A 54,282-nucleotide genomic window follows, 5' to 3' on the forward strand; every position below is an offset into this window, starting at 1 on the left:
GCATGCCGGGTGGTGTGGCAGGGGCCAGTCAGTTACACTGACTGCCCCTATGCCGATTTTTAGCCCCGTCGACGCAGTAAGTAGCCAAGCGCTGCTTTAACCAACAAAGTCAGCCGCAGCCGCTGGCATTTTAAGCAAACAGCCCGCCTCAGCGCTTTTTTTCACAGTTTTTGGTTGCACAAATTCCGTAAATCAGTAAGATATGCGTCCGCGGTAGGGGTCATTAGCTCAGCTGGTAGAGCAGCGGACTTTTAATCCGTTGGTCGATGGTTCGAATCCATCATGACCCACCAAACCGCGCAAACAAGTAAATCCGAAGTGGGTCATTAGCTCAGCTGGTAGAGCAGCGGACTTTTAATCCGTTGGTCGATGGTTCGAATCCATCATGACCCACCACTTCGCATTATCCTGTTTGGGTCATTAGCTCAGCTGGTAGAGCAGCGGACTTTTAATCCGTTGGTCGATGGTTCGAATCCATCATGACCCACCACTTCTCGCGTTATCCTGTTTGGGTCATTAGCTCAGCTGGTAGAGCAGCGGACTTTTAATCCGTTGGTCGATGGTTCGAATCCATCATGACCCACCAAACAGCCTGATACTGTCTTTTTTGAATCGTCCCTTATATAATACCCGCCCTTATCAGTTGACTGAGTGAGCCTAATGGAGCAGCCGTTGTATTTTTCTGAGCAGGACTTCCGTTTCCCGAAAAAGCCTGTGCCATTAACTGACGAGCAAAAGCAGGCCTACAGGGCGCGCATTAAAGCACTGCTGGCCGCTAAAGATGCTGTGCTGGTCGCCCACTACTACACCGATCCGGAAATCCAGGCCCTGGCTGAGGAAACCGGTGGTTGTGTGTCAGATTCGCTGGAGATGGCCCGTTTTGGCAACCAGCATCCGGCAAAAACCCTGTTGGTAGCAGGGGTCAAATTTATGGGGGAAACGGCGAAGATCCTGACGCCGGAAAAAACCGTGATTATGCCAACGCTGGAAGCGACCTGTTCGCTCGACTTAGGCTGTCCTGCCGCCGAGTTCTCTGCATTCTGTGATCAGCATCCTGACCGAGTGGTGGTGGTTTATGCGAATACCTCTGCGGCAGTAAAAGCCCGTGCTGATTGGGTGGTTACCTCATCAATAGCGCTGGACGTGGTCGACTATCTGGATAGTCAGGGTAAAAAGATCCTGTGGGGCCCGGACAAGCATCTGGGTGCCTATGTGCAGAAGAAAACCGGCGCCGATATGCTGCTGTGGAACGGCGCCTGTATCGTGCACGACGAGTTTAAAGCCAATGCGCTACGTGAGCTGAAAAAGCAGCACCCGGAAGCCGCCGTATTGGTGCATCCAGAGTCACCGGATAGCGTAGTGGAGCTGGCCGATGCCGTAGGCTCCACCAGCCAACTGATTAAAGCGGCGCAAACCTTACCAAACCAACATTTTATCGTTGCGACTGACCGCGGTATCTTTTATAAGATGCAGCAGTTAATGCCGGAAAAAACCTTTGTCGAGGCGCCAACCGGCGGTAACGGTGCAACCTGTCGTAGCTGCGCGCATTGCCCCTGGATGGCGATGAACGGCTTAAAAGCCATTGAGGATGCGCTGCTAAGCCCAAGCGGCCATGAGATCTTTGTTGACGCCGCCTTACGCGAGCGGGCGCTGTTACCGCTTAACCGGATGTTGAATTTCGCCAAAGAGCAAAAGGTACAGGTAAAGGGCAACGCCTGAGTTGTGATTGCTTAAAATAGCGGCAACAACAGCGACCAACGCATTTAACCCTTGCACCGCCGCTGCTTTTTCCCTAGTATAGCGGCGCTTGCAGTGCAAGCCCCGGAGAGATGGCTGAGTGGCTGAAGGCGCACGCCTGGAAAGTGTGTTTAGGTTAACCCCTAACGAGGGTTCGAATCCCTCTCTCTCCGCCAGATAAATGAATAAGGCCCACGCCAAAAGCGTGGGCCTTATTCATTTATGCGGACGAGACTGATGTAGCCGCGCGATTAGTTTGAGAAAGTCCGCAGGTTAGTTTGAGAAAGTGCCGAGCTGCAACCGCAGGTTAGTTTGAGAAAATTCGGGCAATCCGGGTGCCTAGCTACTTCATTGACTATTAAGGCCACAGCTGTCGTATGAATAACTCCAGTTTCTGACTGCCTGTGCAATAGCTCCTCCGCTGAGTTCATCAAGCAAAGCAGGTCTGGGTTTGATACCGTTAACGACTTAAATTGCTCTATTCGTTTAAACAAAGCATCGATTTTTAAACAGTCTAAACCCTCTGCGCAAACACCCTTTAAGCTGGCCATAAAACTCCCTTAATGTTAACAGTTCGGGAACAACATATAGCCAGTTGAGGTTCTCGCAACAAATCAGAAGCTGATTAATCGCGCTTTAAATCCTCTCTCAATCTATCGATGCGGTTATCCAGAGAACGGATGTCGGTATCGTATTGCATAGCTACTGCAGACATCTCTTTTGACAGTGACTCTTCCCAGGTGGCACCGGCCAGATTATTTGCAGCTGATTGCTTGGTTCGGCGAAGTTGTGCCATTTTTTGGTCACGCTCTCGCATCTTACGATTGCGCTCAGCAGTTAACCGGGTAATTTCCGTATTGATGTTCCGCTTCCTGATTGACTCGTTAATACGTGCCAATTCAGCTTCATGGTTAGCTGCTGGTTGGGTCGGCCTTGCCGTTTGTGTTGCACTATCGTTTGCCTGGGGTGGATCAGATTGAACTGAGTTTTCAGTTGAATATTGAGTTAACTCTGCATTATCAGCACAGGGCTGCTGGCTGTATGTAACAACGCCGTCAACTTCACATTTATATACTTGAGCATTGACGCAGACAGGAAAAAATAGGGCGGAGAATATTAGTAGTTTACGCATAAGATTACCTTCAAGTCCGTTTGGTTTCACCGAAGAATAGTAGCGCATTAGGTCAGAAGATCAAAGACAACAGCTGTACTACTCTGCTTACAAAGCCCCTTTAAAGGGTATTTAACCAGCCTTTCGCCGGCAGGTTTTTTGCGGATAAAGCTTAGGTGAGTTATGCCTGGTTTAGTTTGTAGGTAGGCGATCAGCTCTCGGACACATAGCAGTGAGATTGAACCAGATACCCCCTGAATGCTTGCAGTATCGCCGAAGTAGGTAATAGTAAACGCCACACTAAAAGTACTGCCTAGCTCTTGTGACCGATAGATCTCTGCAATAACCTGGGCGCCCATTTGGACCTCCTATTCCCCTGCGAACCTCTTTAAATCTTCCGCCAACTCCAGAAGCTGCCCTCGAGTCAATGTGATATCAAAAGCCCCTGAACCATCCACCATACGAAATTGCCCGTTATTATCTTTCTCAATTTCGAAAATACTCGCTGATACGACAGCGTCTAAAATAGTTTTAAACTGTTCCTTACCTTTCCAGGTTTCTACTGTAAACATGTTGAGCTCCTTAACTAAACGTCGATATCGGCATAGGGCAGATCTGCTGCTGCGCCTATAATGCGGCCGTCCTCTATATATGCTTTGCTGCCGATCGCAACATCCTGACCAAGCGCTGTTATGCTGGTGCCGGACATAAGTTCGACGGCGCTGGTGCCGTCTGGATTATGTGCGGTTACGGTTGCTACTGTGCGGGTGGCGCGGGCAGTGAGTACCCGCAGCCGCTGGTAATTGTTACTCATAGCTACGCAATACTCCTACTGTTTGGCGAACTGTGGTGGCGCCGTCATTTGTGCGCTCGGCGCGAATGCCCAGGCTGTCGACAGTGGCTTTATAGCTATCGGTTTGCCATACCACGCCCAGCAATGAGCCGGGCAGGCAAGGGGGCAGGGTAGCCATTACCGGCAGCACAATGCTGATCTCGTCTTTGTAGCCACTATCTGCCAGTTCGGCTGTGCCACGCATCCGGGCCGCCTGATTGTCGGTGATGAGTGCGTCTACTACATCGGGCGCTATAACATCACCAGCGGTGCCAGTGCGGCGAACGCCACACATAACACCCTGCTGCTCACCCCGGACAAACACCTTGTTATAAAGTGGGTTTACTGCCGGCGTACTGTTGTACTGCAGGATCACATCGTCATGTACTGCAATATCCGGCGTGGCTGCTGCAATAGCCCAGGGCACAACTGGCCAGCGCGGGCGCACGATCAGGGTGTTAGTAGCACCGTCGGCATAGACCATACCGCCAATGGCCGACACTACCTGGGCGATGGCTTCCATCTTGGTTTTGTTCTGATAGCTGAACGCGCCGGCAGGTACGTTATAAGCTGTCATTTGATAGTCAAGTGTCCAGCCTGTGCCGGCCAGCTCGTCGCTAATTAATGCAGCCACACCTTTGGCTGTGCTATTGGTGTAAGAGCGCGGCGCAACGTGCGGGCTGGCCAGTGCGGCGATGCTGCTGCGGGCATTTACTGTCCAGGCTGTTTGGCCAAATTGATGGCTAACAGTTGGCTGCTCTGCCAGACCGAAAAACTCATAGCCATTTACCACTAACTTAAACAGCTGTGGGCCACCGGCAAAGAGCATATCTTTATCGCCCCGGCTACCACATGCCAGGCTAATAGTTGCGGCCCAGTTGCTGCGGCTGAAACTTAGCGAGGCACTAAAAATATTGACCTCTTGATTGTCGCTGACTCGATAGCAGCGTAACTCTGGCTGCATGATATAGCTCCTGCGGCGCGGTGGCCGGATGGGTTTTGTGGTATCGATGGTTGGTACGTCTGGCGATGGCGGGATTAGGCCGCCGCCGATGTCCAGATCGCAAATTATTGGGTTATTGGCGTTGCTAAAGCGCAGCGTTACGCTGCCGGCCTGCGGCGTGGCAGGATCAAAGAACTTCATTTTGAATTTGCCGGTTGGTGGCCGGTAATTCTGAGTACAGATATAGCTTGGCGGCCGTGGGCCGTATGGCAGCCGATAATAGCGGGTTACGCTACCGCCGCCGCTGCTCCAAACCAGATCAAACCGCTGGTCGACAATACCTGGATAGGTGTAGCTGGTGCTTATTATTCGCTCTTTAATTGCGGAGCGGCGCCAGTTGGCCAACCAGTGCTGCTGATTAATTGGCGCTACCCGCCAGTTAGTCATTCTGGCATGCTGTTGCAGAGGCAACTGCGTCCAGTTTGTTTGCAGATTTTGCCCAAGGATTGGCGAGCGCTGCCAGTTTTGCACCGCCTGAATACCCTCTAGCTGAGGTAACCGCCAGGGTGCAGTTAGCTGCAGCGTAGTCGGTGATTCGGCGCTATAGCGGATCTGCATTCTGCAGTGTAAATCGTTTGCTGAACGCCAACGGGCATGCAGCTGTGCCTGCTGTATTGCTGCGCGGCCATAACGGGCAGCCAGTACCATAATGGTATTAGGCAGTAAATCAGGCTCTGGTGGTGGCGGTTCGCCATCAAACCGCAGCACCAGTGGGCTGGTTGTGCCGCCGTTCAGGTATTGAAAGCGGAGCTGGATGGCAGTCATGGGTTAGTTGTTACCGTTCTGGCATCTACCAGCTTGGCCTGCACCATGTCGTTGCCTACCATGTTATAGCGTGGATCGCCGGCATCATCGAAGATCATAACTAATAGGTTGTTGCTGGTCGTGTACTCGATAGGCACGATAATTCTTGCTGGATTGGTTGCCGGCACCGGACCAACCCAAAGCATACTCATATTACGACGATCTATTACCCCATAGCGCTCGGCATCGGCATCAAAATCTAACTCGACTAAGCCAATGTTTTCAGGTGTAAGCGGTTTTGCATACCTAATTAAATGGATCATACCAAGTGTCCGATTGAATAAATGTTGATACGGCTCCACTTGGCGCATGGAGTATCCAATAAGTAAAGTTTGTATCGTCTACAACAAATGGCCAAGGGGTATTGTTAGGGTAAGGAAACAGTGAAGTAAATAGACCAGGCAGGTACCCCCTGAAAGCAGGTTTAGTAGCTAGAGCTATTTCACTATCGCTACTCATTTGGATACCTATATAGGTACTAGAGGTGGTTAATGCTACCGGGTGGAATAATTGCGTTAATGTCGATAAGCTTGCAACTACAAAAGTACCAGTTGTCGGGCCAGTTCTAACTGCTCGGTAATCCTGCCAACTATTAGAATTATCTGAGTCGTATAGTCTCAGGTTTAGACCATACGAACCTAAATAGCTTTCAGAGTTGGCAAAAATGCCTAAAGTTGATTGGAAGCTTGTGCTAGATTGATTTCCATTCCCGGTTGTATTGGCGTATACAATAAATCTACCAGCGTCATTTGGTATCCTGCTGAAAATATCACCTACGAACATCGAGGGGCACCAATTACCCGCAAATATTGGTACATTATTTGGGATAATAAGAAAGTAAAAGCTAGACCCAGTACCAATTACCATCCATTTATTGAGTCTATTGTTACCTGATAAATTCTGAACTCTGAAAGTGTGAAAAAAACCAGGTTGAATTATATTGCCGTCAGCAAATGACTTTGCTGGAGTCATTCTCATATCTTGATAGTCGGCGTCAATCCCGCTTGCAGCTTGCAATTGAACATAACCACCGCTACCGCCTGCCGCCACGCTATTTCTGAAAATAGCACGTTGTGTTGGGGCGTCATAAAATGGCCGGGTCCAACCAAGGGGATCTTTATCACCGTACCCATCAACCAAGCATTTTTGCCAGATGTTGATTATGTCACTGGCGCGACCGTTACCAATCTGAGGCGCGCCCGGATCGTCCCAACGAAAAACGGTTACTGGATATGAAGCCATTTAACTACTCTCCTAATCCGCATTACCACGGAAATGTAAACGAATACTGTCCTGCTCAATTTGGCTATGGCCGGCGCCGACGGAGCGCAGCATAACCAGTGGTTTGGCTGCCGCTTCGGTGTTAAAACGTACGCATTCGCCGGCGTTCCAGCCGCCACCCCATGCCTGGCTGCGGATCACAAAGTACGGCTGGTTGGTGTTGGGGTTAATGGGGGCAAAGTCATTTAACCTATCGCCGCGGGCAATTAAGCCAACGCCCTGGCCAATGCAGTTAAAGGCGCTGGAGCTGGTGAACACGATTACCCAGCGCTCGTTAATGGCGCTGCGGTTCTCGACTTCGATCGGATAGTTCAGCTCATTAAAGTTGGCATTAGCTGGGGCGCCAGTAATGCTGTCGCTCCAAACGTTGTTCCAGGTAGTCATATCGAACAAGACATTGGCAGTGGCTTGCAGGTTACCCAGTTCTTTTACGCTACTTACCACACTGCCAGCCGGATATTCCTGAAACAGCGGCGCGGTAATTGCCAGGCTGTTTTCAGTAACTTCGGATACCTGCGCCATTTCGGCAATGGTGTCGGAGATCTCAAACGGGCCGGTAAAGTCGCTGGCATTAACGATGGTTACTACGCCGGTGGTTTTGTTGTAGCTGTAGTGTGCATCCAACGGGTGCCACAGCGAGGCGCCGGTGCTGTCGACGATATCAATGAAGGCGTTGGCCCGCTGGTTTAAGGTGGTGCCGTTCGGTAAGTCGGCTGCTGTGCTGTATTGGTTGTGGCTGATGTTTACCACGCCGAAGGGCCTGAAAATTGGCACCCGGCCGTTATTGGTTAGGCGCAGCTGGTTAATGCCATACAGCGATGCCGGCGGCGTTAACGGCAATAGCTCGGTAACGGTATAGCTTAGGCTGCTGCGGGTAATGGCATTAGTAAAATTAAGCGATACCACGCCATTGGCTACGGTGCCGCTTACACCAACGCCGCTAATGGTGCCATTGGCATCGGCTGAGGCGCTGACAGCGCCGCCGGCAGCTAACTGGGCTGTGATGTAAAGCGTATTGGTAATGATCTCGTCGTAAGCCAGTACAAATTCGAGACTGGTAGTTGTAACGCCGGTGCCGGCATCGTTCTGAATTACCGCGGTGTACTGCAGATCGCTATAGCCATTTACGTACTGAGACACCGAGCCATTGTTACTGACTAATGCCGCCAGCTGCCAAGTAGTGCCCGACACCTGAGCATATACGCCGTCGGTGCGCCACTCTGCCGATCGAATGTTGCCGCTGAATACGATAGTACCCCGGATGGTTTGCTGGGCAACGCTATAGCCCGCAGGCATAGAGGTGCTATTTGCCCACATTTGGTAAACATCGGAGCTGAAGTAATAGATGAAGATGTCAGATCCGTTGTCTGGTTGCTCAGATAACGAAAAGCTAAAGGTGGTGCCTGAGTATGATGCATTGGTGTACGTACGGCGCTTAACCTGCCCGGCTTTAATGTAGTTAACCACCCACATTGGTTCGCCACCCAAGTTGATGCTGGCCAGATCGGCAGCATCGGGGATGTCCAGGCTGTAGTTGATGCCGGTAGCTGGGGTGATCAGCTCTTTGCGCTGCAGGCCATTAATGCTTTCAAAGGGTTTGGTGGCGGCGCGGATCACCGCCTGCGTTAAGCGTGGCAGCAGTTGGCCACTTGTTTCTGCCACCGGCAAGGTTTGCGCGGATACGGTTACAGGCGCAGTAAGGCGGGTGCAACCGTGATAGATAACGCTATCGTTTACTGTTACCGCGCGCAGCCGGGTGCAGCGTGCCTGGCCGTTAATTACAGTATCGCGGCCCGGTGTATTAAAGGGGATCCCCGGTTCAAAGGTTACGTTCTGGCCAAGGATTGCCGTAACAACTTTGGCAAAGTGAGTAAAACGCGGAAAGTTAACGTTTTCGGCGCCGGTGTACTCTACCGAGATCGAGATGATGCTGCCGGGGGTAAGGCTGACTACAGGCTGCTCGTTTACACCGGCATTGCCGCTGATATCAAAGGCGTTGATGATGTTTTGCCCAGGTGCCATTTCGGAAAGGCCAGAGCGCAGCAACAGGCCAGCAGATACGCCGGATTCAATTACATTGATGATGTCGCTCCGAACGCTGGCATCGGTAATGCCCGGTGCCTCTATCATAATGATGTCGACTTTAGGATCTTCCGGCGGCTCGTTGATTAGCACATGGGCATCTTGTAGCAGCTGGGTGTTGGCTGTGCTGACGCCTGGGTAAATTTTAACGATGTCGACGGCGCTTTGGGCGTGGTCGATGGCGCTGATATTGCTGAAAACGTCATTCAGTTTGGCATTTTGCACTTGCGCTGCAGTGCGCTGGCCGCCGCCGTTGGGGTTTTGCGTCATGCGCTGGGATTTGAAGATTTTTAAGTCGGTTCTTAGCATTGTTAAGCGCCTTTTAAATGGTCATAAATCGCAGGGTTACACCCATTAATAAACTGGTGTTGTCCGGGTCGGTTTCGTTTTGCAGTGGCTCGGCGCTGATAGGGCCAGCGTTAAAATCCCACATCACGGTAAAGCTGCGGCCGTCGCCCAGGGTGATATCGAATTCACCTGGCGTGGCTTCGGCATGGGCAACTAAGGCGTTTACGGTGGCGCGGGTTAGCATGTCGTCTTGCAGCACAATAGGGCGGCCCGCCTGGCGCTGTGCCACTTCTACTATAAGAGCGCCACTGCTGGCGTACTGGGCATTGGCGGTGCGGCTGCTCCAGCTATATTCGTTAATCCAGGGCATATCTGGCACGGTTAGCGTGTCGATAATCATAAGCTGGTACTCCGGGCACGCTCGATTTGGGCGAGCAGGCGATCTGCTTCTAGGCTGTCGATACTGGCGGTAAAAGTTCGGCCAGGCATGGCCAGCTCTAAGCGCACTGTTTTGGTATTGCCACCATTGGTTACCGGTGCGGTTCCTGTTGGGGCTACAACCGGTAAAGGCGCGGCAGTGCTGGGGCTTGTAGCACTGGTAGTAGTTGTAGTGGTGCGGCGCGTGGTGGTTGTTGAGCCTGTTGCCGCAGCTTCTTCGGCCAGCTGCTTTTGCTTAATTTTGTAGATATCTTCGGCCAGTTTAAGGGCTTGCTGGGCTGCTGCCAGGGCTTCTTTGTCGCCACTTGCCTGGGCAGCTTTTAGTTTTTCGCGCAGCTCGGCTACCTGGGCCTCGTAACGGCGTTTTTCGATAGCGGCCTGGTTGTTGTTGAGGCGGTCGAATTCGTCCTGGAGTGAAAGCAGGGTGCCTTGTAGTTCGTCGCGGAAGCTTAGTAGGCGGTTTTCGGCGTCAGTAATTGCCTGGCGCAAACCGCGCATTTCGTTCTCGCCAAGCTCCCGAAAGCTGCGATCTGTTTGGTTGGTTATATTCCTTAGCTGAGCCATGGTTAGCGAGGCACTGCCAAGCTGCTCTGTAAACTCGCGCATGCGAATCGTTTCATTAATGATTGTGCGCTCGCGCTTTAGGGCTTCGCTACTCGCCTTGGCTAAATCATCCCACCATGCACCTGTTACCCGTAGGTTTTGAGATATTTGCCCGTTAATCTCTCGCATTCTGGCATTTAGTTCTTCAACAGACTTATCTGCCAAATTAAATTCCATGTTCATCGCTTGCTGTGCATTGGCCAGTAAGCTGATGTACCGAGTGGCTTTACCCGAGCTTTCAGCCAGGTCTTCCAGGCGGCGTTGCTGCTCGGCGAGCGACAGGTTTGCGTTTTCGGTATCGCCCTGTAACTCTTCTTCGCCATCACTTAGCCCAGCCAGCATGCGTTGGATAATGCCGATCACGTCGGCATAGCGTTCGCGCTGCTGGATGTATTCCTGGGCGCTGATGCCGTTAGATTGGTACAGGGCATCCAGCGCTTCCATTTGCTCTGTATACTCTGCCAGTTTGCGCTGCAGCTGCACGTAAGTGGCCGCCTCGATCTCTTTAATCTGATTAAGGCGTTTGGTTTGCTCGGCCAAGCGTGATTCGGCTTCAGCTAGTTTCTCTGCAGCTTGTTTTTTGGCCTCTGAGCTTGTTTTAGCATCATTCAGCGTTCTGCGATAATTCTCAATTGCTTCTCGGGTTCTTGAGATTTCGGTTTGAGCTTTGCCTTGCGCAGTACTCTGATCCTCGATACTTTTTTTACTTTTATCCTGGCTCTCAATCATCCTTTTTAGGGAGTCAGACAGCCCCAGGTTGGCAGCTTCCAGCTTTAGGGTTTCCGGTACTACCTGGCCAGTACTGTTGGCAAGCTCAATAGCTGCCTGGGACAATTTAAGGAATGCCTGGCGCTGGATCTCTAAAGGAGCCTCGCCCTCTTTAATAATGTTATATGCAGCCTGAGCTTTAGCCGCTGTTCTTTCTAAGGTATCAACAGACGTGATGCCCAAAGCCTTGTACGCTTCCTCAGTGTTGCCCAGTAGCGCCTGAGTTTCTTCATAAAGCAAAGCGTTGGTACGGTTTTTCTGAGCTATCTGCTCAAGTTGAGCGATGTGCTCGCTGTATTGGCCGCCAGAGTTTTTAAGCGCTTCAATTACCAGATTGATTTGCTTGTTAAGTGATTCAGCTGAAACACCGGTGGTCTCATATTTATCGCCTAACGCTAAGATCCGCTCTGCAGCTGCTGCCGCTTCCTGGGCGGTAAGCTTTAACTGGCCGACTTGCTCGCGCTCTGCGGCTGCCAGCTCTTCTGATGCGGTTTTGGCTTTACGGTAGGCACCCAGCTTTTCATCGTAAACGATCAGGCCAGCGCGTTCGGCTTCCAGCAGCTGCTCCATATTGGTAATTTGCATACCAATACTTTTGCTGAGCGATTCATACTCGACTGTCAGTTCCCGCTGGGCGCGAGCCAAGCTGACTTTTGATTTTTCAAGTTCACGTTGAGCTTCAAGTAAGTCAAATGCTGCATCTTTGAGTTTTACAAACTGCTCCAGGGCCCATTGTACTGGCAGCAGTAAAATAAAGGTGCCCAGGCTTTTAAAGAAGCCTTTGGCAGTGAGTTCTAGTTTGCGGGTGGCAGCCTCGGCGGTGTTAGTGCCCGTAACGTAGGCTTTAAGTTGCAGGATCGCGAGTTTAGCGCCATCGACAACGCCCCCCAGAAAACTCCCGACTTTTAGCGCTAACCAGGCTTTGGCTACCCAGCCGATTTCTTCGCGGAACTCATACAGCGCTGCGCCGGTGTCGCGGATCAAGGTGCCGGCACTCACTATGGTGTCGCTAAAGCGTTGTGCCCATTCCTGCAAGCGGCCATCGGCGGCCATTTCGGCAAACTCGGCATTCAGGCCGGCGATTTGCTCTTTTAGCCAATCCATGGCGCCAGAGCTGCTAACCATATTATAAAACTGCGCAATGTTGTCTTTGGCATTAGAGATCAGGCCAGAGAGTAACGTCATATTCGCAGCAGCAGAGCCAGCAGATTGGCGGGCGATCTCTTCCATTAGCTGTTTGATGACATCGCGGCCCAGCTTGCCTTGTTCGGATAGTTTTTGCAGCTCCAGGGTGTTTTTGCCGGTAACTTCTTGCAGCAGATCCCAAACAGGCACACCGCGCTCGATTAGCTGCAGGATCTCTTCGCCCTGCAACTTCTGTTTGGCCCAGGCTTGGCCCAGTGCGAGGGAAATCCCTTCGACCTCCTGGAATCCGCCACCGAGTTTAAAAGCCTGGTCGACGATACCCTGTAAGGTGCCGTCCATTGGATCAAGGCCAAAAGCCTTCAAGCGTACAAAGGCTTTACTGACTTCCTCTAAACCTAGTGGTGTATCTTTTGCGAATTGCTTTACCCACTCGGTAGCCGCTTCGCCACCTTTAATGCTGCCCATTAAGGCGCTGAACTGCACATCGAGTTTTTCAAACTGGCTGCCGGTAGTAAAAATGCCTGTCAGTGTTTGCCAAAGGCGGTTAATACCAAGATAAGTACCGGCCAGTGCTACCAGGCGCGAGGTAACGTTAGCAGCGCCTTGGCTAAAGGTGCGTTGCTGGCCATTAGCACGCAGGTAGTCGTCGCCGAGTTTTTTAACGTCGGTAGATGCGCGTTTAAACTCGTTTTGAACCCGGCGTTTTTCGGTAGTCAGGTTGCGGGTGTCGACGCCGGTTTGTTGCAGTTCGCGTTGCAGGCGGTCATGGTTCGATGCCTGGTTGGCCAGCTCTACCCGCATTTCCTCCAGCTGCTTTTCGGCAATGTCGATGTTCTTTGCCAGCTCAACGAAAGGCTTGCCACTGTCCTGGGCTTCGTTACGTAACTTATCGAGCTGAGTGGCTGCCGCGTAGGCGGCCATGGTATTTGCATCGAGCGCTTTGTTACTTTGCTCGAATTCTTTAATCAGATTTTGTTGGTCTGCCAGTTTGTCCAGCTTACTGGCTAAGGCATCAGCTTTGGGATCGGCATCTGCAGCCCCTTTACCCACATCGCGCACAGCCTCAGCCATCCGGGCGAGGTCTTTATCACCGGTTACCGATGCGGCTATTTTTAGTGCGAGTTCCAGGTTCTTACTCATGCGATGCTCATTTAGCTGGCTTGGAAAAAGTGAGGCCGGGTGGCCTCACTGTTGGTACAGGTAACGCCTTACAGTTCGTGGTACTCAAACGGGGCGTCTTTACCCTCCAGCAATTTGATTTTGCCGCCCAGGGTGGTGCTAACAAACTCGGCTGCCATAAAGTCGACCGGGTTGGTAGGTGCCAGGCTAGCCTCGGGCACTTCGAGCTTGGCGTTTTTGCCGGTAGCCAGGTTTTTCATGTCGCCGACAATACGGGCGCGAATTTGCGGGCGCAGGCCACCTTTAACGGCCATACCGCTGATGGCGTTGTACTGGTAGGTTAGGGTAATGGCGCCACCGGCTTCCATTGCCCCACCTTTTTTGGCGCGTACTAAGCCTGCGGCGTAGTTAATTTCAAGGTCTACTGCCACGTCCAGTGGGCCTGCCGGCGACACAATGGCACCAGTAATGCCCGCCTCGGCCAGGTTGCTATGGGCCAGTTGTACCCAGCGCTGATTGGCTGGCAGCGTTACCGCTTCATCGGTAGCTGTGCCGCTGCCCTGGTTGATGACTGCAGTATCACCCAGTAACGCCATTGCCAGCAGTTCTGCCGGTTGGTCGTCGAAGGCGATGGTAATTTCAGTGGGGGCTGCTGTTTTTACGACGTCCAGCGCCTGGCCATAGCTGGCTTTTTTACGGCTGGTGCGTACGGCTTCGTTGCTTGGGGTGTTAATCGCCAGCTGGGTGACGTTGATCGGCCCGATTAAACCAGTGCTTTGACCAGTGTCGGTTAAACGATCAATAAAGATGTTGCCTGATAACATTAAACCGCTCATGGGCGATCTCCTTTTACGCTTTTAAACGAAATTTGACGTTAAACGCCAACGGGTAGTAGGCGTGGCCCTTGGTGTAGCGGGGCTTTGCCGGTGAATTAATGCGGGTTAATACATGCTTGTCGTCAACCAGACTGTTGCCGTGTAGTGCGACCAACAGCTGCTTAATCAGCTTGCCCGCTTCCTGGTTTGGGTTTTGGCCACGGCCCTGGCGAATTGCGATAATCAGCAACCAGGTTTGGGTTACATGGCTGTAAGTACCGCCCTGGGCAATCTCGGGTACGGCATCGCCAAAGTAAATAACATGGCAGGCCGGGGTAACCTGGCTGAGTTCTTCAACCTCAGCCAGATCGTTAGCGCTATACACCTGGCGAAAGCCGGTTACGGTTTTCGCTACATCTATTAGGTGCTGCTCTGCAGCCAGGTAGTTGTCGCCGATGTCGTGCATCAGATAAACCCCTTGCTGTTGCGCCGGCTAAACACCAGGCCATCAGATTGCATTACCGCGATGGTGCCGGTTGGCTGGCTCGGTTGGTCGTCAGCTAAACCTAACTGCAGATCGCCTTTGCCTACCGCCTCCAGAAACCGAATCACTGCTTTGTAGCGGTCTGTTACTTGTTCTGGTGCCCGATCTCCATTTAACAGATAGCGAGCAATAGAACAGCAATGGCCGGTCAGCACTGCTGGTACTTGGGCTAAGGGCAATTTGTAGCGGCCACCGATATAGCCATTAATTTCGGCGGTAGCATCGGCTAATGCCTGCTCGACTACTGGCGTGTTGATTTCGCCATCGGCGGCGCCTTCACGCCAGCTAAGCAGGGCTAAGTCGTGCTCGCCAAACCGGCTAATCATGTCTGCTACAGAGGCGTACATTACTGCTGAGCTCCAGTGTTACCAGCCAGATTGGCCTGATACGCTGTCCAGGCATCACTGCGTTCTTGCCCGGTAACCTTACGACCAACTAACTTCTCCAACGCATCTAATTGCGGCAGGCCGCCATTGGTAAAGTGGTCTTTGTTGCCTGGCTCCAATAGCGCAATTGCTTGTTCCAGCGTTAATACTTTGTCCTGGTTTACAGTGGCTGATAATGCTCCGTCGCCCAGCCCCCCTTGCGTGTCGCTACCTTGATTTGTCTCAGGCAGCAGGCTTTTTGCAGCCGGTTTGTCCAGCGACGCCAGCAAGCTGGGATCTGCGAATTCACCCACAACAAGTAGGGGGTCGTTGTTGATTTGTTCCAGCTGTTCTGCCGAGAGCTTTTCCGCGTCAATAGTGTTCTGACCTTTAGTAAAGCGGACACCGCCTCGGCGATATCCCGTATGTGCCGCGCACATAATGAAAAGTAGTTTTGCCATTTCATGGTCTCTCCAATTAGCCGCTTGTAGCGGTTGTATGGGCTGTAAGGGTGCCGGGCGCTACTCCGGCTAAGCGCTTTGCGGTGGTGGTTATGCCAGCCAGGGCACGACTAACAAGTCGAGCGCCTTGTAGTTGGTGTTGCTTTCGCCGCCGACTTTTTGCGCCGCTTCAATAATTTTGCGGGCTTTAGCTCGGTTAGATGGGCCGCATACCAGCAGGTCAGGCATCACTCCAAGTGGGCGGCCTTTGTCTGATTTAAATCCCATCATCGCAGCGATAGCGGCATCCAGATTGTCGTCGGTTAAATCGGCTTTACTGGCAAAAGCCATCTGCCAGAAACCAAAGCCGACGTTTAGGCGGGCATCTACGCCATACAGATATTCGTCATGCATAAACACATGATCAGAGTTACCAGCATCGGTTTTTGCCTGCAGGCGATAGTCGCGACGGAGCTGTTTAATTAGCGGCTTGATTGGGCGGCGGGTATCCAGCACAAACCACGCACTACCAGAGCCAGCTTGCATATTGCTGACCGACACTTCCTGACCTTCTTCACCCACTGGGTGGTCGGTATCAAAGTAGTTTTGGCCGTCATAGCATGGGGTGGTAAAGCCTACTGCTAATAAGGCATAGAGCAGTTCATCTGGATGGGTTGCTGCGGCATAACCCATGTCCTGGAACTTCGGCATCAAAATGCCGTATTGGTCGTCTTCGATGTACTCAGCTTTGATGCCTTCAGTCGCCTCAAACTTCTTGTTTTTGATGGCGTAGCTATGCACTTTGGCTTTATTAATCTGACGCTCGCCAATCCATTCACGTAGGCGGCTAAACTCACCCATCCAGCTGTAATCGTTCTGGGCGGTGGTAGAGGGGATGGTGGTAGCAATACGATCACCGGTAGGTGTATAGGTACTACGCCCCTGATTAAATGCAGCACTAACAGCGGTATAAAGCGCAATGAGTGTCTGTGGTGTAATTTGCATTTCTTGCTCCTTAAAGCAGGTTTAAATTCGGTTTAAACCGGGCGTTACACGCCCAGCTCTACCCAGACACCGTCGTCATCTACCTGGATAATTTTTCCGGCAATGGGGCGGCTGTTGGTAGCGTGACTTTTCGACACTGTCTGGTCGTCCACGAAGTAGGCAGTAGCGCCCACATCAGCGGCTACAATGTCGGTGGTGGCAAACTTGTGCTCACCGGCTTCTACCTCTACCCGTACGGCACCGTTGCTACCTGGGTTGCTGACGGCAAAGGTAACAACACCGGCACATTTTTCTGTACCTGTAGCTGCCGCCAGACCGACAGCTAAACCTGCAGCCAATACCGCAATAGCGTTAACGTGTAGGGAAGTAGCGGCTGCTACCGGATAGGAGCGCTTTACGCCCATGCGTTTTGCGATGCTCATGCTGATTTCGCCTTCTTAGCTGCCAGGAACGCAGTTTTGTCGAGGCCAGTGGCCCGCAGTACTGCTAAGTCTTCCTGGGTAAGTTCTTCGTCAGCCACCTTGTCTACCACCTTAACTTGGGTGGTTTGGGTGGCGCTTAATGCGGCAATAGCTGGACGGGCGGCCAGTACGCTTTTCAGCACAGCCACGCCGTTCTGGTTACCTAACTGAGTTAGGTAGTCACGTTCTGCGGCAACAACCTTGCCGTCTTTGTGTGCCTGCTCAATCAGGTTTTCTACCGTATCGGTAGTGGTTTGCTGGCGTAAAACTGCCAATTCGCTGACTACGCCGTTATAGGTTGCAATTGGCACATACTTCGCCAAGTCGATATTGCCGGGATTAGCTTTAAGTGCAGCAACCTGCGTGGTGAGGTCTTCGGCGCTATCGGCTTTGGTCTTTAAGGCAGTAAGCGCGGCTAACGCTGCCTGACCTTGTTCTGCGGTTGGCTCGGCACCGTCTGCAACGGAAATACCAATTGCCGCCAGCAGCTGCTGTAGCAGTGGGTTCATGGGTGGTTCTCCCTGTTGGGGGTTGATGGTAGTGGTAAACTTTTTCGCAGCCAGGGAGGCTATGGCGTCCATGCCATCTACCCCTGGGTAGTTGGTAAGCGCAGCCATTTGGATCTCTAATGGCTCGCCGGTAGCTTTGTCGTAAGGGAAGACAGCAGATAAGTAACGGTACTCTTTGGCATCGATGAGCGCTTTAGCGGCACTTAGCCAGGCGGGTTTGATATACAGACCTTTACCGGGGCGGTATTGCATTTCCTTAAACCAGCCAGAAGCAGGTGCAGGTTTGCCGTTTTCTTCCGCTTTAAGCGTTTGGTGTTCGTAGTCGATGACCAGATCATTAGCGCGCAGCTGGGCGCGCTGAATTAACCTGGCGGCGATATCAGCGTTCATTTTCCACTTGCCGCCTGGCACATCAAAGGGGCGGCCATCTATAGCACTGAATTCGCCGTCGGGTAGAAGTTGATACCAGCCATCTTCGCTGGCCAGTTCGCCGGAAAGTGCCGCAATGGCATAGCCAGTGGTAACTGTTGCGCCAATTTGGGCGCTAAGTACTGCCAGTGAGGTTTGAGTTGGTTTAAACATTTCAGCCCAGGTGTTGATTTATCCTGGGCTGATTGTGGGTTATGGGGTAGGGGGTTGTAGATTAAAGCGTTTTGCTAATTTGGCTGGGAGTTAATGACCCTTTGTATCGTAACCAATTTAGGTTCATAGGTCTTCTTCGTTTTATTGTATTTGCTTGTTACTCTCACATCAGCATAGATACGTAACTTTCCATGAAGCTCTGCAGGATTGATTCGCTCGTCCAGATGAAAGCTTGTTCTTCTATCGATCAGACCTGGAACGGTGCCCGCCCAGGTAGTCGATTTGTCTCGGTCACTGGCATAAATAAGCACCGGCAAATTTGTGTAAAACTCATCTCGTTCTTCGGGAATTGGCGGCGTGTACTCATCTGGCGTCTCCCTAACGAAGTCATTATTGATAGTAAGTTTCTGTTGCCCCGCGATTTCTATAGTCGCAGCAGGATCCGCTTTAGCTGGTTTAACAACCGCAATGGCCTCTTTGGCTAGTTGCTTTTTATCTTTCATCCCTTCCAGAATTAGCGAAATGTCTTCACCAGAAAGCTTTACATCAGCGCCTATGTTGACGATGGTGTTGTTATAGGCTTCGACATGGGTGGTTGGCGTTGAACCGCCAACGGCTTTCATTACGCCATAGGTTAAAGCTGCTCCTACGCCGATTGCTACAACGGTTCTAATAGCAGTGCTATCCTTAACCATCTTCGCTATAACCTCCTTTGCTTTGTCATAATTTTCCTGTCCTTGAACGACATACTCGACTATGAACTTTTCTAATAAGCTACCAGCCTGCAGGGTTTCAACGTAGACATTAACGTCAACAACCTGGATACCTTGATAAGCCTTCTCAAGAAATGCCGGTGTTCTGTGAAGTAGCTTCTCAATATTCCTCAGCGACTCAATAATATCTGGAATTGGTACTGGTGTTCGAGTTGTATAGTTGATTGTATAGTCAGTTCTGATGGTGAACTGTTCGACTGCTGACATCCTTTTCTCCGAGGCGTAGTTATTAGTAAATCGAATTTAACCGCCTCAGAAACAAAAAGCAAAACCTCTTTAAACCCCCCTTTAAATCGCTCCAGAATCGTTTAAATGGTTTTAACTGATACGCTGATAGCAATTTCAACTCATAGCGCTACCTGGAGCGTTTTAGCGCGTTTTCACGAAAGCAGGTATTCTTCCAAAATATCCAGGATATTCTGCTCGGTCTCTTTGCTGATGCCCAGGTACTCACGCGCCGGGATGGCGGCCGGGCCGGGGGCCATATCATCCTCACCGCCGAACTGGTGGATAGCCGCGTAAATCTTGTTACTGCCTATCTGCGCCCAGTTATCGCCGTACTCGCTGGCGATACTCGCTGCCAGGCCGCCGGCACTGGCCTGCAGCATCTTGCCGCCCTTGCGCTTGGGGTTGGCTTTAAGGTAAGCGTCAGACAGTACTGGCCAAGCTTCGCCGCTGGATGGGTTGGCCTCATCAGCAAAGGCTTGCTCGGTGGCGTCTTCCAGCTCTGCGGCTATGCGCTGCATCGGCTCCGATAAGTCGCCCAGGTTATCCAGCAGCTGCTGCAATACGTCGATTACCGCCTGGCTATTGTGTTCGATGGTAATTTTATTGGTCATGTTTTATACTCATTACTGCAGCTAATGTACTCTTAATGGTAAAGCGGCGGTGCTTGCATCGTTTATGTGGGTTCGACCCCCACCATTAGCTGCCCACTGTCCCCTCCAGCACTTCATAGTTACTTTCCAGCAAATGATACGCTTCTATCTTGTAGGCATTAATCACTGTGTCTAATGGCTGTTGTTTCTTCTGTTTCCAGCCGGTATTGATTACGATCTTAATCTTGCTGTTTTCGCTCGATGGGTAGATATACAACAGGTTATTGTGCGCCTTATCCCAGATAACAGCCTCCGGGTTGGCCAGCATGCGTGGCAGCTGCATGTATTCGGGCTTGCTCAATGCTTTGCCCTGAGCGATGTGTTTGGCACTGTCGGCATGCAGTAACTGCTTTTCACCGATTGCCAGCAGGGCAGTTGGCTGACGGCCTAAGCGGGTAGCGACGACCTGCTGAATGCTTGGCTGCATAAAGCCCAGAGCCTGTACGCTGTTGCCGGCGCGGCGCATGTCTAGCGCTTTACTGGCCCAGCTGGCGAACTGCGCCTGGCGTAGCTCGCTGTTGTTTAACGACTGCACCAGCTGCGTTTTTAGCTCGATGCTTTCGACGGTAGCAAGCTTCTTGGCCACGGCCTGATCCGTACCAAAGGCTGCTGCGCCGGGGTTATAGGCCCAGCCGACATCTGGCGTCATGGTTTTGCCACCAGGCAAATTAAGCCGTACGTGGTCGACTTGGATCACTTCACCAGTGCGGGTATCAACGCCCGCCTCGGCAGTGATTTCCTCGATATAGCTACTGCCATTTTCTAACTGCAGCCCCATGCGTTCCAGCTGCTTAGCGGTGAGGGCCCGGATGCGGCAACGGCAGCCCCAGCCATTTGGCGGGTAAATGTATTGCCAGATGGGATCGTTATAACGGAATGCCTTACCGTTTAGGTTGGCGTGGGCCGGGCGGGTTTGCCCGTCCATTACCGCCACATACATCCAGTAGGGGCGATCTTTGGCGTTGGCCAACTGGCGCTGGTAGCGGCCCGACATATAGGCCGTTTGCAGGTTATTGCGGTAGATATTACGCAGCCGGTAAGCGCTACCCAGTTGCACATTGCGGGCGGTGCCGGCTTCGTCTACCCAGGTTTGTTTGCCCCACCAGCCTTTTGCCTGCAGCTGTGGCGCCAGGTTATCGACAAACTGCTTAGGGGTTAGACCATTGACCAGTGCGGCGTCGACTTCTTTGCGGATGGTTTCCAGTACATCCATCCGCATCGCCTTGGCGACGGTAAAGGCTTTAGCGTGCGAGCGCTGCCATACTTCCCACCAGTTGTCGGATATTTCAAAGCCCTTGGCGCGAAAGTAAGCCACCGCATCGGCAGGTGGCATATCAAAGGCTAAGCGCAGATCAGCTGTTGGCATTTAACTGGCCCCACAGTTCTCCGACAAACAGCACTTGCGCCAGGCGCTGCGTTAATAAGCTGTCGTCCATATCTGGCCACAGCTTATCCAGTTCGGCTTTTAACACCTCGGGGCCTTTGTCAGCGGCTGCAAATACCGGCTTTAGAATGCCCAGCATTTGCTCGTCAAACTGGCCAGTACTGAGCGCGTCCAGCGCATCTTCCAGCGCTTGTTGGTCTGCGAACTGGGTAGTAGCGTTGCCCTTTAGCACCGCCATGCCTTTGAGTTGGGCTGATGGCATAGGTGCAGTGTCGATAATCTCCAGTACGTCTTCACCTTTTTGCGCCTGCGGTATTTTGGTTTTTTCATGCAACCAGGCTTTAGGTATCTGCATACCCATGCCAACGAAGGCACGCAATGGGTAGGCTAGATCGCGTAAGTCTTCGGCCTCTGTTGTGTCGAACTGTAAACGGGGATGGCGGCGGTGATCACGAAATGAGGTGCCATTAAGTGCGTAATAGGGATATACAATATCACGGGTAAAGCTTTGTTCCAGGGCCGCTAAATCGGCATCCCGGATCTCCATCCTTACTTCGTTATGGATATTACCCAGAGCGTTAGTGCTGCTGGCACCGTCGGCTTGGGTGGTCAGCGTGCCGCCCAGCACGGCCTTAGATATGGATTTTTCGCACCAGGCAATCATGGCCATAAAGGGATCGCTTTGCCCATCTGCAGCATTTTGAAAGTCGATTTCCATACCTTTGGGAATAATGCCCCCAGCATTGTGGCCAATGCTCATTACCGCCCGTAATAAGGTTAGCTTCTCGCGCTCGCTGGCACCGCTGGGGTATTTACCCAGGCGAATGGGTAGGCCGTAGATTTCTAAAAACTCGGCCAGATCCCTGACAGAATAGTTGGCAAATAAATACGGCCAGACCAATACCCGCACGAGGCCGCGGCGTTCGAGGTAACCGCTTTTCGCTTTGGCGGTATGGCTTAGCCAGCCAAATGGTCGTAATGCCATACCGGTATGTGAGCCATCACGCAGCATCAGTTGGTTACGTTTGTCGGGGTTTATTTGGAACCATGACGGATCACGAAATTCACACTGGCTGATAACGTGGGTTTTCTCGATATATTCCCAGGTGAGTTCCTGATTGCTATAGCCCTTTAGAATGGCGTCGGATGCATCAAAGATGGCATCGCGCAGCCAGACGGCTGAGCGTAGCAACTCTTCTATCATTTGTGCATCGCGCTTTTCAGCTGCACTCGCATTAGGGGGTGGTACAATGTTCCAGGGTACTGACAGTAGCGATAAGCGGCGCTTACCCAGTTCGCTTTGGATGTGCGCGCTTTTTTCTTCCATATCTTCGGCCAGCTCGCATTGAGCAACCAGGTTACCCTGCTCAGCTTCTTTAAGAATATTCGCAGCTCGGGCGGGTGTTAAGCCGCTGCTGGGGTGGCCGCCATAATGACGATGTAATTGCGCCAGGCGCGCTTCGGCTTCGGTTTGCGGGGTTTCCAGATCGCCTTCAAAGGGGCGGCCCCAACGGTCTACTATGGTGCTTTTCATGGTGGGTTCCTGTTACCAGCAGCCTGATGCTGACTGGGTGATGTCGTCGTCTTCGTCTACATGGCCATAGAGGTCGGTTTTGCCGGGTAGGCTGGTAAAGTCGATGGCACCGCCTTCCATCCAACTCGCTCTAATAGCCATAACTAAAGCCACCGCAAAGTCGCCGTGGCGCTTGCCTTTGCCGGATTTGGATTCCAGATCCTTTTGGCGGCCTTTATCAATTTGCGGTATGCCGTTTACGACCTTGATGCTTAGTAGGTCGTCCAGCGTGCTTTGGTGTCGTGGCAGCTCCAAGTTGAATGAATCAAATTCGGCTTTAAGTTTTGGCATCCACTCGCCATACCAGCCTGCGCTAAGATGCACGCTATCGATGGCTTCGCTGCCAAATTTAAGGGCAGCTTGCTCTGCCAGGTAACCGCCGTTGCCGGTGGCGTCAAAAGCCGCATTGCAGAAGCGGGGTAAGCCTTGCAAGGTGTAAAGCAGTATTTGCCATTGCTGGTTGTAAGGTACATTGCGCAACTCAATAACAAAGGGTACGCGCTTGCGCAGGTCTGGCTTGATGGCCAGCGGCACGAATACCGACAGGTCGCCTATGCGGGCAAAGTCTTCGCCCAGTACGTGGCGGTCTGTCCAGCTGAGTTTATCAAGCTCGGGTTTGATAACGTCTTCCAGCCACTTTTGTGCTTCGGCCTGGCGCATTTCCTCTGTCCAGGTTTCAAAGTGTTCTGGTGCTTCAAAACGGTGGATTGGAATGCTGTGATCGGCCACCATGGCCGTTTCAATAAGCACCCGCGACAGGTAGTTACCGCCTGATTTCTTGGGTATACAGCCGTATTCTTCGTCGGCGCTTTCTTTATTGGGGGCGTTTTTGTACAGGCCATCGCGCCATTTTTGCTCGGCTTCTGGTGACCAGGTTTGGCCCGTTACGTAACAGATGCGCTTATAAAGCCCCTCTGCAATAGCGCTATCTAGCGAAATGGTATGGACGGAGTAGTCTTTTTTACCTTCTTTTGCTTCCTGGATATAGGTGTTAAAAGCGTTATCTACGCCGTTGTGCGTGCTGATTAGCCGCACTTTGTTGCCCCACATTGTAAGTGCAAGAGCCGCTTTAAGCAGCTCTTCTAATGATTCGTGGAATGCCGCCTCGTCAATTACCACATCGCCTTGCAAACCCCGTAAGTTGCTGGGCCGAGAGCTTAGTGCCTGTATTTTGCGGCCAGACTTGGGAAAGCGGATCATGTAGGTCAGGATCTCTTCTTTTTTGGTGCTGTCCCAAAAGGTTTGCTCGTATACGTCGGCTTCTGCCAGGCTGTTAAATGCCTTGGCAAACAGGGCGCAGGCGGCGATATATTCCAGTGCCATTTCCTGTTTTGAGCCGACATAAAAAGTATTACAGCCGCCACGCTTACGCGGCTTTGCGGCGTTGATCACATTGCGCCCAGCTTCTGCCCAGGTTAAACCTGTACGGCGGCTTTTCTCTGCGATCATGATTTGCGATTCGTCTTCAAACCAGCGCTGTTGATAGGGCAAAAACACCGCTTCTTTGGCGGGCTGCGCATCGCCAATGTCTTGCGGTACGTCTACGCCGTATAGCTCCATCTCTTCCTGCAGGTTAATTTTGCGGGGGGCAGAGGTGGCGGTAAGCCCTTTGATTTTCGCGGCTTTGGTTGCGGTGGCCATTAGGCTTTACCCAATAGAATGTTGCGGATCTTATCTTCGAGCTGTTCGCTCATGCCGTCTTCGCCGCGCAGTTCTTCGCTTACTGCGTTGGCCGCTTCTGTGGCAAACGCTTTACGGATTTCGGTTTCACGCTTATGGCTGGCCATAGCGGCTTGCTCCACACGCTGAATTGCTAGTGCCAGCTGACTGATGGCTTTAGGCTCAGCGGGTTTGCCGTCTTCGGCCATGTTCATGGAGGTTTCAAACGCCAGGGTTCTCACCACTTCCTGCAGCAGCTTGCCGACGTCTGACGTTGGCGCACTGCCGAGCTTTGCCGTCCATACTTCGGCTACCTCTCGGCTTTGGCGGATTTTTGCGCCTATATCTTCCATGCGTTTGGCATAGCGGTTAAGGCCGCTTTTACTCAGCTGCTGGTCGTCCGGTAAACCTTTACTGGCAATCAGCTTGTTTACGGCGTCGACAATTTCAATTTGCAGCATTTCACCATCGCGGATCATGCGGTTAAGCTGGTCGCGAATTTCCAGCGGCAGCAGTTCCACTTTGCTACGACGGTTTTTCTTTTTGTCCGTCATAGTGCTGGCCTTGGTTTTTTAACCCCTGGTACTGTGGCTTTGCCGGTTGCAACGTCGGCACCACGGCTATTTAGTCTGGCAACCATATAGCCTGATACATCTCGTAAGGTAAGTAGCTGCTGCTCTTCTAACCAGGCTAGCTCTACTCTCACTGCATCACGGCTGATGTTATGGCCATAAGCTTCCAGGCATTGGTTAATAATGGATTCGTTGGCTTCGTAGCCTGCCAACTCATTAAGCGAACGCAGGATCACCAGGCGGCGGTCTTCCTGCATAATTCTTTGCATTGCCATGTTATCTCCTGACGTTTAAACGTTCTTCTAACAGCAGGTTAGCCAAATGATTCACTGGCTTAAGCTGCTCGCGCAGGGCGTGCATTTCGCCTCTTAGCTCGGTTATTTCTAGCCGTAGCTGGTGGGTTTCGCGGCTGTCTGGTAACTCGGCCACTTTGGTTTTTAATTGCTCGACGGCCATATTTACGGTTTCCAGTTCTTCGCGCCGGGCATAAGTTTTGGCCAGCAGCAGCTGGATAACGTTAAAACCGGTTAGTACTGCGGCCCAGATCACGGCCCACCATTCGCGGATAAAGTCCATTACTCATGCTCCTGCTGGCAGCTAACACAGCGCACGGCAGTAGGCACAATAGCCAGCCGCTGGTTGGGTATTTGGATGCCACAGCTAATACAATAGCGGCCTGTTTCATCCTGGCGCGGGGTTTCGGTTGGGCGATTAAGCGCGTGCTTTAGCGCCTGATCGCGTTGGCGCTGCTCTAGCTCGGCAGCTCTATCAAACATATCGGGCACGGCTAATCCTTAGCAGAGGTATTTACCAGCTTAATGATCACGGATTGCTCGGCTTTTAAGGCGGCAACAATTTGATCGTCAATGTCGGTATCGGTTTGTTTAGCTGCGCGTTCGGCGGCAGCAATAACGTTTTTTACCAGCAATTCGGCGGCATACTTAACGGCCATGTGCATTACGATGGCCTTGGCGGCTTTACCGGCGATGCTGAGCAGTTTGCTAACCATGGTTAGATCCCTAAGATGTCGCGCAGGCGTTGGTTTTGGCGTAGCGCTTCGCCAATGCTGGGCGGTGGGTTAATGGCGCGCTGTATTTCAACAGGGGTGACGCTATGCCAGCCGCGTTCGAATTGGCTTTGCATGGTGGCGTCGTGGCTGTGTAGCGGTGGGGCACTGATTTTGGTACCGGCTTTGTGGGCCAGTATTTCGGCTTCCAGCCGGCGCTCGATGCCGTGCTTAAAACTCCAGTCCCAGTTGCGACCCATCAGGCGGCCCTCGACCCGCTAAAAGCGGCATAGCCAACTTGCCAGCAGGCGTCGGTGAGGTCGCGCAGACGATTAAACCAGCCTTCAATAAACACGGCTTGCGCTGGATCTCTAGCCTGAATGCGTGCGTATAGCCTTGCCCGGCGTAAAACGTAACGGGCAATAAGCCATTCGGTGTCGGCCTGTCTGGCGGCCAGTAAGGTTTTAGGGCCAATGATGCCGTCGACTTTGGCACCAAGTACTTCTTGCAGTAGCCTGGCGGCGGTAACGGTGCCGTGCTGCACAGCGCCGTCGAAGACAGCCAGGGCGATGCCGGTTGGGAGTTCGTGGCTGCGTACAGCACGCCAGTAATCACGGTGATACAGAAAAGCAGCACGCTGCTCAGTAAGGTTAGCAATGTCCTCATGCGGGTAGGCCCTTTTTGATATACCAAAATTGGTTTCACCGCCCGGATCGCTCGGGTGCTGCACATAGCCACCTTCTTTTGCTAGCACAAAGGCAACGGCGTGCTGAAAGTCATGGCTGTAGGTGTTAAGTGTGGGTGCTGGCATGGTGCGATACGGACAGTAACTTGGGTACTGTCAGTATCGCTAAGGGGTGGTTGGTAGCTGGATTAAAGGGTTTTGCTAATTAATTGGATAGTCGACTGCGCGGAGTTCATTTACCAGGTTAGTATTATTTAGCTCTACCTTGTGGCTAAATGCCAGCGCTTTAGACGGTACACTCTGCAGCCAAATGTATTTCTCGTCGTTACCAATTACTTTTCTGGAGCCTTTGGAGAAAATTATCACGTCTGCAAAGCGCTTAGACTTAAAGCTAAACTCTCCGTTTTTATCAGTAACCAGAGTAGCCAGCGGCTGATATTTTGGGTTGTCCCAGATCAATGCTTCGAAGCTACACGCTTTATAGATATCGTCCATTTCTTGCCAATCTGGTACGCGGTTAGGGCCTTCCCTTAAGCGCCGTAAGTCCATCTGGTCTTTCTCTGCGCTGGTTAAGCCTATGCCACAATTTTGATTTAATCGGAAAGTCGACTGTTCGCGCCATACTTTAAGAAACTCGTTCCGGTCATAGGCTCGTACCTCTGTAAGTGGCATATTTACGGTTTCGCGGCTATTGGTAACCACGTAAACAGAGCCATTAACGGTAACGGGCACTAAGTAAAAGCCGGCCACTAAAGCAACAATCGCAAGTAATATCCATTTCATAGTAAGTCCTTTTTAAGTAAATTCTGGGAAAGCTTAGCGTTATTTGCCAGAAATAAAAAGCCCCGACTAGCGAGGCTTACAACGGTTACAAGTGCTACAACTGGCTTAATGCGCGGGGCTTGTAGCGCTGGTAGCAGTTGGATCTGGCATTAGCTGATAGGTGTAAACGCCTTTAACTTTGCTGCTTTGCCAGTGTTTACCTTCGCCGGCGTCCAGTTTATTGCGGGCGGTTTTGTCGTCTTGCTCGTAGCCCAGCTGTTCCAGCAAGGCTTTTTTGTTAATGCCGGGTTGGTCGGCGATAGCGGCTTTAGCCTGGGTGATAAAGTCCAGTTCGTCGGCGTTCAGGCGGGCGGTTTCTACGTCGATCCCCTGCAGCTGTAAATCGGCTGTGCGAACACTAAAGGCGCACTCGGTAATGGCGGCGCGCTCCTTGGTTGGGGTAAGCACAAAGGCGATTTCGCCTGGTGCGGCATCGACTTTTTTTAGCCGGTACATATTGTCTACCGAGTTGCGGATATTGTTGCTGCCCTGGTAGTTCTTGCCGTCTTTATTGGCATGCGACAGGATCATGATGGTGGCGCCGGCTTCGCGCAGGTTCATAAACTTATCCATGATGGCCATGGCGCGGGCGTCGTGCATTACGTCGCCAAAGTTGCGCAGGCTGTCTACCAGGATCAGGGTGTTGGCGTAGGTGGTGCCGCTGGCTTTGGCGTCCAGGGCGTCAAGCATTTCAGGGGCTGACATCACGCTTTTGCTGCGCTGCACGTAGTAGATATTGCGATTGCTGATTAGCTTTTCTTGTACGCCACGGTCTTTTAGCACGTTTAGCGGGTTGTCGTAGTCCAGGTAAATTACTTTCTGGTAGCCGCTGCAGGCTTTGGCCACGGCAAAGGCCAGCCAGCTTTTACCCATACCGCCGTCGGCATAGACCAGGGTAATCATATTTTTAGCCAGAAAGCCTGGGATCAGGAATTCGGTTTGGCGTTCAAAGTCGCTGGGGCGCAGTGCCTGGCTGAATAAAAAGTCGAACATGGTTTTTCCTTAAAACAGTTTGAATTGGCGCCGGGCGCGCTCGATTTGGGTTTGCTCTTTGATGATGCTGTAAATTTGCATATCGGTTAGGCGGTGGCTCTCTGCCAGGCTGCGAATACTGGCGCCCTTGTTATGGGCGTTGTAAATGGCGATATTGCGCAGCAGTGTTTTCAGCCTGTCGTTGCGCGGTATATAGGTTTGGATCCCACCAAGGTAGTGAGCCAGCTCAATTACCAGACGCTGTGCCAGGTTCTCTGGCTGTTTAACATGGCCCTTTAGCTCAGATTCAAACAATGCCATTAGCGACTGCAGCTGGGCTGGGATGCGGTTAATTGCATCGCTGCGCTGCTCTGGTGGCAGCTGTTCCAGGTCGATTAGCAGCTGCTGTAAATCGTCGTCGGCAAAGGCATCCAGTTGCTGTTCAGTCATTGTTAGGCACCTTGTTTACTTTTAACCCGTAGCGCTCCATTTGCTGTTGCCACTTTTGGCGCTCGTGTTCGTCGTTGGTGATTACCTGATTTTTAATTTCCACTGTGCTGTGGCCGTCGCGTTGTTGCTGCTCGGCGATTTGGCCCAGGCGGGCCGTTAGCACTTTTTTCAGGTAGTTGTGGTTGGTCAGTTGCTTGCCAGTGCCGTTGATGCGGCTTTGTTGCAGGCTTGCCACCGCTTGCTCCAGCGCGTCGGCCAGCGCGGGCAGGTTACTGGTTAAGGCCAGTGTTTCCTGCACCAGCGTTAGCGCTTTAGTGTTGCTTAAGTCCTGCTTGGCAGGGCGAAACATGGCCAGATACGCGACCATATTGCCGCCCAGTTTGTAGTTCATGCGGGCGAACTGGCCGAGTAACTGGCGGCCCGCTTCATCGGCCACCAGCTGATCCAGGTGGATATTGGAATGGCAAACAGGGCAGCGGCTTAACTTCATAGCATGGCCCCGTTAATGCGCTCCCATCGCTTTAGCAAATAGGCGTAGCTATCTTGCGGGTGTGGCTCATAGCCGCGCTTTTTCAGATCTTCAAACAGGCAGCGACGGGCCCAGCGCTTTAAGCTGTTTAGGGTTTTAGCGGCATCTTCACCACGTAGCCATTGCACTTCGTTAATGCCAGCGCCGCCGTTCTGTTGCGCTGTCATGCGTTGCACCCAGCTGTTAAGGGCGGTTTCGCTGCCGTCGTTAATAAAGCCAGCACGATGCATAAAGATCCAAATAGCGCGGATAGCACTGCGCTCGTCTTGCGGGCCTTGTTTTGAGCTGGGGCTTAAACGGCCTTTACCGGGCTTTTTAACCGGTTTAAAACCGAGTTTTTTAAAGGCTTCCAGCACGGTTTCCAGCTCGGGTATGGTCATATCCGTGCTGCTAGTTTTGCCGTTGCCATAGTGTGCCAGGTTGGCGCGGTAGCTTTCATCGTCCATACCCAGCTGAGTACGGGCGATATGGATTTTGGTGATTAAGCTGCGGCGCGGGTTAGGGTTGGTTGCTGTCATTTTGCACCTGCCTTGGCTTTAAACTGGACAAAGCATTTACCGGCAATTCGCCAGCGGCAGATATCTGGGTTAACAGGATTCGTAATAGCTTTGGCTAGTTCCGGTTTAAACTTCACACACTTTTTACAGGTGTCGCGGGTTCCAAAACCATCAGTGATCCCTTCACAAATTTGCTCAGGGGGTTTATGTTGCGCTTGCAACTTAACATGCGTGCATACCCTTTTAACTCGTGTAATAAGCTCTTGTTGTGCCTGCTGTACTGTAAGCATCCCGCCATGTGCAGCAAAGAAATCGCCTATCTCACTAATAAGCAAGAGCTCAGTTGCCTGATAAAACTCATTGCTCTGCTCTATGTAGTGTTTAAGCGCTTGCACTACTGAATCACCTATCTTGCCAATACCATGCTGTTGGCACAGTTCGTTAAGCTCGACTATTAGGGCTGTATTACGTTTGTGGGCGCTCTCAATCAGCTCAGCATGTTCCTGGAAAACTTTTTCAACGATAAATCTACCAGCACCCACACCGTCAACTCTCCCAAAAGCGTGATGCCAATGGGCTGAGTCATATTCACATTCAGCTTTGATATCCTTTTCTGCTTTAATCCGTTCGTCAAAAGCTTGAAGCAAGAGCTGTAGCAATTGTTCTTTCATATCATCCTCGGCTGCTCATCAGTACCGGTGAACCACCACCGGCAGACGCCCGCTACTGCTGGGCGTTTCGCTATGGGTTTAAGCTGTCTTTAAGTTGCTGCGATGCTTTAAACACTGCTTTAACGCAGGCTGGTTGGTGCGTTGGTTCGCCGCTTACCGGATGCTTGCCAGTTCGTGCGGCTGCATGGCGCGGGCTAAAGGTGCCAAAGCCCTGAATCGTTACATTGCTGCCGGCCTGCAGTTGCTGGGTGATGATGTTCAGCATGGTATTAACCGCGCGCTCGGCCCCGGCTCTGGTTAAACTGGCCTGCACGGCCAGTTCGTTAATTAACTGCGATTTATTCATGGCTTAGTCCTCGTCTATCCAAAGGTCAGGGTTTTGGGTGATTACCAGCTGCACCTGAGTGCGCGGGCGGCCAACCTGAAATGAGCCAAGCCAAATTGCGTGGTGGCTGTCGCCGTGTTCGTCCATTTCGGCCAGAGTGTCGCGTACCATTTGGCTGAGGGTTGGCGACTCGTGGGCCAGCAGTACCAGGCGGTCGTTTTCGTACTCGGCATCCACTAGCGGCACTTCGGGCACGACTTCGGCTTTCACGGTGCCGGCTATCCAGTTTTCTAGCACCCGTTCATCGGATTGATTCAATTCCATCTGCTTTTCCTCAATGTGGTTGTGAGGTTGGGGGCCGCCCAGCACCCAGTGCAGGGCGTCATAGACGCCTTGCTCGTAGGTTTTAGTTGGGTTGTTGGTCCCGTACTTTTCTTCCAGGCTGATGGCTACTGCCATTTCGACCTGGATTAGCTCTTCTGAGCGGGCGATGCTCATAACGCCACCGCCGCTAAGTCGAGAGGGATTTGTCTGTATTGGTCGGTGTCGCCAATGCGCTCATAAACGCGGATATAAGCCTTACTACCGACCACCTGGATGGCTTCGCCAATGGCTGTCATGGCGGTGAGCCAGCGCGCGTCTTTGATATCCAGCCTGCGCAGGCCGAGGATTTTGGCTGTGCTGATGTTGCCTTGCTTGTCGGCGTCGAAAGCGCTGTTAACGATGGCTTTTAACTCTGAGCTGGCACCGGCAGTCCAGTCTTTCAGGCATTCGTCAATTAGTGCTTTGGCGGCTTGCAGGCGCTCGTCAAAGCGGATGTTTTCGCTAATGGCGCGCACAATTTTGTAGCTGCCATCGAAGGTATACAGGGTTAGGTTGCCCTTTTTTCCACCGACTTCGGCGTTGTACTCTTCGGCAGAGAGCTGCACAAAGGCCGCGATATCGGCAAACGCCTGCTGTTTAAAAGCCGCAAGCAAAGCGCTTAGCTCGTAAGACTTTGCGACCAGTTCTTTAACCAGTTCGTCGCGGGCGCGATCGATAGGTTTAATTTTGTCGACTGGAATTAACGCGCCTTTGGCGTCTTGCCAGTAACCGGCTGGAGTGGTGTTTTGGTTCAGGTTCATGGTGGTTTCCTTTTTAATGCCAGTAAACCAGGCAGCTATCGACGTGGACGAACCACGCCTGGCGCTGCTGGCCGTTAACGTTTTCAGTGAATGAGGCGGCCCGTTCCTGCAGCTGCGGGATGGGCCGGTCGATTTGAATTACTGCGCGGGATTTGCGCGAGGTTACCCGCAGTACCTGGCAGCCAAGGCCGCGCAGGTATAGCGGTACATTGCGTTGGTCGAGTTTGTTGGCTGGGTTCATGGTTTGTTGGCCTTATTTAATGGGCAGCTCTGACAGGCTTTCCAAAGCTTGATGCGCTGCGGGTTGGTTGCTGCAAAGGGCTTGGTTTGTTCGGTGGCACAGCGCTGTACTGTTATGCTACCCAGCACCGGGCAGATAACCCGCTCAGTGCTGTAGGCTTCGGTTACTTTTGCTGCGATGTTGCCGAGGTTGCCTGGGTACTTTTCGTTAAGTACCTGGCTTAACGTGGTTTTACTGATATTTAATTCAGCCTCCACTTTCCGGCGTCCTTGCTCGGTGACTTTCTGGCGCAATAAATCAAGCCATTGCATGGTTCAGCTCCCTCTGTTTCTTTTGGGTCTTTGGGTTGCGTACTGGTTTTGGCACCAGTGCTTTTAGGTTTTGGTCGTAAAGTTCGTTGGTGCGGGCAATGGGGTACTTGCGCCCGGTATTCTTTGCAAGGCGATAACGCACCTGGCTGCCGGTGCGCTGGGCCATTGGGGCTTTAAGTTGCAAGCCACGTTTGATGATCACGTATTCGAAGCGCACTAAATCACTGATAAAGCGCTCTATGCTGCAGCGACTGCTTTCTGAGGCAGCCTCTAAATCTGAAATAGTGAACTCGCCCAAAAAGCGCATGGCCTGCCAGATTTTCTGGCGTTGGCTTTTAGGGCGAACTGCAGTTTGGTTTTTGCCTGGTAAGTGGGGCGTAGCACCCTGAACAGCCCGGTAAACCACGGGCTTAACGCCAACACTTACGGTTTCTATTGCCTTGAGTTCCTGCAGATGGCCAATGACCATCTGCGCGGATTTCAGGCTGACGTCCATGTGAGTCGCCAGCTCGGCACTGCCGAAGTCTGGCTGACTTTTAATCCACTCCCAGGCGCGCTGGCTGAGTGTTTTGTTATTCATTTGGCGCATTCCTAACAGTTATTTCACGCTAGGAAAGAACGGCAGATCGCCCCAATGCTGGGCGCTGATGCGTTGCATTTCGTTGGAGCGGGCAAAGGCTTCAATAGCACTTAAACCGGTGTGGATGCGCCGGAAATTGCCGGCAGAAGCTTGTAGCAGCTCAGCTAGAAGGTCTTGCTCGATAACCGTATCGGTTACCATTTCGCTGGCCATGGTGATGATGTCGTCCATGTCTGCCGGACGGAATTCCACGTGCTGAGAAATGCGGCTGTAAAGCTGCTCCAGGCGCTTTACCTTTTTCGGCAGCTGGTTGTAGCCGATCAGGATGATTGGCACATTTGCCAGGTCGTAGATATCGCGGATTGTTTCCAGAACGTCTTTGCGTTCGGCGATGTAGTCGCACTCGTCAATAAATAGCGGTTTACCGGTAATGCTCAGCTCATGCACGATATAACGCAGCATATCGGCTTTGCGCTGGCGCTGATCTAATCCCAATTCTTGCGCCAGACGCTCCAGGAAAGTGCCCAAGGTGTCTGACATCATGCAGCGCACTAAAACGCCATCGGCTTGCACAAACAGCCAGCTGCCTGCGGTGGTTTTGCCTAGGCCAGCTACGCCGGTAAACATACCAATAGCTGGTGTGCCGGATTGCGCGGCATCATTCAAAATTTGATAGGCATCGAATGCTGCTAATACGTTTTTAGTTTTGGCTACTACAGTTTTCATAGGGGTGTATCTCCGTTACTTGATTGCTTTTTTGCTGGTTAAGATGTCGTCGAGCATGCGTGCTGCGGCCTTGTTGCGACGGCGGTAGTCGTGCAACCAGGCTTTCTCAACGGCGGGTAAATCGGTGCTGACACTCAGCTCAGTGAGGTAGCGGGCTTTATGGGCATCGCTGCTAAAAACAGGGGTAGGCGCTTTTTGCTCCAGTGCTTCCAGCTCTTTGCGGCGCTTTTCGAACTCAGAAAGCTGCTGCTCTGTATAGGCCGGTTCAGCAGCTTTGCTGGCAGCAATAGCCGCCTCGGCCGCCTGGGTGAGATTGGTACTGACCTGCTCAGAGCGTTTTGGCATAGCTGACAGGTTGCCGTTTTGCTCGGCTTTGGAATTCAGGATCCGCTGTGCAATGTCGCTGACATGATGCTGTTTGGTGGCTTTCTTGAACTCAGCCCGACGCTCGCGTTGTTGTGCGCGCTGGATAGCTCTGGCTTGCAGAGCAATTTCTTGCAGCTCCAGGCCATTGCCGGCGATATCAGGGTTTACCGCTTCACAGATAAAGTGGTGTTTAACGGCATGGAATACGTAAATTTTGCCAATGTCTTTTGGGTTCCAGCGACAATAAACCCGCTCACCAATATAGGCGCCCAGTTCAGGGTGAACGTATGACCCACCCTCAACCTGGATACCATCGCTTTTGCCAACTGTGCGAAACCCTTTGTTACCTGGTACAGGAGCCAGCAGCACATCAAGCACTTGCGGTTGATCCAAGCGGCGGATCTGCTGCTGGTGATTAACAAACTTCTCAAATGGCGAACATTTAAGGGTGCTGTGCCGGGCGTGGTGGTAGTGGTTGTTTATCCATTGATTGATAAAGGCTTCGAATTGCTCTGCTGTTAAATCGACGTTTAATGCGATCTTGTCTTCGCCCTTTTTACGACGCTCTAACAGCCTTTGTTCGAAGGTTAAACGGGCATTGATTTTTTGGCGATCGGCAACGTTATGGCCAATATAGCCTTGGCATAACTCAGCAATGCCGTGGGAGAACGTACGGAAAAAGCGCTCAATAAAAGGTTTTTCCCAGCCAGAGTATGGGTTGGTTACGTCATGTTCGATGCCCAGTGCATCCCAAACACTAACGATATGCGCGCTGGTGTAATCTGAGCCGTTATCTGTTCTGGCGACTTCCGGCAAGCCCCAGTCCAGGATTGTTTCCCGGATTAATAGGGCGATGGCTTCGGAGTTGGAAGTTGGGCGTAGAATGCACTTTACGCGACGGGTGAAAACGTCAATTACCCCGACAATACTGTAACGGCCGTCTTTGAGCATGACGTCTGCCGGTGTGCTGTCGAACTCCCACAGCTGGTTGATTTTGCTAACAGCAAAGGCTTTGTTACCGAATGCAACCATGCGCTTGTTCTGCCAGCCACTTGGATCGCAGAGTGACATAAACAATTCTTGGTTTTCGTCTTTCCAGCGGCGCAGCCAGGCGCGGCATGTTGCTGGGGCTGGTATGGTGTAGTCGTTGCCAAACTCAGTGTTTAGCGCCTCGTATAGCGCATCGCCTTTGATATGCGGATATTCGCGGATCATCGCCAGGCAAAATGACTGCAGTTCTGGCGTTGAGTCGATTAAACCATTGCCTTTGTTTTTGCCGTAGTTGCCGGCAAGAGCGGTAATGCCATTCTTTTTATAGTCACTTTCCCAGCGGGTTAGGGTACTAAAGCCGATGCTTGGCTTTAGCTGATAGATTTCATCGGGTAAATCCAGCTGTCGGCTTTGATAGAGGGCAACAAAATTTTGCCAGGCTACGGTTTTTGGGCTCGATGCGACTTTAGCGAACTGCTCTGCAGCTTTAAGAATGGTAAGCGCTGTTTCTGCACGTTCTTTTGCTTTGCCGTGCATTCCTGCCAGGGCAATTACAGCCTCAGCTTTGCGGCTTTGATTAACTTCTGAGATTAGCTTTTGTTTGGCAACGGTTTTAGCTGTATGGGCTTTGGCCTTTTCGTGGATAGTAGCTTCGGGCGGTATGCCTGCCATAACGGCAGAGCGAACGTCAGCTGGTAAATCAGTGACAGGGTAATATCTGATACTTCCACCACGGCCAGAACGTAGCTCAAACGGCCATTCTTCCTTGTTAGCGCGGATCCTGATGGTACGATCAGCAACAGACATGGCTGCTGCAATTTGCTGTGCAGTCAACGCCATAGTCATTTTTTGCCGCCTTTGTATTCTATTGCTATATAATCAGGATTACTTTTGGCTATGCTTCTTTTGCCTTTGCGGCGCGAAGTACTACCATCAGTGTTATAGCGAGATGGCCAGATCGTTTGCGGCGACACTCCAATGGCGGCAGCAATAATGCGTTCTGCCTTTGGATAGGGGCGTTGTAAGGCTTGAGCCAGGGTGTTTGGAGATAACTCATTCTCTTCGGATAATTGCCGGAGTGACTTCTGGGCTTTCATCCTGAGTTCCGCAATTATTTTTGCGTTATGCCAATCCAGATCGGCCATTTTTTTGTCCTTTAAAATGTCTGCATATATACATTTTAAAGACAAAAAATTGTCTTTAGCAAGGTGAGCAGGATAAATATTTGTCTTGTTTAAATTATGTCATTGAATAAAAAAGACAAATAGTTGTCTTTTTTTTGGTGTTTTCATGGATTCAAACGAGTTTGGAGAGTTCATTAAGGTTGTAAGAGACAAATCTTTGTCCAGACCTGCCATGGCCGAGAAAACCGGGTTGCACGTGAATACGATTAAAGGCTATGAACAAGATGGACGTTTGCCTGATGTGGATTACCTGGCGCAGTTGGCTATAGAAACGGGCCACAGCTTTGCCGATCTGTTAAATAAGCGATTGTTGGCAGGGAAGCTGGGTAAGGTTGCTGAGGATCAGCATCTGATGGTTACAGAACAACAAGAAGCATATTCTATTAGTGTAACTCCTGCAGCGAAGCTTCCCAGGCTTAAGTTGTTTGGTCAGGACCGCTACTTATATATAGATGAGGCTTTGTTACCGGCTAATATCGATTGGCGAGATTTGGTATTGTTTAATATCGAAGATGGCAAAGTCGGTTTTGCGATGATTTCGATAGAAGACCGAGACATCCAGGATGGGGCTAGCTATCTGATTGATTACGGTACTGGCCCGGTAGTTCGAACAATACAGTTTGGCTTAGCTGGGTCAATTGTCCTGGTTGCAGAGGGGCAGGGCGGTGCGCCTTTAACTGTTTCTAGCGACCAACGCGACCTGGTTAAAGTGCATGGCAAGGTTGTTTGTACGATTAGCTATATATAGTGGAAAGTCGGATCTTGGGTTGTTTTCCGATCCGAGTTAGTTTTTCGCGCTTTCCTGTAGGCTATCAGCTTAACCCCTTTTAAATTAAGGGCTGCAGCGAAGTCGGATCATTAAAACTGTAAGTCGGATCAAAGATCCGAGTTAGCCTGGTAAAGTCGGATCTGATATAGCATTAAATTAGCGTTCTTCTGTGGTAGGTTCCCGGCGGCCAAAACCTTATTTAAAAGGGCTTTGAGCGGTTTTAGATAGGTTCATTTGTGTTTACTACTGTGTGCCAGGTGGAAAGTCGGATCTTGGTGAGATTTTTTCCGACTTTCTCAAACTACCCTGCAGCTGTGTTTTTGCGGGTTTTTATCTGAACCCTTATCTGACGTGGCTTTCCCAGTTATTCCCGGCAAATTTTGTTTATTCCCGCTTTCTCATTCTTTCCTATCAGTTACAACTGAGGACTTGGTTCGAACCCTGCGGTTCGACAAATTCGCCGGGAGCGAATTTGGACGCACTTTAGTGCGGCCCGGAGGGCCAGCGCCAAGGATGGCGCTGGCAATCCCTCTCTCGGCCCACGCCAAAAGCGTGGGCCTTATTGTAGCCGCGCGATTAGTTTGAGAAAGTCCGCAGGTTAGTTTGAGAAAGTGCCGACTTGCAACCGCAGGTTAGTTTGAGAAAATTCGGGCAGTCCGGGTGCTTAGCTACTTCATTCACTATTAAGGCCACAGCTGTCGTATGAATAACTCCAGTTTCTGACTGCCTGTGCAATAGCTCCTCCGCTGAGTTCATCAAGCAAAGCAGGTCTGGGTTTGATACCGTTAACGACTTAAATTGCTCTATTCGTTTAAACAAAGCATCGATTTTTAAACAGTCTAAACCCTCTGCGCAAACACCCTTTAAGCTGGCCATAAAACTCCCTTAATGTTAACAGTTCGGGAACAACATATAGCCAGTTGAGGTTCTCGCAACAAATCAGAAGCTGATTAATCGCGCTTTAAATCCTCTCTCAATCTATCGATGCGGTTATCCAGAGAACGGATGTCGGTATCGTATTGCATAGCTACTGCAGACATCTCTTTTGACAGTGACTCTTCCCAGGTGGCACCGGCCAGATTATTTGCAGCTGATTGCTTGGTTCGGCGAAGTTGTGCCATTTTTTGGTCACGCTCTCGCATCTTACGATTGCGCTCAGCAGTTAACCGGGTAATTTCCGTATTGATGTTCCGCTTCCTGATTGACTCGTTAATACGTGCCAATTCAGCTTCATGGTTAGCTGCAGGTTGGGTCGGCCTTGCCGTTTGTGTTACACTATCGTTTACTTGGGGTGGATCAGATTGAACTGAGTTTTCAGTTGAATATTGGGTTAACTCTGCATTATCAGCACAGGGCTGCTGGCTGTATTTTACAACGCCATTGACTTCACACTTATACACCTGTGCATAGGAACACACGGGGAATAACAGCGTGGTGGCAATTAATAGCTTGCGCATAGTGCAACCTCAAGTCCGTTTGTTATGTACCGAAGAATAGTAGCCTTACTGAGTTAAAAGTTCAAAGACTGCTGCCTTTCCGACCACTTAATGCTAAAAACAAGGTCTTGACTTTTTACGATATATAACTGAAAGTTGTCCCGCGTCCTAGGACATAGGACTTTCAGTTGGTGGTTAATATGAAAAGTCAAGATATCGTCGTGCTCTTCAAAATAGAGTCGCTCACACAGCGCTGGATCAATCCTAATCGGTATGATGCAGAGTTGCTTGTACCGCATGATTCGTCTATCGATTGGCTGGGCGATGCTCTTCTGCATAACGATGCGCCACCTGTTGCCTTCACTGAGAGTCTGTTTTCCGTAAGAGCCTTAGAGCAGGACACGGGGATCAGCAAATCTCAAGTTAGCTTAAGTCTAAAACGAATGTTTGACGTAGGCCTAGCAAAAGCCGATCGTAAAACCGGCTTACCCAAAACCAACACTCGTGCGCTGCTTGAATTCATCGCATACGGTATCCAATACGTTTTTCCTGCAAAAGAAGGCGAGGTGACCCGTGGGATCGCCACATCAATTGCTGCGCCGGTTCTGCAAGGTAAGTTAATGACTTCCGGGGAGCTCGCACCAATCTGGCCTTATTTCAAAGGGCAGACTAAAGGTGTGGCTGTTCAACCGTTACATGAAAATATCTTTGCCGCTATTCGAACAGATGATTTAACGTACGCATTATTAGCGCTAACCGATGCTGTTAGGATTGGCCATTCCCGGGAGCGAGGGATCGCTATCGACATGATGCGTAAACTTTTGCGGGTAAGCTCATGAGTAAGATCAATTTCCAAAAAGAGATGCTAGTCCAGGTGGCCACTGCTCTGGATGAATTGCTGCCCCAGGTCGTGTTTATCGGCGGGTGTACCACCGGGCTATTTCTAACTGATGATTTCACCAAAGAGCAGGTTCGATATACCGATGATGTTGACTTAATTGTGCATGCTGGAGGTTTTGGTGCCTGGGCTCAACTTGCTGAGCGTTTGCGGCAATTAGGCTTTCGTGAGTCAATGGAGCAGGACGTTATTTGCACGATGATGCTCGGGCGGCTTAAAGTAGACTTTATGCCGGATGACGACAGAATTCTTGGGTTTAGCAACCGTTGGTATCGTGATGCGATGGCAACTGCTCGGGATTTTACGCTGACTGAGGCGATCACTATTAAGCTCGTCGAGCCGGTTTATTTTGTGGCCACCAAGCTTGAGGCGTATTTAGGGCGGGGAAACGGTGATGCGCTATCCAGCCACGATATTGAGGATTTGATTAATATCTTTGATGGACGCGCAGAAATTGTTGCTGAGGTTAACGCGGTTGATGGGGAGCTTAGAGACTTTATTCGAATTCAGCTTCAAGCGCTGCTTGACGATGCTAATTTTGAGTATGCCGTGCAAAGCGCGACAGGGAACAATAGCGCGCGGGAGTCACTCATTTTTGAACGCATTGAGGCCTGTTTATGAGCGCCGCAGATATCGCTCAGCCTGAAGGCTTTATTGCGTTGCCAGGATCTGCTCAACTGCTTTATGACGATGCGACGGTAATATTTCGCTTTAAAGATCTCTTGTTGTTGGCGATGTTTGATATCTCAACGTCACGCCCCTTGCCAAAAAATATGTTATTAACGACCTTTAAAACGTCTGTCGATGATGCGATAGCCTGCTCTGAACTGGCTACAGAGCCAGTATCATTATTGAACACGCTGCAATGCTTCGCTGGGAAGCTCAATGAGCAGCTAAGCGGCGGATGTGTCAGTATCACGGTGGCGTTTATTGATGCGCAGCGGGTATGGGGCTATTGTGCCGGCGATGTGAGAATGGGCTGTTTGCGAGGAGGTGCTCTGAATTGGCTTTCGCCAGTTCATACCGCGGCGAATGTTTTTGTACCCTTTACTTGAATTAGTCTCGACTTAATCTGACACATCTACTTGAAAAGATGAGAGTTACCAGTTTTGATATGGGTGTCGAATCCGTAATCAAAAACAAAAGGTAACTCTCATGCTGCATACTAACAATCCGATAATTAAACACAAGGCTGGGCTGCTGAATTTAGCTCAGGAGCTTAATAACGTATCAAAAGCCTGCAAGGTTATGGGCGTGTCACGTGACACGTTTTACCGCTATCAGGAGCTTGTCGCTGAAGGTGGTGTCGATGCTCTTATCGATAAAAGCCGTAGAGCACCAAACCTCAAAAACCGTGTGGATGAAACCATAGAAAAGGCGGTTATTGATTATGCTATCGAGTATCCTGCTCATGGCCAGCACCGCACCAGTAATGAGCTGCGTAAACAAGGCGTGTTTGTCTCTGGCAGCGGTGTTCGTTCTATCTGGCTACGACACGATCTGGAGAACTTTAAGAAGCGTTTGAAGGCGCTGGAAGCCAAGGTTGCCGATGAAGGTATACTCCTGACAGATGCGCAAATTACCGCCCTTGAGAAGAAAAAACACGACGATGAAGCCTGTGGTGAGATTGAGACTGCCCATCCTGGCTACCTGGGGTCACAAGATACGTTTTACGTTGGCAACCTGAAGGGTGTTGGCCGGATTTACCAGCAAACTTACGTCGATACCTACTGTAAAGTCGCGCATTGTAAGCTGTATACCACCAAGACGCCGATCACTGCAGCAGACTTACTCAACGACAAAGTACTGCCATTCTATGAGGCTCAGGGCTTGCCTGTGCTGCGCATTCTGACTGACCGGGGTACAGAATACTGCGGCAAAGTAGAACAGCACGATTATCAGCTATATCTGGCGATTAACGACATCGACCACACCAAAACCAAGGCCATGTCGCCGCAAACTAACGGGATCTGCGAACGGTTCCACAAGACGATATTGCAGGAGTTCTATCAGGTTACGTTCCGTAAAAAGCTCTATGGAGACCTAGCCGAGCTACAAAAAGATCTGGACGAATGGCTGGTTTATTACAACAATGAACGAACTCATCAAGGCAAGATGTGCAATGGCAGAACGCCAATGGATACTTTGCTGGATGGAAAGCAGGTTTGGGTGCAGAAAAATCTGACTCAAATCTAATCTGACAGACACCGTGAAAAACTGGTAACTGTCAGATCAAGTCTGAGCTAGTACACTTTACTGACGAGCTAAAATCTTCACCAAGTCGCCATATCTTGACGCGGTGTTTGAAGCTTCACCGCACTTTTCAGCCAGAGTATTTTCAATTCGATCTCCCTGATGATAGCCAGATTGTGTGTGCGACGGATGGATTTTGGTGTGATTCACATTGGGGCAATCCACAAAGCCTGGTAAGTGAGCCATCCCAACGCCCCATCGATGATTGCACGTGTCTGTGGTTTAACCCAAGCGCATTATTGGCAAAAGCTGCGCCGTCGCTGGCACACAATGAGCTGCAATTTATCTCGCAATACGACCACCTTGAGCTCCGTGCTTAATACAAAAAAATCATAACTAAGTTTGGCCGTTTTTACCCAACAAACCTTTCTCTTTGACACCCACCAATTTCCGGCTATGCACTGATTGTGGGATTATGTAGCGGGATACCCAAAATACAAAATAGTCGAACAATAAGATAGCCGTTTTGCTCGACTCCGCCGCCCGAAGAGCGAGTGCCATGGATGGCACGAGTGACAAATTCGCCGGGAGCACAAAATTGTCTGGAACAATTTTGGACCGCGCGAGCGCGGATCCGAAGGACTAAGGCAGGAAAGCCTCAGCGAATTTGGACGCACTTTAGTGCGGCCCCGAAGGGGTTGAGGGCAAGGTCCAAACCCTGCTGCGCTATTATCTCAACCCAAACCGCTTTAACACCTCAGCGCGCTCGGCCGCTGGCAGGGCAGCCAGTTTCTGCTCGGCTCGCTTGTTCAGTCGGATCACCGAACCGCGTTGTAATTGACGTAACTGTTGTGACAACTCCAACTCGCCCTGTGCGGTAAATTGTGGCTGCAATAGGCTACGGCACTCATTTACGCCGGGCGCAAAGCCCAGTTTGCGGGCATAGGCATCTAACTGGCTGCTGGCAACGGCCTGGCTCTGCAACTGACAGTACTCAATATTGGAGTAAACATAGCTGTTATTGCTGGCCAGCGCATTCAGGCTGAACAGGGCGGTCAACGACACCACAGCATTAACTAATAATTTCATCACGATCTCCGGTTAAGTTAGGTAAACTGTGCGCAGTTTAGGCCTACCTTGTGACAGCGCTATGGCGTAAACACGAGATTAATTGTGACAAAAGGATAAGAATTTCTTATGCATGACTTGCCTTATCTGCGCGGCTATCCGGACACGCTGCGCCAGCAGGTGCAGCAACTGCTGGCGGCAGGCAAGCTGGCGGCAACACTGGCCCAGCGCTATCCACAAAGTGGCCACGATATTCAAACCGATAAAGCCCTGTATGATTACACTCAGGTGTTAAAGCGGCAATATATGAAAAGCAGCGAGCCTATCAGTAAAGCCGTATTCGATCCAAAAATCCATATTATTAATAATGCCCTGGGTACCCATACCCAAATCAGCCGGGTGCAGGGTGGTAAGCTGAAAAGTAAAAACGAAATCCGCATCGCCAGTCAGTTAAAGCAGTTGCCCTTGCCGCTGTTAAGAATGGTGGTGGTACATGAACTGGCGCATCTGCGGGAAAAGGAACATAACAAGGCTTTTTATCAGCTGTGTCAGTATATGGAACCGGCTTATCACCAGCTGGAGTTTGATTTACGGCTCTATCTTACCTGGCAGGATAGTGGCAGCGCCGCATAAAAAAGGGCGCCGGGGAAAGACCAACCCCAGGCGCCCCTACCAGGGAAGCGTTAGAAACTTACGGTGTAGCGCAGCGTCCACAAGCGGCCAATCCAGTCATGTACTGAGCTGGCATAGCCATTGGTTGGCGAAGACGCATAAGGTGGCGCCTTGTCGGTCAGATTACGAACCGCCAGGCTAATGCTCTGGTTATCGGTAATGTCGTACCCCAGGCTACCGCTCAACGTGGTCCAGGACTTCACGGTTTCATTGCCGCCAAAGCGGAAATCACCATCGCCCATAGAGCTGACGTAGTGTGCTGACAAGCTGGCTTTCCAATTGCCTGAGCGCCAATCGGTACCAAAATCCGCCACCAGATCCGGCCGGGCAATTTCGTTGGCGCCGGATAAACGGCCCAGCAAATCTTCTTTTGGTGAGTCCGGCGTTAACTGCCGCTCATAATTAAAGGTTTTGGTGCCTGTGGCATAGAACTTAAAGCTGCCGTAATTAGTATCCAGCCGGTAGTTCAGGTTAACGTCGATACCATCAGTTTCCTGACTACCGATGTTATAAAAGCCAGTGCGCAGGAACACCAGTTCGTTGTTCACTACTACACAACCAAAGCTGTCGCCCAGCGCGGCTTCACTGCCGGTTACCGGCACGTCACCACTTAAACAACCACGCAGGGTAGTGATTGAATCGTAGTCAACGATATCGGTATGCCGGTAACGCCAGTAATCCACGGTCAGTTGCAGGCTATCGGTCAGGTTCCACGACATGCCGACGTTTAGGGCCCGCGATTTCTCAGCGTCTAACTCTTTATTGCCGACCCGCTCTTCGTCATAACCAATTTCAACCGGCTGGTTACCGCAGAAGCTGAGGAACGGCTGACCCGGTAAACAGCTGATATAGTTAAAGCCCAGTGATTTACCGGCACCAATTTGCGACAACGACGGTGCTCTGAAGCCGGTACTGGCAGAAGCACGCAGGATCAGATTGTCGGTAGCGCGGTAGCGTAGTGACAGTTTGGGGTTAACATCACTGCCAAAATCGCTGTAGCTGTCGTAACGCAGAGCAGCAATGGCATCCAGTTGTTCGGTTAACGGAATATGCAGTTCTGAATACAGTGCATATTGGTTGCGGTCTGCGGCGGCATCGCTGGCACCGAGCGAATAAACACCGTCGGCGGCGGCAATGGCAGAAGGCTGATCAGAGATTTTCTCACGGCGGTATTCGCCACCGAACACCGATTGCACTGAGCCTGCCGGCATGGTGAAGAGTTCACCGTTTAAGCTGAAATCGACGGATAATACCGTGGAATTGCCTTTGCGTGGTGCCAGCTCGCGCATGCCATCAATGACGCTTTGTGGCGTATCCAGGCCCAGGTTGAACGGGTTGAAACTGCCATTATCAACCGCCTGACGGACTTTGGCGCGCGAGAAATAGCCAGAAACATGACGGATTTCGCTGTCTGACTTACCGTAGCTGACGGCGGTTTCATAACCCCAGTTACCCAGTTCACCCCGTATGCCGGCAAGCGCGCGGTATGCCTGATCGTCAAACTCCTGGCTACGACGCTCCGGGAAGCGGGTACGCAGGCGGATATTATTATTCGGGTTACCATCCAGTGCATTGATAGTTCTGGCCCAGTTTGGCACGAAGGCTGCGCTGCCGGGAACCGTAATATCTAAACCGGCCGGCGCATCGTAGGTAAAACCGGTATTGCGCTGGTACATGGCTTCAGCAAAGAACTCCCGGTTAGCGCCAAGATCATAATAATGATTAACAGTGGTGCCAAAGTTACGGGTCTCTGGCTGAATTGCCCGCTGGATCACGTAATCATAACGGCAGCGGGTATTGCCATTGCTGGTATCCGTTCCACACCAGGGTTCCGGATAGTCACGGCCATCAATAGTGACCCGGGTATTAGACTTAAAGGTGACTTCAACATCGCGGTCTTTGTTAAACAGGGCGTTGCGGTCAAAGTAATCGATGACCACTGTGGTATTGCTGTTTGCGGTGCGAAAGCCGCCGACATAGGTTAAATTTTTGCGGTTAAAATCATGGCTGGAAGTATCATCGCCATACATCACAGACAGTTCATGGCCCTCAAAATCTTTGCGCAGGATAAAGTTAATTACGCCGGCAATGGCGTCTGAACCGTAGACCGATGAGGCGCCGTCAGTTAGGATCTCAACCCGTTCAATGGCTGACATTGGAATGGCATTAACGTTGACAAAGGTATCAGCACCATTGGCAAAGGAGTCAACAGCAACCCGGCGACCATTCACCAGCACCAGCGTTGAGCTGCTGCCCAAACCGCGCAAACTGACGCCAGCTGAACCCGCTGGGGTGCCATCGTTACCGGCAGTACTGCCAATTTCATTAAAGGTACCGGCACTGGCCTGAGGTAAATCACGTAAAAAGCTGCTGATGCTGTCATAGCCGCGGCTGGTCAGTTCATCCCGGCTAAATACCTGTAGTGGGTTAGCGCCTTCCATATCCACGCCCTTGAGGCGTGAACCTGTGACTTCAATCTTCTCAATCTGCGGCTCTTCAGTCGCGGCTTGTTGCGCCATGGCGCTGGCAGATAGCGCCATAGCCACAGCCAGACTCATCCGGGAAAACCGGATCAGGTTGCTTTGCTTCATTTTTATTCCTCTGGATAGTTTTATTGTTTTGACGTTGCCGTTAGCGACAATCGGGTTATAAAAGCTGCGTCAAAGCAAAACCAGCCAAAGAAGCGCGACCATAGGTATGCTGCGGCTAAAACCGGAGACAACACTAAGGAGGAGCGTTATAGATGGACGCCTCTGCCTGACGCAGAGGGAGAACTAATTATTGAACCACTCGGACAGATAATAGGGAGCACAGTAGTAGCCGTAGCGATTGCATGCGCATTTTTGCATTAGCTGCCTCCTGTGATAATGGGTGATGGAAAATCAAACTGTCGCTATAATTCGCCGATCTATCGCAGACTGTCAAGTAAATTTTTTCGCCAAGGGTCCAAACTGCGATTTTACTGTTGCCGGATCATTGCCGGCTGCTCAGGCGATTGCTAGAATCGCAACGCTTTTCATCGCCACGGCTTTACGCCTGTTCGCTTATTAATCGGGGTTGGTATGCGTCGATTTGTCTTACCTGTGATAGTCAGCTTTAGTCTGTATTCTGCCGCCGTGCTGGCCAAGCCTGCAGCAGTGGTATTTAGCAGTGATTTTGAAAAATCGGCCCTTACGCCCTGGCGACAGTTAGGCGAGTGTCAGCTTAGCAGCGAACAACCACGCACCGGACAGCAGGCACTGCGCTGTGCCGCCGGTACCAGCAGTTTATTTAGCCGCGATGCATTAAGTGAACTGGGCTTACTGGAGTTTTGGGTGTTACCTGAAACCGAGTTTACCAGCTACCGCATCCAGATTTTGGTGGCCGAGCGCAATACGGTTGACGCCAATTGGTCACCAGTTGCAGTGATTGAGCATCATGGGGGGAGTGCCGGCTACCAGGCGCACCGCATCTCGGTTGATGATCCGGGCCGTAAGTTTCTGCGGCTGGATATCGAGGCAAATCAGGGGTTTGTGCAACTGGACGATGTGCAGGTAGAGCGCATTCTGCTGGCGACCGCCTTACATAAGAATGAACAGCGCATTATCAGCGGTATCCTCGACAAACTGCGCCGCGACCAGAATATTGAATTGCAATCTGAGTCCTTCCGCACCCTTGGCAGCAATTATGCTGCACAACTGGAGGTGCAGCGGCAGTATCTGGAATATGCCAATGCACTGCACTCCGGGATCTCTTTGGTACTGGCCAGTTCTGAGCGCAATAAAATGTCGAATCCGATGGCCTACGCCACCTTTCGTAATATTATCAGCGATACGCGCCGGGTCAGTTCTAAAATTCAGCAGGCGCGGCTTAACTCAATGATTAAGCCTTTTGGCGATCTGGTTACTGCCACGCTGAATGTGGTGAGTGCCGGTACCTATGCCGCCTTTGCTGAACCCTTTAAATCCTTTCTGGCGGCCAGCTTTGACCGCTCTAATTATCAGAATGCTGGATTAAGCCGTGCCGATCGTAAGTTTGCCGAAGAACACGGGCTGAAGATCTATCAGGATGCCGAGCGTTTTTTAACTGAACTGGAGCGCGAGTTACAACAGGTCAGCCAGTTAGATAGTGAATTAGCGACAATTCAGCGCAATATTGAACTGTTTCGCCGTGATCTGGAGAAGCAGCTACGCGACACCCTGCTGCACGCTAATATCGCCAGTTCGAAAGAAAATATCAGCCGCGTGCTGAGTAAAGATGAAAAAGTGCGGCAAAGTATCAGTAGCGCCGTGGCCGGTAATATCAGTCTGAAAGCCGGCTCTTATCTGAATGACGGTAACAATACCGAGCTGATCCGCTTTGTCCTGAAAACCTCAGAGTTACTGGAGGCGATGCAAAGCTACCGCGACGGTTTTAATCAAATCACCGCGGCGATGCTAACCTACTACGAGCGCTTTGAACGCTCGATTGCTGCTGAGCAAAACCCTTTTACCGAAAAAGCCGATCGGGATGCCTGGGAAAATCATGCCAAAAAAGCCCGTGATTATCTGAAACAATCCCGCGAGTCGTTTAATAAAGCCTACCTGTAAACTGATTAAAAAATAAGCAGTGCTGGTATGGTCCGGCTATACTCAAAACGGACGCTGCGATGAGCGTCCGTTGTCGTCATCTTTAATGCGAGGAATGACTATGAGTGCTTACTTTGCCGAGAGTCAATGGGGCAGGGTGCGTGCCCAGGCCAAGCTGCAGTGGGACAGGATCAGCTATGCCGAATTGGAGCAGGCACGTGGCGATCCGGATTATCTCGCCGAATTAGTGCAGGAACGTTACCAGCTGGATGAGGAAGATGCCCGCCAGTGGGTGCAGGAGTTTTTTGATAGTCTCTGATCCCCAGTTGTCGCTATTATGATAACCGGCCACTGCTACTATTAGCTGGCCGGTTTTTTTTACCGCAGTTTCGCTGACTGATGCTGCCATTTATCGCAAGGTCATGGCGCTGTTGCCGGTTCGCCTCGCCTGGGGCGCCGATTTAGGTATAATGCCCGCTGATTCAGGCGATAAAGAGGACGATACCTTGTTAAAAGCAACTCTGGCAATTGTGCTGTTATCCGGCAGTTTGCTGGCTACAGCGGCAGAACCTCGTACCATGGAAAGAACCATGAAGACCATGGGGTTTGCCTTTAAACTGGCGAATGAGGCCGCGACGCCGGTTGAAGCCTTACCTCATTTGGAGAAACTGTTTCGTTTAACCGAAGACGCCAAGCAGGTGGCCATGCCGGCCGATAAAGCCGCCGTATTTCAGGAAGGTTTGGATAAGGTATTGGCTGAACTGACCTTAGCGAAGCAGGCTGCTGCCGCTGATGATGCCGCTAAACTGCAACAGCACCTGACACAGGTGGCCCAGTTGCGTGAGCGTTATCATAAAGAACGGCGTTTTAGCTTGTGGAAACTGATCTTTGGCCGTTTTTAAAAGCGCCATGGTGTTCAGCCTGGGCTCAGGCTGCGGGACCTATAGTTAGTTCGAACCTGCAGCAAAGGAGCTTAGAGATGAAAGCCAAGCAAAGCAAGCAACCGCTCGCAGAGCGTTATTATTATCAGCCTCACACTGTTGATCTTAGCCGACAAGAACGGCGGGCACTGAGTTTAGTCTGGTCAGAGCCGGATGAAGTCAGGCCGCTGGGCAGTGCAGAGAAAGGCGGTACAGAACAGGACACCGAACACTGTGCAGTGCTCGGTTATAACTGAGTTAGTCTTTAGCCCGGCTGATGCCGGGCTAAAGACTGACGTTTCAGGCTCAGGCCAGACCAACGTAGACGTTTTGCACGTCATCGTCGTTATCGATAGCGTCTAAAAAGGCTTCTACTTCGGCGCGGGCTGCGTCATCCAGGCTTACCGGGTTATTGGCGCGGTAAACCAGTTTGGCTGAATGTACATCATAACCAAACTCTGGTAGCGCTTTGGCAACGGCATCCAGATCGGTGCTTTCGGTTAAGAAAATCACTTCACCGTCTTCGCCTTGTTCAAAATCCTGTGCGCCGGCTTCAATGGCGGCCAGCTCCATGTCGGCATCGGCTGACGTGGGCACGCCTTCAATTTGTCCGAGATGTTTAAAATCCCAGGATACTGAACCTGAACTGCCAAGTTGGCCTTTGCGGAATAAGATGCGCATACTTTGGGCGCTGCGGTTTTTGTTGTCGGTTAAACACTCGACAATAACCGGCACCTGGTGCGGGGCGAAACCCTCGTAAACCACGGTCTCGTAGTTTACCGGGCCATCCAGCAGGCCCGCACCTTTTTTAATTGCCCGCTCCAGCGTATCTTTTGGCATCGACGCCTTTTTGGCCGCTTCAATTGCCGAGCGTAATTTGGCGTTCATGCTTGGATCGGCACCATTGCGCGCGGCAACCATAATTTCTTTGGCAAGTTTGGTAAAAATACGACCTCTGGCATTGGCCGCATCCATTTTATGCTTGGTTTTCCACTGGGCACCCATAACGCATTCCTGTTAAGCTGAAGAAAAATTTCGGTCGGCTAGTCTAGCGAATTGCAGCCATCGGCTGCAACCGCAGACTGGGGTTTTTTAATCTGGCTAGCCGTTGTTGCCGTAAAGCCTATTTTAATTTTTGAGAGCAGGTATGAATTTAGCGCATATCCGGGCAGTCGCCTTTGATCTGGATGGGACTCTGGTCGACTCGCGATTGGATTTTGCGGCGATATGTCAGGATATTGGCTGGCCAGAAGGAACGCCTTTACTGGAGCGGTTGGCTGAACTGGGTGATTGTGCTGAGGCCCGCCGCGCCGCGCAGATTATCTATCAGCATGAAATGCGCGGCGCCGAGCAGGCGTCCTGGATGCCGGGCGCGGCGGCATGTCTGCAGCATCTTATTGCGCAGCAGCTGCCGTTGGCGATTCTAACTCGTAATATGCGTGATGCCACCCGCTTAATGCTACAACGGTTGCAGATCCCGGTATCGCTGGTATTAACCCGGGAAGACTGCGCGGCCAAGCCGGATCCGGCCGGCTTGCATAGCATCGCTGAATACTATGCCATCCCTTGTCAGCAGCTGTTGTACGTTGGGGACTATCTCTTTGATCTGCAAACTGCCAGTAACGCCGGCGCCTGGTCTTGCTTGTATCTTAATGATACGAATCAGCATTTCAAACCACTGGCCCACTATCATATTCAGCACTTTAACGAGTTGGCCCAGGCGTTTTAGTAGGCAAATGGTTAATCAGCCAGCAACGGTTGTTATTCCGCACCGGGCGCACTATAGTGGTTGTATAAGAACAACCTGAAAAAAAGGTGCAGAGTGCTGGCGCGGTTAAAGGACAATTTCTATCTGGCAATGATTAGCCTGGTCGGCCTGATAATCACATTATTTGTTACACCTTATGCAATTTACCGGCTAAGTACCGGTAATCTGATTGTGGGTATCGCTGACTTATTGATCGTGTCGTCTGCTATTGCCGCTGTGATTTACGCCTGGCGCACCGGTGATACGGTGCGCCCCGGTAAGTTTCTGGCGGTGGTGTTTTGTGCCGGAGCCGTTATTGTCTGCCTGAACCTGGGCATCAGTGGTGTATTCTGGATTTATCCGCTACTGGTGTTTATCTTTTTTCTGGCCGCGCCACTGACCGCAGTTCTGCTGTCAATGGCGATGCTTGGGGTATTAATTGCTACCGATTTGCTGTGGCCAACTACCATTTTTGAAAGCCACTATCAACTGACGGCCTTTGCGGTCACGGCCTTTATCTCCAGCTTTTTCGCCTATGTGTTTGCCTATCGTACCCAATTACAACGCAACGAACTAAAACAGCTGGCCAGCATTGATAGCCTGACTGGCGCCGGTAATCGTCATACTTTAAATGCCGAACTGGAGCTGGCGGTACAGTTAAAACAAAAACTGGGTAGCCGTTTTGGCGTGATCCTGTTTGATTTGGACCATTTTAAGCAAATTAATGATAACTATGGCCACCGCATTGGTGACGATATGTTGATCCGTTTGGTGCCGCTTATTGCCAGTACGCTAAGACAAAGTGATCGGGTCTTCCGCTATGGCGGCGAGGAGTTTCTGGTGTTACTGCGTGATATGCAAGCGGAGGATTTGCCCTTGCTGGCTGAAAAAATCCGCCAGCGGGTAGAAGCGCAATTACTGCTGCCAGATGGCAAGGCGGTGACCTTGTCGGCAGGCACCGCCATGTTACAAACGGCGGAAGATTGGGAGCAATGGTTGCACCGGGCGGATATGGCACTGTATCAGGCCAAACATCAGGGCCGCAACCAGGTGGTTGCAGCCTGATTTTATTACGGAACCGGGCAACCGGCCTGCGGCCGTAGCAATGGCATTAACAGCGGCGACATGCCATTAAGTACCTGCAGTGGCAGTGCCGAGGTAAAGAAATACTCTTCAGCGGCGTTACCCGGCAGATAAACCGAAATTACCCCAAAATGCCGCTCTCCCAGATAGAATGCGAAAGTAGCAGTGCGGTTCAAGGCCCGCGACTGCACGGTTTCGCCGCGGCTGTTGACGGTACTGATCCTGTTATCACCAGTGCCGGTTTTACCGCCAATCAGCGGCAGTTGCGGTGCATTCGGTAAGCTAAAGTACTGTTGTAAACGCCGGCCCGTGCCTTGCTGTACAACCCCGGCCAGATTTTCTCTTAGGACCTGTGCCACCTCAGGCAGCATAACCCGTTCCATTTCGACTTCGGTGCGGGCCAGGCTAACGGCATAGGGCGTATCGCGACCAAAATCCAATGATTCAACACGGAACATCGGTAAACGGCGGCCGCCGTTTTGGATAATGCCCATCAACTCCGCTAACGCGGCCGGACGATCGCCTGAGCTACCCAGCGCAGTCGCCAGAGACGGGACCAGGAAGTCGAATGGATAACCCAGCCGTTGCCAGCGCTGATGAATATCCCAGAAGGCTTCAATTTCCAGCATAGTGCGAATGCGGTTATCCCGGGCGCTACGGGACTGAGTGCGGAACAGCCACTGATAGGCCTGTTGGCGTACATCAGCACTTAAACTGATGGCCTCCGACAGCGTCGGATTGGGTTGTTGCTGTAAATAACCGAGTAACCATAATTCCAGCGGGTGACTGCGGGCCAGATAAGCCTGATCCGGTAAACTGAACTCGGTCGGCGCATATTTGCGGTACAGTTGCCGCCACTGCGCAACCGTTAGCGGGTTATCGGCAAAGCGTTGTTGCATAAAGCGGATAAAGTCCGCCTCGTTGACATCCGGGTAGATAAACCGATAGCCGGCGCTTAAGCGGTCCGGGGTTTGCCGTAAGCCATTTAAGAACACTTCCAGCCGCTGCTCAGTCGTTAAGCGGTGGTACTTACGCCAGAAGCGTTGTAAAAAGCTAACCCCTTCTTTATCGGCAAAGCGACGTAGATACTGATCACGGCGCGGATCATTATCATTTTTCAGTAGCTGATAACTGCTACTTTCACCGTGATAAATACTGTAGTTAACAATTTCCTGGGTTAAACGAACAAAGGGTAGGTTAATCGACTCATACAACGCCTGTCGCATTGTCGGCACCATCCGATCTTCCTCGCGGCGGAAGTTGCTAAAGGTATGCAGGCCGCCACCGGTAAAGAAACTCATCCGTGGATCGGCTGAAAATTCACGGTCCATCGCCGCGTTGAGCATCGTCAGTAAAGTCACACCGGGGTTTGCAATCAGATAATTAATCGCCCATTGCGATAATTGATCCTGCGGTGCAATTTCCAGTAATGCCAGCGAACTGACCGGTTGCTCAGAATAAGTCTGATGCAGCTCAGCAACGATTTCCAGATAAGTAGTCAGCATCCGTAACTTGGCGGTAGAGCCCAGTTCCAGCTTGCCACCTTCATTTAAATCAAAGGGTTGCTCAGCATGGTTATCGGTTTGTACCCGCAGCTTATTGCCGGTGGGCGTGCTCTCATACAGGGTAAAGCTGTATTTTACGCCGCGCAGCTGGTCTTCCCGTAATAAGCGCGGGCCGATAATACCGGCTTGCTGGGCCGGTGCTAATTGCTCCAGCCGCTCCAGATAGCGTTTAATTTGTTGTTGCAGCGCCAGATCCAGGGTGGTTTGTACCGTCAGATCCAAACGATCGGTTTGGTACAGGGTGCGCTCCAGCAAGGCTGCAATACGGTTACGCACCAGCAGTGCGGTTTTGTCCAGCTGTGGCCGTGGTGTTGTGGCAGCGCTTTGGAAGCTCAGCCGCTGCGCCATTGCCTGCTCCAGCCAGTTTTGGTTGATAATATTGGCCTGGCGCAGTAAGCGTAAATGGCTGTCGACCAGCTGCTCCAGCTCGGCGCGGCCTTGCAACAGATAAAAGCTTGGCCGGCGCTGGGCAATAATCAGCGCCATAACCTGCCGTAATGCTAAGCCATGAGCCGGCGTCGCCGTACTGTCTTTTAACAGCTGATTGACCCGGGCCGGATCGGCACCAAACCAGGCGTGCAGACCATCGGCCATACCATGCACCTCGCCGGCTTGCGGTGTCGCTGCCAGCGGTACCGTATTGATATAATCCAGCGCAATTTGTTTGCGCCTTTCCATGGTTTCCCGGGCTGGCTGATAAGCGCGCACCGATGCTGAGACCATCTGCTGCAGCTTATCCAGGGCGTCGGCGGTGAAGCCTTGATTAGAGTGCCGGTATTTTTCAATTTGCGTTGCCAGCGTACTGCCACCCGCTGCCGCCGCATCGCGTCCGAGCAGCTTTTTGGTTTGCGCCAGCACCGCAGCACCCAGGCGAGACCAGTCTACAGCAGGGTTGGCAAAGGGCGTTACCTGGAACAGGTCACGGTTTTCGACATAGAGTAGGGCTCGCAATAATAATGGCGCGACGTCGTCAAAATGTGGGTATTGAAACTCCGGCTTATGAAAGCTAAACAGTGCATCCTGACGGCAATCAAAAATTTGCAGGCCCCACTGGCTTTTTTGAGCGTAGGGTGGATAAAAGCCCCAGTCGGCATAGCGTTGCAGTGCCGGTGAAAAGCGGCTTTGCTCTGTAA

The 54,282-nt window shown here is 51.4% G+C and carries 62 protein-coding genes, 6 tRNA genes and 1 other RNA gene (1 of these 69 only partly in view); 19 read left to right on the plus strand and 50 right to left on the minus strand.

What is annotated here, in order from left to right; genetic code table 11:
- The first annotated feature begins 217 nt into the window (after positions 1-217).
- The 6 genes from AJE_RS15785 (at position 218) to AJE_RS15810 (ending at position 1,913) form a co-directional block, all read left to right on the plus strand.
- Positions 218-293: transfer RNA gene (locus tag AJE_RS15785), tRNA-Lys, on the plus strand.
- Between the two features lie 27 nt (positions 294-320).
- A tRNA-Lys gene (locus AJE_RS15790) sits at positions 321-396 on the plus strand.
- 18 nt (positions 397-414) lie between these two features.
- Positions 415-490, plus strand: a tRNA-Lys gene (locus AJE_RS15795).
- Positions 491-510: 20 nt separating this feature from the next.
- Positions 511-586 (plus strand) — tRNA-Lys (locus AJE_RS15800).
- 74 nt (positions 587-660) lie between these two features.
- A complete protein-coding gene (gene nadA / locus AJE_RS15805; RefSeq protein WP_008607910.1) occupies positions 661-1,719 on the plus strand; it encodes a quinolinate synthase NadA in 1,059 nt (352 codons plus the stop codon).
- A 104-nt stretch (positions 1,720-1,823) separates the two neighbouring features.
- Positions 1,824-1,913, plus strand: a tRNA-Ser gene (locus AJE_RS15810).
- Between the two features lie 449 nt (positions 1,914-2,362).
- Here the strand turns inward: AJE_RS15810 and AJE_RS15815 are convergent.
- From AJE_RS15815 to AJE_RS15905, 19 genes are all read right to left on the minus strand, one after another.
- The gene (locus AJE_RS15815) at positions 2,363-2,869 is read right to left on the minus strand and encodes a DUF4124 domain-containing protein (protein WP_008951681.1); all 507 of its coding nucleotides are present in this window, start codon (positions 2,867-2,869) and stop codon (positions 2,363-2,365) included.
- A gap of 47 nt (positions 2,870-2,916) precedes the next feature.
- Positions 2,917-3,207, minus strand: a complete 291-nt coding sequence (locus tag AJE_RS15820; RefSeq protein ID WP_008951682.1) for a hypothetical protein — start codon at positions 3,205-3,207, stop codon at positions 2,917-2,919.
- A 9-nt stretch (positions 3,208-3,216) separates the two neighbouring features.
- Positions 3,217-3,420 (minus strand): hypothetical protein, encoded by a 204-nt coding sequence (locus AJE_RS15825; RefSeq protein WP_008951683.1) that lies wholly within the window; start codon positions 3,418-3,420, stop codon positions 3,217-3,219.
- Between the two features lie 14 nt (positions 3,421-3,434).
- Positions 3,435-3,662, minus strand: coding sequence for a hypothetical protein (locus AJE_RS15830; RefSeq protein WP_008951684.1), 228 nt, complete (start codon positions 3,660-3,662; stop codon positions 3,435-3,437).
- Entirely contained in the window at positions 3,655-5,448 is a 1,794-nt protein-coding gene (locus tag AJE_RS15835) for a hypothetical protein (protein ID WP_008951685.1), read from the minus strand. The genes AJE_RS15830 and AJE_RS15835 overlap by 8 nt, the downstream gene beginning before the upstream one ends.
- Positions 5,445-5,750 carry a hypothetical protein gene (locus AJE_RS15840; protein WP_008951686.1) on the minus strand — a complete coding sequence of 102 codons (306 nt, stop codon included), beginning with the start codon at positions 5,748-5,750 and terminating at the stop codon, positions 5,445-5,447. Before AJE_RS15840 ends, AJE_RS15835 begins: the two co-directional genes overlap by 4 nt.
- Positions 5,734-6,729, minus strand: a complete 996-nt coding sequence (locus AJE_RS18015) for a hypothetical protein (RefSeq protein WP_008951687.1) — start codon at positions 6,727-6,729, stop codon at positions 5,734-5,736. Before AJE_RS18015 ends, AJE_RS15840 begins: the two co-directional genes overlap by 17 nt.
- 12 nt (positions 6,730-6,741) lie before the next feature.
- A complete protein-coding gene (locus AJE_RS18020; protein WP_050858400.1) occupies positions 6,742-9,159 on the minus strand; it encodes a hypothetical protein in 2,418 nt (805 codons plus the stop codon).
- A 13-nt stretch (positions 9,160-9,172) separates the two neighbouring features.
- On the minus strand, positions 9,173-9,538 hold the full coding sequence (locus AJE_RS15855; protein WP_008951688.1) for a hypothetical protein: 366 nt from the start codon (positions 9,536-9,538) through the stop codon (positions 9,173-9,175).
- On the minus strand, positions 9,535-13,233 hold the full coding sequence (locus AJE_RS15860; RefSeq protein ID WP_008951689.1) for a tape measure protein: 3,699 nt from the start codon (positions 13,231-13,233) through the stop codon (positions 9,535-9,537). Before AJE_RS15860 ends, AJE_RS15855 begins: the two co-directional genes overlap by 4 nt.
- 68 nt (positions 13,234-13,301) lie before the next feature.
- Positions 13,302-14,048 (minus strand): phage tail tube protein, encoded by a 747-nt coding sequence (locus AJE_RS15865; protein ID WP_008951690.1) that lies wholly within the window; start codon positions 14,046-14,048, stop codon positions 13,302-13,304.
- Positions 14,049-14,061: 13 nt separating this feature from the next.
- Positions 14,062-14,493 (minus strand): phage tail terminator protein, encoded by a 432-nt coding sequence (locus AJE_RS15870; RefSeq protein WP_008951691.1) that lies wholly within the window; start codon positions 14,491-14,493, stop codon positions 14,062-14,064.
- Entirely contained in the window at positions 14,493-14,918 is a 426-nt protein-coding gene (locus tag AJE_RS15875; RefSeq protein WP_008951692.1) for a gp436 family protein, read from the minus strand. Before AJE_RS15875 ends, AJE_RS15870 begins: the two co-directional genes overlap by 1 nt.
- Entirely contained in the window at positions 14,918-15,397 is a 480-nt protein-coding gene (locus AJE_RS15880; protein WP_008951693.1) for an HI1506-related protein, read from the minus strand. Before AJE_RS15880 ends, AJE_RS15875 begins: the two co-directional genes overlap by 1 nt.
- Before the next feature lie 90 nt (positions 15,398-15,487).
- Positions 15,488-16,381 (minus strand): Mu-like prophage major head subunit gpT family protein, encoded by an 894-nt coding sequence (locus tag AJE_RS15885; RefSeq protein ID WP_008951694.1) that lies wholly within the window; start codon positions 16,379-16,381, stop codon positions 15,488-15,490.
- 44 nt (positions 16,382-16,425) lie between these two features.
- Positions 16,426-16,803: a hypothetical protein gene (locus AJE_RS15890; RefSeq protein WP_008951695.1), complete on the minus strand. Its 378-nt coding sequence runs from the start codon at positions 16,801-16,803 to the stop codon at positions 16,426-16,428.
- Positions 16,800-17,933, minus strand: coding sequence for a phage protease (locus tag AJE_RS15895; RefSeq protein ID WP_008951696.1), 1,134 nt, complete (start codon positions 17,931-17,933; stop codon positions 16,800-16,802). The genes AJE_RS15890 and AJE_RS15895 overlap by 4 nt, the downstream gene beginning before the upstream one ends.
- 74 nt (positions 17,934-18,007) lie before the next feature.
- Positions 18,008-18,913 (minus strand): hypothetical protein, encoded by a 906-nt coding sequence (locus AJE_RS15900; RefSeq protein ID WP_008951697.1) that lies wholly within the window; start codon positions 18,911-18,913, stop codon positions 18,008-18,010.
- A 173-nt stretch (positions 18,914-19,086) separates the two neighbouring features.
- On the minus strand, positions 19,087-19,545 hold the full coding sequence (locus tag AJE_RS15905; RefSeq protein ID WP_008951698.1) for a phage virion morphogenesis protein: 459 nt from the start codon (positions 19,543-19,545) through the stop codon (positions 19,087-19,089).
- A gap of 20 nt (positions 19,546-19,565) precedes the next feature.
- On the opposite strand from AJE_RS15905, the gene AJE_RS18580 reads away from it, so the two are divergent.
- Positions 19,566-19,636 (plus strand) — tRNA-OTHER (locus AJE_RS18580).
- On the opposite strand, the gene AJE_RS15910 is transcribed toward AJE_RS18580, so the two are convergent.
- The 26 genes from AJE_RS15910 to AJE_RS16030 form a co-directional block, all read right to left on the minus strand.
- Positions 19,631-20,950 (minus strand): phage minor head protein, encoded by a 1,320-nt coding sequence (locus AJE_RS15910; RefSeq protein ID WP_008951699.1) that lies wholly within the window; start codon positions 20,948-20,950, stop codon positions 19,631-19,633. The genes AJE_RS18580 and AJE_RS15910 overlap by 6 nt on opposite strands.
- Complete coding sequence (locus AJE_RS15915) at positions 20,937-22,502, minus strand: DUF935 domain-containing protein (protein WP_008951700.1); 1,566 nt, start codon at positions 22,500-22,502, stop codon at positions 20,937-20,939. The genes AJE_RS15910 and AJE_RS15915 overlap by 14 nt, the downstream gene beginning before the upstream one ends.
- Before the next feature lie 12 nt (positions 22,503-22,514).
- A complete protein-coding gene (locus AJE_RS15920; protein ID WP_008951701.1) occupies positions 22,515-24,182 on the minus strand; it encodes a hypothetical protein in 1,668 nt (555 codons plus the stop codon).
- Positions 24,182-24,754: a DUF3486 family protein gene (locus AJE_RS15925; RefSeq protein WP_008951702.1), complete on the minus strand. Its 573-nt coding sequence runs from the start codon at positions 24,752-24,754 to the stop codon at positions 24,182-24,184. The genes AJE_RS15920 and AJE_RS15925 overlap by 1 nt, the downstream gene beginning before the upstream one ends.
- Positions 24,751-25,047, minus strand: a complete 297-nt coding sequence (locus AJE_RS15930; protein WP_008951703.1) for a VpaChn25_0724 family phage protein — start codon at positions 25,045-25,047, stop codon at positions 24,751-24,753. The genes AJE_RS15925 and AJE_RS15930 overlap by 4 nt, the downstream gene beginning before the upstream one ends.
- Position 25,048: 1 nt before the next feature.
- On the minus strand, positions 25,049-25,348 hold the full coding sequence (locus tag AJE_RS15935; protein ID WP_008951704.1) for a DUF2730 family protein: 300 nt from the start codon (positions 25,346-25,348) through the stop codon (positions 25,049-25,051).
- Positions 25,348-25,548, minus strand: a complete 201-nt coding sequence (locus AJE_RS15940; protein ID WP_008951705.1) for a TraR/DksA C4-type zinc finger protein — start codon at positions 25,546-25,548, stop codon at positions 25,348-25,350. The genes AJE_RS15935 and AJE_RS15940 overlap by 1 nt, the downstream gene beginning before the upstream one ends.
- An 11-nt stretch (positions 25,549-25,559) precedes the next feature.
- Positions 25,560-25,781 carry a hypothetical protein gene (locus AJE_RS15945; RefSeq protein WP_008951706.1) on the minus strand — a complete coding sequence of 74 codons (222 nt, stop codon included), beginning with the start codon at positions 25,779-25,781 and terminating at the stop codon, positions 25,560-25,562.
- A gap of 2 nt (positions 25,782-25,783) precedes the next feature.
- Positions 25,784-26,038, minus strand: a complete 255-nt coding sequence (locus AJE_RS15950) for a hypothetical protein (RefSeq protein WP_008951707.1) — start codon at positions 26,036-26,038, stop codon at positions 25,784-25,786.
- Positions 26,038-26,589: a glycoside hydrolase family 108 protein gene (locus AJE_RS15955; protein WP_008951708.1), complete on the minus strand. Its 552-nt coding sequence runs from the start codon at positions 26,587-26,589 to the stop codon at positions 26,038-26,040. Before AJE_RS15955 ends, AJE_RS15950 begins: the two co-directional genes overlap by 1 nt.
- A 75-nt stretch (positions 26,590-26,664) precedes the next feature.
- Positions 26,665-27,246, minus strand: coding sequence for a hypothetical protein (locus AJE_RS15960; protein WP_008951709.1), 582 nt, complete (start codon positions 27,244-27,246; stop codon positions 26,665-26,667).
- A gap of 105 nt (positions 27,247-27,351) precedes the next feature.
- A complete protein-coding gene (locus AJE_RS15965) occupies positions 27,352-28,278 on the minus strand; it encodes an AAA family ATPase (RefSeq protein WP_008951710.1) in 927 nt (308 codons plus the stop codon).
- A gap of 9 nt (positions 28,279-28,287) precedes the next feature.
- Positions 28,288-28,707: a Mor transcription activator family protein gene (locus AJE_RS15970; RefSeq protein WP_008951711.1), complete on the minus strand. Its 420-nt coding sequence runs from the start codon at positions 28,705-28,707 to the stop codon at positions 28,288-28,290.
- A complete protein-coding gene (locus tag AJE_RS15975; protein ID WP_008951712.1) occupies positions 28,700-29,197 on the minus strand; it encodes a hypothetical protein in 498 nt (165 codons plus the stop codon). The genes AJE_RS15970 and AJE_RS15975 overlap by 8 nt, the downstream gene beginning before the upstream one ends.
- Complete coding sequence (locus AJE_RS15980) at positions 29,194-29,754, minus strand: gp16 family protein (RefSeq protein WP_008951713.1); 561 nt, start codon at positions 29,752-29,754, stop codon at positions 29,194-29,196. Before AJE_RS15980 ends, AJE_RS15975 begins: the two co-directional genes overlap by 4 nt.
- Positions 29,751-30,404, minus strand: a complete 654-nt coding sequence (locus AJE_RS15985) for a hypothetical protein (RefSeq protein WP_008951714.1) — start codon at positions 30,402-30,404, stop codon at positions 29,751-29,753. Before AJE_RS15985 ends, AJE_RS15980 begins: the two co-directional genes overlap by 4 nt.
- Positions 30,405-30,409: 5 nt before the next feature.
- Positions 30,410-30,477: hammerhead ribozyme type II (locus AJE_RS18305), an RNA gene on the minus strand.
- The gene (locus AJE_RS15990; protein ID WP_008951715.1) at positions 30,475-30,750 is read right to left on the minus strand and encodes an HU family DNA-binding protein; all 276 of its coding nucleotides are present in this window, start codon (positions 30,748-30,750) and stop codon (positions 30,475-30,477) included. The genes AJE_RS18305 and AJE_RS15990 overlap by 3 nt, the downstream gene beginning before the upstream one ends.
- A 3-nt stretch (positions 30,751-30,753) precedes the next feature.
- Positions 30,754-31,227, minus strand: coding sequence for a hypothetical protein (locus AJE_RS15995; RefSeq protein WP_008951716.1), 474 nt, complete (start codon positions 31,225-31,227; stop codon positions 30,754-30,756).
- Entirely contained in the window at positions 31,224-31,853 is a 630-nt protein-coding gene (locus AJE_RS16000) for a DUF3164 family protein (protein WP_008951717.1), read from the minus strand. Before AJE_RS16000 ends, AJE_RS15995 begins: the two co-directional genes overlap by 4 nt.
- Positions 31,854-31,866: 13 nt before the next feature.
- On the minus strand, positions 31,867-32,094 hold the full coding sequence (locus tag AJE_RS16005; RefSeq protein WP_008951718.1) for a hypothetical protein: 228 nt from the start codon (positions 32,092-32,094) through the stop codon (positions 31,867-31,869).
- Complete coding sequence (locus AJE_RS16010) at positions 32,091-32,405, minus strand: hypothetical protein (RefSeq protein ID WP_008951719.1); 315 nt, start codon at positions 32,403-32,405, stop codon at positions 32,091-32,093. Before AJE_RS16010 ends, AJE_RS16005 begins: the two co-directional genes overlap by 4 nt.
- A complete protein-coding gene (locus AJE_RS16015) occupies positions 32,392-32,901 on the minus strand; it encodes a hypothetical protein (RefSeq protein WP_138984252.1) in 510 nt (169 codons plus the stop codon). The genes AJE_RS16010 and AJE_RS16015 overlap by 14 nt, the downstream gene beginning before the upstream one ends.
- Positions 32,902-33,003: 102 nt before the next feature.
- Positions 33,004-33,711, minus strand: coding sequence for an AAA family ATPase (locus tag AJE_RS16020; protein ID WP_008951721.1), 708 nt, complete (start codon positions 33,709-33,711; stop codon positions 33,004-33,006).
- Between the two features lie 15 nt (positions 33,712-33,726).
- Positions 33,727-35,913 (minus strand): Mu transposase C-terminal domain-containing protein, encoded by a 2,187-nt coding sequence (locus AJE_RS16025; RefSeq protein ID WP_008951722.1) that lies wholly within the window; start codon positions 35,911-35,913, stop codon positions 33,727-33,729.
- Entirely contained in the window at positions 35,910-36,212 is a 303-nt protein-coding gene (locus AJE_RS16030) for a helix-turn-helix domain-containing protein (protein ID WP_008951723.1), read from the minus strand. Before AJE_RS16030 ends, AJE_RS16025 begins: the two co-directional genes overlap by 4 nt.
- A 145-nt stretch (positions 36,213-36,357) precedes the next feature.
- Here AJE_RS16030 and AJE_RS16035 point away from each other — a divergent pair, with 145 nt between their 5' ends.
- A complete protein-coding gene (locus AJE_RS16035) occupies positions 36,358-36,999 on the plus strand; it encodes a helix-turn-helix transcriptional regulator (RefSeq protein WP_138984253.1) in 642 nt (213 codons plus the stop codon).
- A 971-nt stretch (positions 37,000-37,970) separates the two neighbouring features.
- Here AJE_RS16035 and AJE_RS16045 read toward each other — a convergent pair.
- Positions 37,971-38,477: a DUF4124 domain-containing protein gene (locus tag AJE_RS16045; RefSeq protein ID WP_008607912.1), complete on the minus strand. Its 507-nt coding sequence runs from the start codon at positions 38,475-38,477 to the stop codon at positions 37,971-37,973.
- Positions 38,478-38,656: 179 nt separating this feature from the next.
- Between AJE_RS16045 and AJE_RS16050 the strand changes: the two genes are divergently transcribed.
- The 4 genes from AJE_RS16050 to AJE_RS16065 all read left to right on the plus strand — a co-directional run bounded on the left by AJE_RS16050 (position 38,657) and on the right by AJE_RS16065 (position 41,550).
- Entirely contained in the window at positions 38,657-39,295 is a 639-nt protein-coding gene (locus AJE_RS16050) for a hypothetical protein (protein ID WP_008951725.1), read from the plus strand.
- Positions 39,292-39,975 (plus strand): hypothetical protein, encoded by a 684-nt coding sequence (locus AJE_RS16055; RefSeq protein WP_008951726.1) that lies wholly within the window; start codon positions 39,292-39,294, stop codon positions 39,973-39,975. The genes AJE_RS16050 and AJE_RS16055 overlap by 4 nt, the downstream gene beginning before the upstream one ends.
- Entirely contained in the window at positions 39,972-40,409 is a 438-nt protein-coding gene (locus AJE_RS16060; RefSeq protein WP_008951727.1) for a hypothetical protein, read from the plus strand. Before AJE_RS16055 ends, AJE_RS16060 begins: the two co-directional genes overlap by 4 nt.
- A 100-nt stretch (positions 40,410-40,509) precedes the next feature.
- Positions 40,510-41,550 carry an IS481 family transposase gene (locus AJE_RS16065; RefSeq protein WP_008950454.1) on the plus strand — a complete coding sequence of 347 codons (1,041 nt, stop codon included), beginning with the start codon at positions 40,510-40,512 and terminating at the stop codon, positions 41,548-41,550.
- 726 nt (positions 41,551-42,276) lie between these two features.
- Here the strand turns inward: AJE_RS16065 and AJE_RS16070 are convergent.
- The gene (locus AJE_RS16070) at positions 42,277-42,636 is read right to left on the minus strand and encodes a hypothetical protein (protein ID WP_008951728.1); all 360 of its coding nucleotides are present in this window, start codon (positions 42,634-42,636) and stop codon (positions 42,277-42,279) included.
- A gap of 108 nt (positions 42,637-42,744) precedes the next feature.
- On the opposite strand from AJE_RS16070, the gene AJE_RS16075 reads away from it, so the two are divergent.
- A complete protein-coding gene (locus tag AJE_RS16075) occupies positions 42,745-43,248 on the plus strand; it encodes a YgjP-like metallopeptidase domain-containing protein (protein WP_008951729.1) in 504 nt (167 codons plus the stop codon).
- Positions 43,249-43,298: 50 nt separating this feature from the next.
- On the opposite strand, the gene AJE_RS16080 is transcribed toward AJE_RS16075, so the two are convergent.
- Complete coding sequence (locus AJE_RS16080) at positions 43,299-45,878, minus strand: TonB-dependent receptor (RefSeq protein WP_008951730.1); 2,580 nt, start codon at positions 45,876-45,878, stop codon at positions 43,299-43,301.
- Between the two features lie 471 nt (positions 45,879-46,349).
- Between AJE_RS16080 and bdpA the strand changes: the two genes are divergently transcribed.
- The 4 genes from bdpA (at position 46,350) to AJE_RS16100 (ending at position 49,011) form a co-directional block, all read left to right on the plus strand.
- Positions 46,350-47,855 carry a BAR domain-like protein A BdpA gene (bdpA, locus tag AJE_RS16085; protein ID WP_008951731.1) on the plus strand — a complete coding sequence of 502 codons (1,506 nt, stop codon included), beginning with the start codon at positions 46,350-46,352 and terminating at the stop codon, positions 47,853-47,855.
- A 100-nt stretch (positions 47,856-47,955) separates the two neighbouring features.
- Positions 47,956-48,153: a hypothetical protein gene (locus AJE_RS16090; protein ID WP_008607926.1), complete on the plus strand. Its 198-nt coding sequence runs from the start codon at positions 47,956-47,958 to the stop codon at positions 48,151-48,153.
- A 151-nt stretch (positions 48,154-48,304) separates the two neighbouring features.
- On the plus strand, positions 48,305-48,736 hold the full coding sequence (locus AJE_RS16095; protein WP_039928945.1) for a cytochrome b562: 432 nt from the start codon (positions 48,305-48,307) through the stop codon (positions 48,734-48,736).
- A gap of 77 nt (positions 48,737-48,813) precedes the next feature.
- On the plus strand, positions 48,814-49,011 hold the full coding sequence (locus AJE_RS16100; protein ID WP_008607928.1) for a hypothetical protein: 198 nt from the start codon (positions 48,814-48,816) through the stop codon (positions 49,009-49,011).
- 49 nt (positions 49,012-49,060) lie between these two features.
- On the opposite strand, the gene AJE_RS16105 is transcribed toward AJE_RS16100, so the two are convergent.
- Positions 49,061-49,759: a YebC/PmpR family DNA-binding transcriptional regulator gene (locus tag AJE_RS16105; protein ID WP_008951733.1), complete on the minus strand. Its 699-nt coding sequence runs from the start codon at positions 49,757-49,759 to the stop codon at positions 49,061-49,063.
- A 142-nt stretch (positions 49,760-49,901) separates the two neighbouring features.
- Here AJE_RS16105 and AJE_RS16110 point away from each other — a divergent pair, with 142 nt between their 5' ends.
- Together AJE_RS16110 and AJE_RS16115 are read left to right on the plus strand one after the other, a co-directional pair.
- Entirely contained in the window at positions 49,902-50,483 is a 582-nt protein-coding gene (locus AJE_RS16110) for an HAD family hydrolase (protein WP_008951734.1), read from the plus strand.
- A gap of 93 nt (positions 50,484-50,576) precedes the next feature.
- On the plus strand, positions 50,577-51,566 hold the full coding sequence (locus AJE_RS16115; protein ID WP_008607931.1) for a GGDEF domain-containing protein: 990 nt from the start codon (positions 50,577-50,579) through the stop codon (positions 51,564-51,566).
- A gap of 5 nt (positions 51,567-51,571) precedes the next feature.
- On the opposite strand, the gene AJE_RS16120 is transcribed toward AJE_RS16115, so the two are convergent.
- Positions 51,572-54,282, minus strand: partial view of a transglycosylase domain-containing protein gene (locus tag AJE_RS16120; RefSeq protein ID WP_008951735.1) — the 3' portion only. The gene runs 409 nt beyond the window's last position; only the last 2,711 of its 3,120 coding nucleotides appear in the window; its start codon lies beyond the right edge, outside the window — the gene reads right to left on this strand; it ends in the stop codon at positions 51,572-51,574.

The sequence above is a fragment of the Alishewanella jeotgali KCTC 22429 genome (assembly GCF_000245735.1).
Classification (GTDB): Bacteria; Pseudomonadota; Gammaproteobacteria; order Enterobacterales; family Alteromonadaceae; genus Alishewanella; species Alishewanella jeotgali.

Bases quoted from the DNA above. Each gene is read 5' to 3' on its own strand.
- nadA (WP_008607910.1), top strand. From the start codon at position 661: ATGGAGCAGCCGTTGTATTTTTCTGAGCAGGACTTCCGTTTCCCGAAA.
- AJE_RS15815 (WP_008951681.1), bottom strand. From the start codon at position 2,869: ATGCGTAAACTACTAATATTCTCCGCCCTATTTTTTCCTGTCTGCGTC.
- AJE_RS15820 (WP_008951682.1), bottom strand. From the start codon at position 3,207: ATGGGCGCCCAGGTTATTGCAGAGATCTATCGGTCACAAGAGCTAGGC.
- AJE_RS15825 (WP_008951683.1), bottom strand. From the start codon at position 3,420: ATGTTTACAGTAGAAACCTGGAAAGGTAAGGAACAGTTTAAAACTATT.
- AJE_RS15830 (WP_008951684.1), bottom strand. From the start codon at position 3,662: ATGAGTAACAATTACCAGCGGCTGCGGGTACTCACTGCCCGCGCCACC.
- AJE_RS15835 (WP_008951685.1), bottom strand. From the start codon at position 5,448: ATGACTGCCATCCAGCTCCGCTTTCAATACCTGAACGGCGGCACAACC.
- AJE_RS15840 (WP_008951686.1), bottom strand. From the start codon at position 5,750: ATGATCCATTTAATTAGGTATGCAAAACCGCTTACACCTGAAAACATT.
- AJE_RS18015 (WP_008951687.1), bottom strand. From the start codon at position 6,729: ATGGCTTCATATCCAGTAACCGTTTTTCGTTGGGACGATCCGGGCGCG.
- AJE_RS18020 (WP_050858400.1), bottom strand. From the start codon at position 9,159: ATGCTAAGAACCGACTTAAAAATCTTCAAATCCCAGCGCATGACGCAA.
- AJE_RS15855 (WP_008951688.1), bottom strand. From the start codon at position 9,538: ATGATTATCGACACGCTAACCGTGCCAGATATGCCCTGGATTAACGAA.
- AJE_RS15860 (WP_008951689.1), bottom strand. From the start codon at position 13,233: ATGAGTAAGAACCTGGAACTCGCACTAAAAATAGCCGCATCGGTAACC.
- AJE_RS15865 (WP_008951690.1), bottom strand. From the start codon at position 14,048: ATGAGCGGTTTAATGTTATCAGGCAACATCTTTATTGATCGTTTAACC.
- AJE_RS15870 (WP_008951691.1), bottom strand. From the start codon at position 14,493: ATGCACGACATCGGCGACAACTACCTGGCTGCAGAGCAGCACCTAATA.
- AJE_RS15875 (WP_008951692.1), bottom strand. From the start codon at position 14,918: ATGTACGCCTCTGTAGCAGACATGATTAGCCGGTTTGGCGAGCACGAC.
- AJE_RS15880 (WP_008951693.1), bottom strand. From the start codon at position 15,397: ATGGCAAAACTACTTTTCATTATGTGCGCGGCACATACGGGATATCGC.
- AJE_RS15885 (WP_008951694.1), bottom strand. From the start codon at position 16,381: ATGCAAATTACACCACAGACACTCATTGCGCTTTATACCGCTGTTAGT.
- AJE_RS15890 (WP_008951695.1), bottom strand. From the start codon at position 16,803: ATGAGCATCGCAAAACGCATGGGCGTAAAGCGCTCCTATCCGGTAGCA.
- AJE_RS15895 (WP_008951696.1), bottom strand. From the start codon at position 17,933: ATGTTTAAACCAACTCAAACCTCACTGGCAGTACTTAGCGCCCAAATT.
- AJE_RS15900 (WP_008951697.1), bottom strand. From the start codon at position 18,913: ATGTCAGCAGTCGAACAGTTCACCATCAGAACTGACTATACAATCAAC.
- AJE_RS15905 (WP_008951698.1), bottom strand. From the start codon at position 19,545: ATGACCAATAAAATTACCATCGAACACAATAGCCAGGCGGTAATCGAC.
- AJE_RS15910 (WP_008951699.1), bottom strand. From the start codon at position 20,950: ATGCCAACAGCTGATCTGCGCTTAGCCTTTGATATGCCACCTGCCGAT.
- AJE_RS15915 (WP_008951700.1), bottom strand. From the start codon at position 22,502: ATGAAAAGCACCATAGTAGACCGTTGGGGCCGCCCCTTTGAAGGCGAT.
- AJE_RS15920 (WP_008951701.1), bottom strand. From the start codon at position 24,182: ATGGCCACCGCAACCAAAGCCGCGAAAATCAAAGGGCTTACCGCCACC.
- AJE_RS15925 (WP_008951702.1), bottom strand. From the start codon at position 24,754: ATGACGGACAAAAAGAAAAACCGTCGTAGCAAAGTGGAACTGCTGCCG.
- AJE_RS15930 (WP_008951703.1), bottom strand. From the start codon at position 25,047: ATGGCAATGCAAAGAATTATGCAGGAAGACCGCCGCCTGGTGATCCTG.
- AJE_RS15935 (WP_008951704.1), bottom strand. From the start codon at position 25,348: ATGGACTTTATCCGCGAATGGTGGGCCGTGATCTGGGCCGCAGTACTA.
- AJE_RS15940 (WP_008951705.1), bottom strand. From the start codon at position 25,548: ATGTTTGATAGAGCTGCCGAGCTAGAGCAGCGCCAACGCGATCAGGCG.
- AJE_RS15945 (WP_008951706.1), bottom strand. From the start codon at position 25,781: ATGGTTAGCAAACTGCTCAGCATCGCCGGTAAAGCCGCCAAGGCCATC.
- AJE_RS15950 (WP_008951707.1), bottom strand. From the start codon at position 26,038: ATGGGTCGCAACTGGGACTGGAGTTTTAAGCACGGCATCGAGCGCCGG.
- AJE_RS15955 (WP_008951708.1), bottom strand. From the start codon at position 26,589: ATGCCAGCACCCACACTTAACACCTACAGCCATGACTTTCAGCACGCC.
- AJE_RS15960 (WP_008951709.1), bottom strand. From the start codon at position 27,246: ATGAAATGGATATTACTTGCGATTGTTGCTTTAGTGGCCGGCTTTTAC.
- AJE_RS15965 (WP_008951710.1), bottom strand. From the start codon at position 28,278: ATGTTCGACTTTTTATTCAGCCAGGCACTGCGCCCCAGCGACTTTGAA.
- AJE_RS15970 (WP_008951711.1), bottom strand. From the start codon at position 28,707: ATGACTGAACAGCAACTGGATGCCTTTGCCGACGACGATTTACAGCAG.
- AJE_RS15975 (WP_008951712.1), bottom strand. From the start codon at position 29,197: ATGAAGTTAAGCCGCTGCCCTGTTTGCCATTCCAATATCCACCTGGAT.
- AJE_RS15980 (WP_008951713.1), bottom strand. From the start codon at position 29,754: ATGACAGCAACCAACCCTAACCCGCGCCGCAGCTTAATCACCAAAATC.
- AJE_RS15985 (WP_008951714.1), bottom strand. From the start codon at position 30,404: ATGAAAGAACAATTGCTACAGCTCTTGCTTCAAGCTTTTGACGAACGG.
- AJE_RS15990 (WP_008951715.1), bottom strand. From the start codon at position 30,750: ATGAATAAATCGCAGTTAATTAACGAACTGGCCGTGCAGGCCAGTTTA.
- AJE_RS15995 (WP_008951716.1), bottom strand. From the start codon at position 31,227: ATGAGCATCGCCCGCTCAGAAGAGCTAATCCAGGTCGAAATGGCAGTA.
- AJE_RS16000 (WP_008951717.1), bottom strand. From the start codon at position 31,853: ATGAACCTGAACCAAAACACCACTCCAGCCGGTTACTGGCAAGACGCC.
- AJE_RS16005 (WP_008951718.1), bottom strand. From the start codon at position 32,094: ATGAACCCAGCCAACAAACTCGACCAACGCAATGTACCGCTATACCTG.
- AJE_RS16010 (WP_008951719.1), bottom strand. From the start codon at position 32,405: ATGCAATGGCTTGATTTATTGCGCCAGAAAGTCACCGAGCAAGGACGC.
- AJE_RS16015 (WP_138984252.1), bottom strand. From the start codon at position 32,901: ATGGACGTCAGCCTGAAATCCGCGCAGATGGTCATTGGCCATCTGCAG.
- AJE_RS16020 (WP_008951721.1), bottom strand. From the start codon at position 33,711: ATGAAAACTGTAGTAGCCAAAACTAAAAACGTATTAGCAGCATTCGAT.
- AJE_RS16025 (WP_008951722.1), bottom strand. From the start codon at position 35,913: ATGACTATGGCGTTGACTGCACAGCAAATTGCAGCAGCCATGTCTGTT.
- AJE_RS16030 (WP_008951723.1), bottom strand. From the start codon at position 36,212: ATGGCCGATCTGGATTGGCATAACGCAAAAATAATTGCGGAACTCAGG.
- AJE_RS16035 (WP_138984253.1), top strand. From the start codon at position 36,358: ATGGATTCAAACGAGTTTGGAGAGTTCATTAAGGTTGTAAGAGACAAA.
- AJE_RS16045 (WP_008607912.1), bottom strand. From the start codon at position 38,477: ATGCGCAAGCTATTAATTGCCACCACGCTGTTATTCCCCGTGTGTTCC.
- AJE_RS16050 (WP_008951725.1), top strand. From the start codon at position 38,657: ATGAAAAGTCAAGATATCGTCGTGCTCTTCAAAATAGAGTCGCTCACA.
- AJE_RS16055 (WP_008951726.1), top strand. From the start codon at position 39,292: ATGAGTAAGATCAATTTCCAAAAAGAGATGCTAGTCCAGGTGGCCACT.
- AJE_RS16060 (WP_008951727.1), top strand. From the start codon at position 39,972: ATGAGCGCCGCAGATATCGCTCAGCCTGAAGGCTTTATTGCGTTGCCA.
- AJE_RS16065 (WP_008950454.1), top strand. From the start codon at position 40,510: ATGCTGCATACTAACAATCCGATAATTAAACACAAGGCTGGGCTGCTG.
- AJE_RS16070 (WP_008951728.1), bottom strand. From the start codon at position 42,636: ATGAAATTATTAGTTAATGCTGTGGTGTCGTTGACCGCCCTGTTCAGC.
- AJE_RS16075 (WP_008951729.1), top strand. From the start codon at position 42,745: ATGCATGACTTGCCTTATCTGCGCGGCTATCCGGACACGCTGCGCCAG.
- AJE_RS16080 (WP_008951730.1), bottom strand. From the start codon at position 45,878: ATGAAGCAAAGCAACCTGATCCGGTTTTCCCGGATGAGTCTGGCTGTG.
- bdpA (WP_008951731.1), top strand. From the start codon at position 46,350: ATGCGTCGATTTGTCTTACCTGTGATAGTCAGCTTTAGTCTGTATTCT.
- AJE_RS16090 (WP_008607926.1), top strand. From the start codon at position 47,956: ATGAGTGCTTACTTTGCCGAGAGTCAATGGGGCAGGGTGCGTGCCCAG.
- AJE_RS16095 (WP_039928945.1), top strand. From the start codon at position 48,305: ATGCCCGCTGATTCAGGCGATAAAGAGGACGATACCTTGTTAAAAGCA.
- AJE_RS16100 (WP_008607928.1), top strand. From the start codon at position 48,814: ATGAAAGCCAAGCAAAGCAAGCAACCGCTCGCAGAGCGTTATTATTAT.
- AJE_RS16105 (WP_008951733.1), bottom strand. From the start codon at position 49,759: ATGGGTGCCCAGTGGAAAACCAAGCATAAAATGGATGCGGCCAATGCC.
- AJE_RS16110 (WP_008951734.1), top strand. From the start codon at position 49,902: ATGAATTTAGCGCATATCCGGGCAGTCGCCTTTGATCTGGATGGGACT.